Origin of the sequence: Melissococcus plutonius ATCC 35311 (assembly GCF_000270185.1) — a bacterium.
Classification (GTDB): domain Bacteria; phylum Bacillota; class Bacilli; order Lactobacillales; family Enterococcaceae; genus Melissococcus; species Melissococcus plutonius.
On record NC_015517.1, the window covers coordinates 118821 to 176491 of the forward strand.

The 57671-nt window shown below is 29.5% G+C and carries 46 protein-coding genes, 1 pseudogene and 1 other annotated feature (1 of these 48 only partly in view); of the genes and pseudogenes, 10 read left to right on the top strand and 37 right to left on the bottom strand.

The window, feature by feature from the left end:
• Positions 1 to 462 precede the first annotated feature (462 nt).
• Positions 463 to 693 (top strand) — a binding site (T-box leader).
• A gap of 62 nt (positions 694 to 755) precedes the next feature.
• From serS to sdaAA, 4 genes are all read left to right on the top strand, one after another.
• Positions 756 to 2027, top strand: a complete 1272-nt coding sequence (gene serS / locus MPTP_RS08780) for a serine--tRNA ligase (RefSeq protein WP_013774774.1) — start codon at positions 756 to 758, stop codon at positions 2025 to 2027.
• Between the two features lie 410 nt (positions 2028 to 2437).
• Positions 2438 to 3466, top strand: coding sequence for a PTS sugar transporter subunit IIC (locus MPTP_RS08785; protein WP_013774773.1), 1029 nt, complete (start codon positions 2438 to 2440; stop codon positions 3464 to 3466).
• A gap of 27 nt (positions 3467 to 3493) precedes the next feature.
• Complete coding sequence (gene sdaAB / locus MPTP_RS08790) at positions 3494 to 4195, top strand: L-serine ammonia-lyase, iron-sulfur-dependent subunit beta (RefSeq protein WP_013774772.1); 702 nt, start codon at positions 3494 to 3496, stop codon at positions 4193 to 4195.
• A 107-nt stretch (positions 4196 to 4302) separates the two neighbouring features.
• Positions 4303 to 5094, top strand: coding sequence for an L-serine ammonia-lyase, iron-sulfur-dependent, subunit alpha (sdaAA, locus tag MPTP_RS08795; RefSeq protein WP_231849685.1), 792 nt, complete (start codon positions 4303 to 4305; stop codon positions 5092 to 5094).
• A 40-nt stretch (positions 5095 to 5134) separates the two neighbouring features.
• On the opposite strand, the gene MPTP_RS08800 is transcribed toward sdaAA, so the two are convergent.
• The 12 genes from MPTP_RS08800 to MPTP_RS08855 form a co-directional block, all read right to left on the bottom strand.
• Positions 5135 to 5488 carry a hypothetical protein gene (locus MPTP_RS08800; RefSeq protein WP_013774771.1) on the bottom strand — a complete coding sequence of 118 codons (354 nt, stop codon included), beginning with the start codon at positions 5486 to 5488 and terminating at the stop codon, positions 5135 to 5137.
• Between the two features lie 600 nt (positions 5489 to 6088).
• On the bottom strand, positions 6089 to 8137 hold the full coding sequence (locus MPTP_RS08805; protein ID WP_231849684.1) for a hypothetical protein: 2049 nt from the start codon (positions 8135 to 8137) through the stop codon (positions 6089 to 6091).
• Positions 8138 to 8868: 731 nt separating this feature from the next.
• Positions 8869 to 9411: a phenolic acid decarboxylase gene (locus MPTP_RS08810; protein ID WP_013774769.1), complete on the bottom strand. Its 543-nt coding sequence runs from the start codon at positions 9409 to 9411 to the stop codon at positions 8869 to 8871.
• 632 nt (positions 9412 to 10043) lie between these two features.
• Complete coding sequence (locus MPTP_RS08815; RefSeq protein ID WP_013774768.1) at positions 10044 to 10883, bottom strand: sugar ABC transporter permease; 840 nt, start codon at positions 10881 to 10883, stop codon at positions 10044 to 10046.
• Positions 10884 to 10888: 5 nt separating this feature from the next.
• Positions 10889 to 12241 (bottom strand): carbohydrate ABC transporter permease, encoded by a 1353-nt coding sequence (locus MPTP_RS08820; RefSeq protein ID WP_013774767.1) that lies wholly within the window; start codon positions 12239 to 12241, stop codon positions 10889 to 10891.
• 147 nt (positions 12242 to 12388) lie between these two features.
• Positions 12389 to 13495: an extracellular solute-binding protein gene (locus MPTP_RS08825; RefSeq protein WP_013774775.1), complete on the bottom strand. Its 1107-nt coding sequence runs from the start codon at positions 13493 to 13495 to the stop codon at positions 12389 to 12391.
• 68 nt (positions 13496 to 13563) lie between these two features.
• Entirely contained in the window at positions 13564 to 13992 is a 429-nt protein-coding gene (locus MPTP_RS08830) for a DUF697 domain-containing protein (protein WP_013774776.1), read from the bottom strand.
• 246 nt (positions 13993 to 14238) lie between these two features.
• Positions 14239 to 15312: a DUF916 and DUF3324 domain-containing protein gene (locus MPTP_RS08835; RefSeq protein WP_013774777.1), complete on the bottom strand. Its 1074-nt coding sequence runs from the start codon at positions 15310 to 15312 to the stop codon at positions 14239 to 14241.
• Positions 15313 to 15350: 38 nt separating this feature from the next.
• Positions 15351 to 16094, bottom strand: a complete 744-nt coding sequence (locus MPTP_RS08840; RefSeq protein WP_013774778.1) for a WxL domain-containing protein — start codon at positions 16092 to 16094, stop codon at positions 15351 to 15353.
• 183 nt (positions 16095 to 16277) lie between these two features.
• On the bottom strand, positions 16278 to 16607 hold the full coding sequence (locus MPTP_RS08845) for an LPXTG cell wall anchor domain-containing protein (RefSeq protein ID WP_013774779.1): 330 nt from the start codon (positions 16605 to 16607) through the stop codon (positions 16278 to 16280).
• Positions 16608 to 16786: 179 nt separating this feature from the next.
• The gene (locus MPTP_RS08850; protein ID WP_013774780.1) at positions 16787 to 17974 is read right to left on the bottom strand and encodes a bacterial Ig-like domain-containing protein; all 1188 of its coding nucleotides are present in this window, start codon (positions 17972 to 17974) and stop codon (positions 16787 to 16789) included.
• An 820-nt stretch (positions 17975 to 18794) separates the two neighbouring features.
• Positions 18795 to 20819, bottom strand: coding sequence for an FUSC family protein (locus MPTP_RS08855; RefSeq protein WP_013774781.1), 2025 nt, complete (start codon positions 20817 to 20819; stop codon positions 18795 to 18797).
• A 791-nt stretch (positions 20820 to 21610) separates the two neighbouring features.
• Here MPTP_RS08855 and MPTP_RS08860 point away from each other — a divergent pair.
• The 3 genes from MPTP_RS08860 to MPTP_RS08870 all read left to right on the top strand — a co-directional run bounded on the left by MPTP_RS08860 (position 21611) and on the right by MPTP_RS08870 (position 27105).
• A complete protein-coding gene (locus tag MPTP_RS08860; RefSeq protein ID WP_013774782.1) occupies positions 21611 to 23203 on the top strand; it encodes an Nramp family divalent metal transporter in 1593 nt (530 codons plus the stop codon).
• Positions 23204 to 24536: 1333 nt separating this feature from the next.
• Positions 24537 to 25289 carry an ABC transporter ATP-binding protein gene (locus tag MPTP_RS08865; RefSeq protein WP_013774784.1) on the top strand — a complete coding sequence of 251 codons (753 nt, stop codon included), beginning with the start codon at positions 24537 to 24539 and terminating at the stop codon, positions 25287 to 25289.
• Positions 25290 to 25305: 16 nt separating this feature from the next.
• Positions 25306 to 27105: an ABC transporter permease gene (locus MPTP_RS08870; RefSeq protein ID WP_013774785.1), complete on the top strand. Its 1800-nt coding sequence runs from the start codon at positions 25306 to 25308 to the stop codon at positions 27103 to 27105.
• Between the two features lie 358 nt (positions 27106 to 27463).
• Here the strand turns inward: MPTP_RS08870 and citG are convergent, their stop codons facing one another.
• From citG to MPTP_RS08910, 8 genes are read right to left on the bottom strand one after another with little or no spacing between them, the layout of a single operon-like run.
• Positions 27464 to 28333, bottom strand: a complete 870-nt coding sequence (gene citG / locus MPTP_RS08875; RefSeq protein ID WP_013774786.1) for a triphosphoribosyl-dephospho-CoA synthase CitG — start codon at positions 28331 to 28333, stop codon at positions 27464 to 27466.
• On the bottom strand, positions 28320 to 28883 hold the full coding sequence (gene citX / locus MPTP_RS08880) for a citrate lyase holo-[acyl-carrier protein] synthase (RefSeq protein ID WP_013774787.1): 564 nt from the start codon (positions 28881 to 28883) through the stop codon (positions 28320 to 28322). The genes citG and citX overlap by 14 nt, the downstream gene beginning before the upstream one ends.
• 17 nt (positions 28884 to 28900) lie before the next feature.
• Positions 28901 to 30439, bottom strand: coding sequence for a citrate lyase subunit alpha (gene citF, locus MPTP_RS08885; RefSeq protein ID WP_013774788.1), 1539 nt, complete (start codon positions 30437 to 30439; stop codon positions 28901 to 28903).
• Entirely contained in the window at positions 30429 to 31334 is a 906-nt protein-coding gene (citE, locus tag MPTP_RS08890) for a citrate (pro-3S)-lyase subunit beta (protein ID WP_013774789.1), read from the bottom strand. Before citE ends, citF begins: the two co-directional genes overlap by 11 nt.
• Positions 31334 to 31636: a citrate lyase acyl carrier protein gene (citD, locus tag MPTP_RS08895; RefSeq protein WP_013774790.1), complete on the bottom strand. Its 303-nt coding sequence runs from the start codon at positions 31634 to 31636 to the stop codon at positions 31334 to 31336. The genes citE and citD overlap by 1 nt, the downstream gene beginning before the upstream one ends.
• Positions 31626 to 32654 carry a [citrate (pro-3S)-lyase] ligase gene (gene citC, locus MPTP_RS08900; RefSeq protein ID WP_013774791.1) on the bottom strand — a complete coding sequence of 343 codons (1029 nt, stop codon included), beginning with the start codon at positions 32652 to 32654 and terminating at the stop codon, positions 31626 to 31628. The genes citD and citC overlap by 11 nt, the downstream gene beginning before the upstream one ends.
• Positions 32655 to 32701: 47 nt before the next feature.
• Complete coding sequence (locus tag MPTP_RS08905; RefSeq protein WP_013774792.1) at positions 32702 to 34030, bottom strand: 2-hydroxycarboxylate transporter family protein; 1329 nt, start codon at positions 34028 to 34030, stop codon at positions 32702 to 32704.
• A 42-nt stretch (positions 34031 to 34072) separates the two neighbouring features.
• Positions 34073 to 35227: an NAD(P)-dependent malic enzyme gene (locus MPTP_RS08910; protein WP_013774793.1), complete on the bottom strand. Its 1155-nt coding sequence runs from the start codon at positions 35225 to 35227 to the stop codon at positions 34073 to 34075.
• A 237-nt stretch (positions 35228 to 35464) separates the two neighbouring features.
• Between MPTP_RS08910 and MPTP_RS08915 the strand changes: the two genes are divergently transcribed.
• On the top strand, positions 35465 to 36445 hold the full coding sequence (locus MPTP_RS08915; RefSeq protein ID WP_013774794.1) for a sugar-binding transcriptional regulator: 981 nt from the start codon (positions 35465 to 35467) through the stop codon (positions 36443 to 36445).
• Positions 36446 to 36601: 156 nt separating this feature from the next.
• On the opposite strand, the gene MPTP_RS08920 is transcribed toward MPTP_RS08915, so the two are convergent.
• Entirely contained in the window at positions 36602 to 37027 is a 426-nt protein-coding gene (locus tag MPTP_RS08920) for an Rrf2 family transcriptional regulator (protein ID WP_013774795.1), read from the bottom strand.
• 107 nt (positions 37028 to 37134) lie between these two features.
• Between MPTP_RS08920 and MPTP_RS08925 the strand changes: the two genes are divergently transcribed.
• Positions 37135 to 38265, top strand: a complete 1131-nt coding sequence (locus MPTP_RS08925; RefSeq protein WP_041363630.1) for a YhgE/Pip domain-containing protein — start codon at positions 37135 to 37137, stop codon at positions 38263 to 38265.
• Between the two features lie 229 nt (positions 38266 to 38494).
• Here MPTP_RS08925 and MPTP_RS08930 read toward each other — a convergent pair whose 3' ends face one another.
• The 5 genes from MPTP_RS08930 to MPTP_RS08950 all read right to left on the bottom strand — a co-directional run bounded on the left by MPTP_RS08930 (position 38495) and on the right by MPTP_RS08950 (position 42958).
• Entirely contained in the window at positions 38495 to 39646 is a 1152-nt protein-coding gene (locus MPTP_RS08930; protein WP_013774797.1) for an exo-alpha-sialidase, read from the bottom strand.
• A 77-nt stretch (positions 39647 to 39723) separates the two neighbouring features.
• A complete protein-coding gene (locus MPTP_RS08935) occupies positions 39724 to 40788 on the bottom strand; it encodes an MFS transporter (RefSeq protein ID WP_013774798.1) in 1065 nt (354 codons plus the stop codon).
• Between the two features lie 25 nt (positions 40789 to 40813).
• Positions 40814 to 41788 (bottom strand): glycoside hydrolase family 43 protein, encoded by a 975-nt coding sequence (locus tag MPTP_RS08940; RefSeq protein ID WP_013774799.1) that lies wholly within the window; start codon positions 41786 to 41788, stop codon positions 40814 to 40816.
• A 525-nt stretch (positions 41789 to 42313) separates the two neighbouring features.
• Positions 42314 to 42679: a hypothetical protein gene (locus tag MPTP_RS08945; RefSeq protein WP_013774800.1), complete on the bottom strand. Its 366-nt coding sequence runs from the start codon at positions 42677 to 42679 to the stop codon at positions 42314 to 42316.
• 3 nt (positions 42680 to 42682) lie between these two features.
• A complete protein-coding gene (locus tag MPTP_RS08950) occupies positions 42683 to 42958 on the bottom strand; it encodes a hypothetical protein (RefSeq protein ID WP_013774801.1) in 276 nt (91 codons plus the stop codon).
• A gap of 675 nt (positions 42959 to 43633) precedes the next feature.
• Between MPTP_RS08950 and MPTP_RS08955 the strand changes: the two genes are divergently transcribed.
• Positions 43634 to 43942, top strand: coding sequence for a KGG domain-containing protein (locus MPTP_RS08955; protein ID WP_013774802.1), 309 nt, complete (start codon positions 43634 to 43636; stop codon positions 43940 to 43942).
• 118 nt (positions 43943 to 44060) lie between these two features.
• On the opposite strand, the gene MPTP_RS08960 is transcribed toward MPTP_RS08955, so the two are convergent.
• The 11 genes and pseudogenes from MPTP_RS08960 to MPTP_RS09005 all read right to left on the bottom strand — a co-directional run.
• Positions 44061 to 45224: a pyridoxal phosphate-dependent aminotransferase gene (locus MPTP_RS08960; RefSeq protein ID WP_013774803.1), complete on the bottom strand. Its 1164-nt coding sequence runs from the start codon at positions 45222 to 45224 to the stop codon at positions 44061 to 44063.
• A gap of 11 nt (positions 45225 to 45235) precedes the next feature.
• On the bottom strand, positions 45236 to 46861 hold the full coding sequence (locus MPTP_RS08965) for a pyridoxal-dependent decarboxylase (protein WP_013774804.1): 1626 nt from the start codon (positions 46859 to 46861) through the stop codon (positions 45236 to 45238).
• A 309-nt stretch (positions 46862 to 47170) separates the two neighbouring features.
• On the bottom strand, positions 47171 to 49405 hold the full coding sequence (locus MPTP_RS08970) for a putative mucin/carbohydrate-binding domain-containing protein (protein WP_013774805.1): 2235 nt from the start codon (positions 49403 to 49405) through the stop codon (positions 47171 to 47173).
• Positions 49406 to 49810: 405 nt separating this feature from the next.
• The gene (locus MPTP_RS08975; protein ID WP_013774806.1) at positions 49811 to 50653 is read right to left on the bottom strand and encodes a DNA/RNA non-specific endonuclease; all 843 of its coding nucleotides are present in this window, start codon (positions 50651 to 50653) and stop codon (positions 49811 to 49813) included.
• A gap of 283 nt (positions 50654 to 50936) precedes the next feature.
• Positions 50937 to 51299 carry a hypothetical protein gene (locus MPTP_RS10135; RefSeq protein ID WP_013774807.1) on the bottom strand — a complete coding sequence of 121 codons (363 nt, stop codon included), beginning with the start codon at positions 51297 to 51299 and terminating at the stop codon, positions 50937 to 50939.
• Positions 51300 to 51398: 99 nt separating this feature from the next.
• A pseudogene (locus MPTP_RS10140) lies at positions 51399 to 51710 on the bottom strand (right-handed parallel beta-helix repeat-containing protein); the annotation flags it as partial.
• A complete protein-coding gene (locus MPTP_RS08990; protein ID WP_013774808.1) occupies positions 51701 to 52732 on the bottom strand; it encodes a hypothetical protein in 1032 nt (343 codons plus the stop codon). The pseudogene MPTP_RS10140 and the gene MPTP_RS08990, both read right to left, overlap by 10 nt.
• Positions 52733 to 52810: 78 nt before the next feature.
• On the bottom strand, positions 52811 to 53305 hold the full coding sequence (locus MPTP_RS10280; protein ID WP_013774809.1) for an MFS transporter: 495 nt from the start codon (positions 53303 to 53305) through the stop codon (positions 52811 to 52813).
• 2 nt (positions 53306 to 53307) lie between these two features.
• Entirely contained in the window at positions 53308 to 54378 is a 1071-nt protein-coding gene (locus MPTP_RS10285) for an MFS transporter (protein WP_013774810.1), read from the bottom strand.
• 28 nt (positions 54379 to 54406) lie between these two features.
• Positions 54407 to 56437 (bottom strand): glycosyl hydrolase 115 family protein, encoded by a 2031-nt coding sequence (locus tag MPTP_RS09000; protein WP_013774811.1) that lies wholly within the window; start codon positions 56435 to 56437, stop codon positions 54407 to 54409.
• Positions 56438 to 57381: 944 nt separating this feature from the next.
• On the bottom strand, positions 57382 to 57671 hold the 3' end of the coding sequence (locus MPTP_RS09005; RefSeq protein WP_013774812.1) for a primase C-terminal domain-containing protein. The gene runs 1210 nt beyond the window's last position; the window shows 290 of its 1500 coding nt (coding positions 1211–1500); the start codon falls outside the window, past its right edge — the gene reads right to left on this strand; its stop codon occupies positions 57382 to 57384.

Here is a 57671-nt window from a genome sequence, read left to right on the forward strand (position 1 = left end):
TTTAATAAATGTCCTATTCCCTATAGGGAATAGGACATTTATTAAATGTATGTTTTTTTTACAGTTTATTTTGCTAGTCTTATTTTTAGTCATTCCCCTCTAAATTACTTGCATTTTTTTATCTATTGATATATCCTCATTCATAAGATTTGGTTATAAAATAATAATTATCATTAATATACCTATAGTAAGTACCTTATTGATAATTGCTTAGTTTTATTTATCATCTCTCTATGTATTTTCTTGTAAATATTTATTACATTATATATTGTTAATGCATACAATAAACGAAATGAGAAAATTATTTTTAACCCAATAGGCATGGATATTTAATTTATAGTTAAAATTTAAAATGGTTTTTTGTTCAAAAAATTATATATTAATATTAAAAATTAATATAACTAACATAAAGTTATTGACAGAGTAATTTCTTTTGCATATAATGAAATTAATAAATGAGAAATATAGTAAATCATTAGAGATAAGTAATTAGGTTTATTTTTTCAGAAAGCTAGTAGTTGATGTAAACTAGTAAAATAACTTAATGAAATCCACTCTACTATAAGAAAATAGAGAAATAATCTATTTCGGTCAGTTGCCGTTATCTACATAATTGAGTGCAATATTAAATTAGTTTATCTAATTTTATTGAATTTGGGTGGTACCGCGGATTTAAGCTTATCCGCTCCAATGAATTTTAATTCATGGAGTTGGATAAGCTTTTTTTATTAGAAGTTAAGAAAGGATGATACAAAATGTTAGATATTAAAAAAATACGGAAAAATTATGATAATCTTATTGTTTTATTTGAACAACGTGGTGTTGAAAAATCTACTATTGATCATTTACTTGAATTAGATCAAACACGTAGAAATATACTACCAAAATTAGAAGAACAAAAACAACTAAGGAACAAATTATCTGACGAAGTAGCAGAATTAAAGAAAAGTAATCAATCTTCCGAAGAAAATATCGAAAATATTCGTAAAATCAATAAAAATATTAAGGAATTAGCTGGTGAATTATCTCTAACTGAAAAACAATATACAGATATTTTAGTAAATTTGCCAAATTTACCAGATGAAACTGTACCTTTTGTCCAAGATGAAGATGATAATATAGAAGTTAAACGTTGGAGTAAACCAAGACAATTTGACTTCCATCCCAAAGCACACTATGAAATTGGTGAAGCTTTAGATATTCTTGATTTCCAACGTGGAGCAAAAGTAACAGGTGCTAGATTTTTATATTATAAAAATTTAGGTGCACGTTTAGAAAGAGCCATCTATAATTTTATGTTAGATACACATATTAATGAACACGGCTTCCAAGAAATGATTACTCCTTATATGGTTAATAGTAAGTCTATGTTTGGTACTGGACAATTTCCTAAATTTAAGGAAGATGTTTTTCAAGTAGCTGATACTGATTATACACTTATTCCTACTGCTGAGGTTCCTTTAACAAATTATTATGCAAACGAAATTTTAAGCGAGGATGAATTACCTATTTATTTCACTGCTATGAGTCCTTGCTTCCGTTCTGAAGCTGGTAGTGCTGGTAAAGATACAAGAGGGTTAATTCGTTTACATCAATTCCATAAAGTTGAAATGGTTAAATTTACTACTGAAGAAACTTCTTATGATGAATTGGAGAGCCTAACACGGGCAGGTGAAGAAATACTTGAAAAATTAGAATTGCCTTATCGAACGATTGTATTATGTACCGGGGATATGGGCTTCTCTGCTGCAAAAACTTATGATATTGAAGTTTGGATGCCGGCACAAAATACTTATCGTGAAATCAGTTCTTGTTCTAATTGTGTTGACTTTCAAGCAAGACGGGCAATGATCCGCTATAGAACAAAAGACGGAGAAATTAAATATGCACATACATTAAATGGCTCTGGATTAGCTGTTGGTAGAACAGTTGCTGCTATTATTGAAAATTACCAAAATGAAGATGGCTCAGTAACTATTCCAGAAGTATTGCAACCTTATATGGGTGGTCAATCAGTGCTTAAATAAAAAATAAGTAGAAAGCATTTATTTAAGGCTTTCTACTTATCCTTTTATCTAAAATATCTACATAACTGCTCCAATTTAGATTAAAATTTAAAAAACAAAATAAAATTTATATAAAAAAATTCATAATATTATCTTTTAATTTTAATAAATGTTTATTTAATGGACCTTTAGGTTTATTTAAATAAACATTTTATTTTTTGGGAAAATATTTTAAATATCATAGGCTTTTAGCTATTTTTTAATATGTATTGACAACGATAGTAAAATTAGTACAATGTATATCGGTGATAAAATTATTAGTGATCAATATTTTTGTTATTATATTCTTTATTAAAAACTGAATATACTTTTTTGTGAAATTTATAATTAGTATATTCATTTTTATAAATGTGAAAATTTGGAGGTTAATTATGAAAATTTTACTTGGTGTCGGCATGTTATTATTAGTTATTTTAGTTATGTTTCTGTTTGCGTTTTATGCGCCAAATGGACGTAAGGCTTTATCTGCTTTATCAGGTGCTGCATGTTCAACTTTTTTACCTGAAGCTTTCCTACATTATGCGATCGGTGATGTATTTCACATACAGTATGTTGCTAAAATAGGTGAAACTATGGGAGGTTTAGGCGGTTTAGCAGCTGGAACGTTAGTCCCATTAGCATTTGGTATTAGTCCAGTATTTTCTGTAATTATGGGTGTTTCTTTAATTAATTTTAAACTTTTACCCGCTTTTGTTGCAGCATACTTGTTATCTTTCGTCCTAAAACAACTTCAAAAATATATTCCTGAAGGAATTGATTTGATTGTTATCATCTTAGTTATCCCACTCTCTACTTACTTTGTTGCTGATATCATCCAACCATTTGTAATGGGTATACTACAAATCATTGGAAACTCTATCCTATCTGCAATTGGAGCAAATCCATATTTCATGGGAGCACTTTTAGGTGTTATTATTCCGATTGTTGGTATGACACCATTAAGCTCAATGGTATTAACAGCTCTTATTGGATTAACAGGTGTTCCTATGGCGATTGGTGCTTTTGGTTGTTTTGGTAATTCTATTTTGAATTTCATGCTATTTAATAGATTACCTTTTGGTGATAAATCAACTGCTTTGGCTGTTACAATTGAGCCTCTTACTCAAATAGACATTATTAGTTCAAATCCTATTCCAATTTTTGGTACCAATGCAGTTGCTGGTGCAATTAATGGAATGATTGTTACTTACTTTGGTTTAAAAGTTCCTGTAACTGGTATGGCAACACCTTGGGCTGGATTATTGGTTGTTTTAGGAAATAACCCAATTAACAAAGCTTTAATTACTGTTGCATGTATTGTTATTTGCAGTTTGGTAATTGGTTTTATTGGTTCTATAGTCTTCAAAAACTTTAAACTTGTAACGGTTAATGATCTTAGAAAAGATACACAAATTTCTTAAAATAAATAGTAAAAGGACATGTTTAGCATGGTAGAAAATATTAAAAATTCTAGAAAAAAACAAAAAGTATTAAACTATAAAAGTTGTTTTGATATCATTGGACCTATTATGATTGGTCCATCAAGTTCACATACAGCAGGAGCTGTCTCTATTGGTCAAGTTGCTAGAAAATTATTTGGCAAAACACCTAAAAAGATTATTTGCAAATATTATGAATCTTTTGCTGAAACCCATAAGGGACATGGGACTGATTATGCTATTATTGCAGGTATTTTAGGTTTTGCTACAAACGATTCACGTGTACCGCAAGCCATTGAACTTGCTGAATCTGAAGGTATTTCTATTGAATTTATAGAAATGGAAGGAGATAGTTCTGTTCATCATGCAAATACAGCCTGTCTATATTTAGAAGATGATACACATAGTATTCATGTGACTGGCATATCTTTAGGTGGAGGTACTATTGAAATCAAATATATTGAAATTGATGGATTTATTATTGAACCACAAGGTACTTTACCTATTTTGTTAACCTTGACAAAAAATGAGAACACAAAAATTGGTATTGAGAATATTTTGAAAGAAAACAATATTAAAATAAATAAAATTGTAAAACTTGAAAATGATCAGGATTACTTATATGAATTTGATTTAGACTCACGTCCATTGCCAGCTATTGCAAATGAACTAGTTAATTTTGATAAGGAAACAAGAATTATTTTATTATAATTTTGTTATTATTAGGAGAGAAAATTATGTATTTATCAATAGAAGAATTTATAACAGCAGCAGAAAAAACTGGAAAATCTTTATCCGATTTAATGATTGAACAGTAAATGGAACAATCTCAAATGAGCTTTGATGATGTGTGGAACATCATGGAACAAAATTTACAAACAATGGAAAATGCTGTTAAACGTTCACAAGAAGGAGAAGGTGTGTTTTCTTCTACTAGTTTGACCGGTGGAGATGCTATTAAATTAAAAAATTATAGAGAAAATCACCAACCTTTATCCGGTGAATTAATGATGAAGGGGATTCAAGCAGCAATTGGTACAAATGAAGTTAATGCTGCTATGGGCGTCATTTGTGCCACTCCAACAGCTGGTGCTGCTGGTACTTTACCTGGAGTATTATTTACGATTAACGAAACGCTTGATTTATCAAAAGAACAAATGATTCGATTTTTATTTGCTGCCGGTTTATTTGGTATTGTGGTTGCTAATAATGACTGTATTGCAGGTGCTACTGGTGGATGCCAAGCTGAAGTCGGTAGTGCATCAGCAATGGCCGCTGCTGCTGCTGTTGAAGTGGCAGGAGGCACACCTCGCCAATCTGCTGAAGCTTTCTCTATTGCTATGCAAAACCTTTTAGGTTTAGTTTGTGATCCGGTAGCTGGTTTAGTAGAGATACCTTGCATTAACAGAAATGCTATTGGTGCTGGCAATGCATTGATTGCTGCTGATATGGCTCTTGCAGATATCAAAAATAAAATTCCAGCAGACCAAGTCGTTTCTGCCATGGGTGAAATTGGTGCTACCCTACCTGCAAGTTTACGAGAAACCGGTCTAGGCGGTGTTGCTGGAACTGATGCAGGAAAAGAAATGAAAAAACGAATTTTTGGCTAAATCTTAATTTTTTGTTTTTTATGTTTATTCTTAACTGATTCTATAAATAATAGGAGGTTGATGAACAATTTTTATCCGCCAGTTTTACTAATAGTTCTTTTAATTTTCGTGTTAAATCAAGTAATTGGTCATCCTCACCAATAAGCATTGTTCTTGAATAATTCTTCATAAATTCTTGATAACTATAAAGTTCTTTTATATCTATTTCTGGATGCTCGTGTTGCTCTTTTACTATATAGCTTGCTAATCGCCATTCAATTCTAATTATTTTTTGTATTGCCTTTTCTCTATTTTTTTTTGCTTGGATAATTGGATAAATGATTGCACCAGCAACAGAGATTACTTTTGAAATTCCTGCTACCCATTCGGATAAACTTCCCCATTCAATTTCCATATTTCTTCAACTCCCTCAATAAATTTTTATAATTATCTGACAATAATTTGTATATTCATTATTAATTATTTTATATTTATACAGATCTATCAACTATCGTTCATCATTATTTATGATTACTTTTTTATTCTTATACAATATACTATATTCTTTTCATTTACTCAAGGCAGTTATTTAATGAGAAATATATGCTTTAATAATTTCTTGTTTTTTTAATTTTTTCTAATTCAATAGTTCATTTCCTATTTTCATTTCTAATAATTAATATTTTTTATGTAACTAGCTAGTTTCTTTTAATGAATCTTTTTCTACCAATAGTGTTAAATTTCAATTATCTATACAATCCCAATAGCACCTTTAAGACAACGGCTTATAAAGTTGGATTCATAAAAAATAACCGTTATCCTGCTAAAGATAAGACGGTTATTTTTTATTGCTCTTTTAATCAATTTAACAATCAAATTGATTGAGGCAATCAATAATAAACATACAAAAAACAAAAAAGCTAAATTATTTCATTTGTTAGTATTTAATTCTTATTATTTTTTATTTTATTCAACAAATTTGTTTTAAAATAGAAAAAATAAAGTTTATTTAGAATTAACTTGGTCCATTCAACAGTGTCCATTCAAGTATTCCTTGATATTTCCCTGGTTTATCTGCTGGTGTGATAATGATAAAAATACTATCATTTTTATCTAATTGGGTAGAGGTCTCACCCGTCAAAATGGTTTGATCTTCCTGATTCAGAATATACTCTTTTCCTTTAATTGTAAAATGAATTCTTTCTAATAATTGTTCCTCGTTTTTTGCAGAAAAAGGTAGCATTTCTTTAATATTAATTTTCCATTTTACCTGAGCATCATCAATGACTTTAATCTCATTTTTTAGCGCATCGGGAAGTAGAATGCCGTATTTCTCGTTCTTAATTTCTGTTTCACCAAAAGAAAAAATAGGGGGTACTCTCAGCTCGGGTTCTCTTGCAATAATTTGTCGTTCTTCTTTATTGCTTTCTGTATTGTAATGATTTGAAACAACATAAAAGATTACTTTTTTGCCTATCCACTCTTTTGGAATATTAAATGTTAGTGAATCTTTTTTTCCATTACTAGTTGTATAATGATGAATTAACTGTCTCTTTCCATTATATTCTCCATATAAATCATATGCATCAGATAGTTCTAAAGAAACAGAAAAATTCATTGTTACCTCTGTTTGTGTTCCTTGATTTATAGTGAGGGAATCTTTATTAAGTATTTCAAAATGAATGTTATTTTTACGTAAATATTGATGTGTAATTTCTTTTGTCTTCTCTAATAATATTCCTTTATCGTTGTTTTCAGAATCGTTAGAAGGAGTGAAAACAGGTTGATAGTTTGGAATATCAGGATATTCCTTTGATAAATCAAAAGACAGAGTTAAAATACTTGGAATGGTTAAGGGATCTCTCAAAATTTTTTCTGGATTATCTATATCAACAAAATTAATATTAATATTTCCTTTATAAAAAATTGAAGATTGTCCCTTACTAATAAATGTGTTGTTTGGTATAGAAGTTGTTTGTACTTCAAACGGTACTTTTAAATAGCCATTGTTATCTATCCTCCCAGGATCTACTGGTTTTTCCTCTGAACCTATCCATTTTGATTTCACTAAATACATTAATGCCGTATTATATAATCGATTATCTTTAGGATTCCTCGCTATTAATATTATGTCATTTTCATCCTTAACAGATAGACTGAATAAATCCGTAAGATTATTCCCATCTGAATCTAACACCTGAAACCCATCAATTTTATATTGTGAAAACGGTAAACTATCTATCTCTTTTCTAAAATTGGTAGCCAAAGCATTGAGCTTTCCATTTGATGCATTTGATTCATCTGCTATGTTATTACTGATATCTTGAACTGCTGTAAGAGTCAGGTCATTTGAATTAAATGTATCAAACCTCTCATCTAGCCCATAAGCATTTGAAAGCATTGAAGCATTTAAATTTTCATAATTATACTTAATATAAGAGTTATAGCCTTGTTTATGATTAAAATTAAAGGATACTTCGGTTGTTGGATATAAAATACATTGCAAAGAACTATTTATCCCAGTATCAACAGCAGAAGTAACATTGTTTTGTAGTGTTAGTTCGCCATTTGATTCTTCCTTATATGTAAACTGATTTGTAGGATCTGCAATTAAATATCTAATTTTATCTTTTCCTATTTTTAAACTCACTTGCTTATTAATTTTATTCCAATTTGTAGTTAAAGGAATAGAAACAGGATTGTTAGCTTGATCAAAAAATTCGAATTTTATTGTAATCCAACCACCTATATCCAAGTCTATATTTAAAAAATCTTTTTTATTAATATATAGACCTCCGGCTCTTCCTGTTAACGTTATCTTTACATTTATATTCTTTCCTTGATAATAACCGATATGATAAATCATTGCTTGAGCTTCACTAGGAGTTTTATTTACATATAGTTTTTCACCATTTAAAACTTCTCCAGACAATTTTTTAAAATAGGTATTTTTTCCATATCTAAAGTTAAATATATCTTTGCTTTCCGGCAACATTGTTCCACTATATTGAAAATTTGGTAGTTGTGTAATAGGGTCAGCATAGCTCTCTTGTATATTAATCATAAAAAAACAAAATATAAAACAAGTCAGGGGTACAAAAATGATTAGCAATTTATTCTTCAAATTTCTTCTTCCCTTATGAATATTTATAAATAGAAATGTAACTACTCAATTTTTAAACATGTTGCTAAAAATTTTTTTTTCATATTTTCTCCTATATATTTATTATATTTAAATGATTAATAACTTTTTCTGTAGTCCAAGTCATCCATTGAAATAACAAGTAAATAATTTCTATACAGTATTTCTTTTTTATTTATTAGTTATCCATCTTTATTGATTAAAAATTTTAATTGATAAAGATGGATAAAATTTTTAATTAAAAAATTAATAATCTGAGAAATTATCATTTTTAGTATCGTCTTTTGCTATTATAAAATGTTTCCTTGAATTAACTCATATAATAAATAAATATAAACTTATTGTCAACATTTTATTTCCAAATAAAAATAATAAATATAAAAATATATCAGAAAAACTCATCCAAATAAAAAAGGGAGAGGCATTCTCCCTTTATCAAGTTAGTATATTAGGTAAATTCTATTTTGATCCTGCTGTCTCTAAAAATTTATTTCAATTCAAAAAATGCTGTATAGTTGTCTATATTCCTTCATTGTTGATATATGTTTCTAATTTCTTTGCTTAGTATAAATACTACCTTAGCTTTGATATATTTTTTTGTTAATTATAAGAATACTTAAAATTAAATTTATTATAAAAATAAATTATTTAAATCAACATCTGTTTATTCTTTTATATTCCTGATCGAAATATCTACCATTGCGGATATCATCGGGCAATTCTTTATAGGGAGCTTCACTAATGACGTCGTCATTATTTAGGCCAGCATTTCCAATGTAGGTAATTGTTGCAAATTCAGGCACCATTAACTTAGGATAAGTCTCATATTTTTCACGAGATTCTTCCATTAGGTCGATGTGTTCATTTTGGTAGGTAACCGTAATTTCAGGGTGATCCTGCACCCACTTTGGAAAGAAGATTGTGCCGTTAAGCTTATTTTCATTAGGAACAAAATCTAATACTACATCAGTTCCAGTGGGTTCCGTCCAAGCTACTTTATAAATACCTTCTGTAAGCATAACGATATCTGCTTGTTGATCTGTTACCCAACGACCAGCAACCATGCCACCATGTATTCTATAATCAACAGTATGATCATTCTTAGCATACCATTCATATTCCCAACCGTTATCATAAGTATAGATAAAGTGGGTTCCCAAAAAATCAGATAATGTTTTAAATATCTTTTTTGACATAGATTTTCCTCATTTCTACATATAAATATAAATATATGTTCATATGTAGAAGATATAATATTAATATAATTATGTCAATATAGATGAAGAAAAAATTATGTTGCAAAAAATTTGTTCATAATACATTATTTTAAGATTACTAAAAGATAGCTCTCAAACAGGTTATAAATTTGGCTAAATATTTTGATTCTAACATAGGTGAATTTTTTGAGTCATAAATAATAGCAATATAACTCGCCATAATGTAAAAATATTATTAACATCTAGTAAAACACAGACTAGTGAAAAGTGGGTTAAAAAAGAATATTTATTGACAATGAAAACAAATAAATTTTAAGACGCTGGCTAGAAGAGTTAAAGATGTTGGATAATCATTAAAATAATGTTTTATCAAAATTGTATTTTATAGAAAATAATAATCACTTAACAGATATAATAAACAAAAAATAAATTTACATTCTTTGGAATGTAAATTCTAAAATCATAGAAAACAACATAGTATAATACTTTAATTATTAGATAAGATATTTTTGTCTAACTTAACTTTACAACTAATTTCAGTTAATACAATTTATATACCATTCTCTTCATAAAATGACTTGATTTAAAGAAAAAGTTAGTTATATTCCTCTTTATTCCTTAACAGATCCACTTGTAATTCCTTCTACATAGTATTTTTGTATAAAGATAAATAACAAAGTGATTGGAACAGCAATGAGTACACAGCCAGCTGTAAAGGCCATAAAATACTTATTCATATTATCTTTTGTTTGCATCGTAAATAAACCAATAGCAACCGTATACTTATTTACATTGTCTCCTAAAATTATCTTTGCAAAGATAAAATCCATCCATGGAATCATAAAAGTAGTTAGTGCGGTATAAACAATCATTGATTTACTTAATGGCAAGGTTATACTGATAAAGATTTGATACCGATTTGCGCCGTCCATCATGGCAGATTCATCTAATGTTTTAGGAATCGTATCAAAGAAGCCTTTAGCAATATAAAATGCCAAGGCAGAAGCCGATGAATAAACCAAAATCAATGCAAACAAACTTCCTGTTAGATTCATCGCTTTTAAAATATAATACACAGCAATCATACTCATAAATCCAGGAAACATATTTAATACTAAAGCTATTTTTAAAAACGACTTTCGCATTTTAAAACGTAAACGACTCAACGAATAAGCAATTGCAATTGTACTTAACGTTGAAATGAGACAACTAAAACTGGCCACAATCAATGTATTTATAAACCATTGTACAAAAGGATAAGTTGAACTTGTCAGTAATAATTGATAGTTCTTTATTGTCCACTGTTTGGGAATAAAGTAGGTGACAAAGGTTCCTCCTTCTTCTCTAAAACTTGTCACAATAATCCAAACAATTGGAAATAACCACACAATTGCCAGGAGTGTTAAAAGTCCGTAGCAAAAAATCAATCCCGTTTTTTTCGTTGTTTTCATTTTGCTTACACTCCTTCTGTTTTGAATGAATTGCTTCGTGTATAGGCAAGTAATGAGAAAGTTGCGGAAAGAATAAAGATAATGATGCCAATTACAGATGCCAGATTATAATCTGCTACTGTTACGGTTAATTTATACAACCATGTTACTAACAAATCTGTCTCTCCTGCTGAGTAATAATTACTATTTGCAGGTTGACCACCTGTTAATAGAAAAATAACATTAAAATTATTAATATTTATAATAAATTGTTGAATGAGACTTGGGAACATTACAAATAAAATTTGTGGAAAAGTAATCTTTTTAAAAATTTGTACTTTAGTTGCACCATCTAATTCTGCCGCTTCAATCTGATCTTTTGGCAAGTTTGTTAAAATACTAGTAGTCACAAGCATAGTGACTGGAATACCTACCCACATATTAACGATAATTATTGTTATTTTCGCCATTATACCATTTGTTAAAAATGGAATTGGTTGAGTAATCCATTGCCATTTTTGTAATAAAGTATTAATCGGTCCAGAATTATTGAATAAATTAGCCATAATTAACAAACTAACAAATTGTGGAACAGCCATCGTAATAACAAAAATAGTTCGCCAAACCTTTTTACCTTTTATTCCTTTCGTATTGATTAATAAAGCTAATAAAATACCAAAGAAAAATGTAGTAATCGTCGCTAGAATTGCCCATACGATTGTCCAAATAAATATGGGAAAAAAAGTACCTGCAATATCACCATGGATCATTTCATTAAAATTTGAAAATCCAACACAATGAAATAGGTTTTTTGACGGTAAATGGTTATGATCATAACTCGTAAAAGCAATAGAAGTCATATAGACTAATGGTAAAACAGTAAATAATAGAACACCTAAAAAGGGTAAACTGATTAAAGTAATATAGAAATTTTCATTTAATAAACTACTCAAATCTTCTCTTAAATTTGGTATCTTTTTTCCTGCTTTCTTTAACTGAAAAATTTTTCGAGTGCTTCTCAAGTTTACAATATATAAAACTACAAAGGCCATACAAATCATAATGGCAACAATGCCAAATAGAAGTAGCAGCATTGAATTATCGCCTGCTTCTTGTACCTCAATTCCTAAAGAATCATCCATAACCCAACTTTGTGCCTTTGTTCCTAAAGTTTGTAGCATCTTTAAAGCCTGAAAACCATAAAAAATGAACCAAGCAATGAAACTGATCTGAAGTAATAAGAACAACAGCCCTTTGATTTTTTGTTTATTCGCAAAATTTGTGCTTCCCATAATCAAATAGGAAGCTTTTATCGGCAGATCTCCTGTTTTGAATACTCGCCAAAAAGAAAGCTGGTTTGTTTGATTGTTCTTTCTCATCCCTTCCTCACTTCCTCTTCTATGCCTATTTTTAACTAATGAATGAAAAATAGGAAAAGAATGCCCTAATATCCTTTCCTACTTAGAAGTTTTATCTTCTGATTATTTTGATTTACTCGTATCTTTTACCAGTTTATCTAATTTTGATTAAAATTGATTTTTAGAGATTTTATGATTATACGTATCATTAATTAAAGCATCGGCTGGTTCCCAAAATGAAACCATTTCTGGCAGTTTTGGCATGGTAACCGAATGTTCTTCATTACTCATTGTCATTACTGCATGGACAACTGCATCCGATTGGACATTTGATTGTTCTAATACTTCTTTATTGGATGGCACAATCCCATTCTTTTCAAATACGGTTAACTGATTTTCTTTTTTTGTAAGATAATCTGCTAAAGCCATCGAGGCCAATGGATTTTTCGTTGATGCATTTACACAAAATAATTTTACTCCTAAAAAGGCTTTTTGTTGGGCTTCGCCATTTCCAAAATTGACTGTCGGATAAGATGTTACTGCGAAATTTTTTCCTAATGCTTTTTTAGCATCATTTTTTGACCATGGACCTGATAAGAAAGCATCAATTTCTCCATTTCTTAATCTAGATAGGGCATCATCATTGGATTGAACAACGCCTTTGTTATCTTTTTGATCATAAATCCAATTTAATACTTGAACGCCTTTTTCATTATTAAAATTTGTTCCTTTTATGTTTTCTCCTGTTTTTCCATAGAGTTCATCACCATTTGACATAAATAGAGGCACAAAGACATAATTCGCATTCTCTTCACTAAAATTTGTCCCTAGTTTTCCATTTTTCGTGATTGTCTCCCATGTTTTCATCTCTTCTGCTGTTAATTTAGATTTATTGTAATAAGCAATCAGTGTTTCCATCCCATAAGGATAGCCATATAATTTGCCATTATACGTAGCTGAATCAACAAGATTTTTTGCGTTATTTTTTTTGACATTATTGGCATATTTTGTGTTTGGATAAATCGTTCCTGCTCCTACTAATTGGCCTAATTGATCATGAGGCATCATAAAAACATCGGCTGCAGCACTTGGATCCTTTTTTACATTTTCTTGGGCTTTTCCTGTCTCACTGGGTTTCACAATGATCTTCAACCCTTTATGTTCGTTTTCAAATTGTTTGACTATAGGTTTATAAATGTCAATAACAGCTGCATCTACCCATAATTTTATGGTCCCCTTCTTCTCTTTTCCGCCTGTAGGTTTTATTTCTTCCATTTTCTTGTTATTATATGCTGTTAAAATTACTATTATTTTTGTTTATAATAAGATAAATTTTAATTTACCTATTTTTTCTTTTTACCTATATTAAAGTTCAAAAATATATATCCTAATATTTCAATGATATCAAAATTATCATTAATTTTATCTTCTTCTAAAGCTTTAGCTAGCTCATTTCCAATTGCCTGCGTTAATGCAACAGCTATCCCTGTATCAATAACGCCACCAACAATTGAACCAACACCTGGAATAAATTTTAAAATATTTCCAGATAAAGTTTTTCCGATAGTTGATGTCATGGTTGAACGTAAAATACCTGTTAAAAAACCTTTAGAAATCTTTTTGTCATAAGCCTTATAAATAGCGATAATCATAGTTGTTTGAATAGGTATTAATAAAAAAGAATCAGCAAAAGGAATTGGACTTATCGTTACACCTGCTGCAGCGATTGACGCTATATGAATTGCTTTTTGTGCATCTGGTCTAATAGACATATCTCCTTCATCTCCATTCTTTTTAAAAATTTGATAAATTGATAGTTAATTTTTTAATTCTACTGTTCTTGAATAACCATTTTTATAAAAAATAAAAGCTAACTATTCATATAAATAATTCTTTAATTTATATATATTCATCTTATTTTGATTATAGATTCTTTCAAATTCCTGTCAAAAAAATAGTTTCATCCATAAATTTATCTGCAATTATAAAAAAATAGGAAGGAAAATTTTCCTTCCTATTTATTTCTTATTTTTCCGTTTTTTCCAAATAAACAACCAAAAAAGAAATAAAACAATTAATAAGATAAATAAACCAATCAACGTATATAACCATGAAAAGTTTTTCTTAATAGTTACATCTGTTTTATTTAATTTTTTTGCTTCATTATTTGCAATTGTAAATTCTTTTTTTAACTTCCAATGATAACGATAGTGTGTCTCTTCCTTTGTTTTGTTGTTTTTCAATAAATAATTGCCTTTTGGATCTTTTTTTCCATAGGCATCTACTTTGATTATATATTTGCCTGGTTGTAATTCATCGCCATTTAGTGGAATAGTTAAGTTAAAATGGGTATTAGGCGCCATCTGCATGTCCTCTTGGAGATTAGTATAAAGTGTGCGATGGGATGCTTTTTTTATAACTGTTGTTCGACAAGCCAATTGGTTTAAATAAACCGGAGCGGAATTTTGCAAATGAGCTTGAATAACATTGCGTGCATTTACTTGGTTCGACCTAGCCTGCGTTAAATGTAAATTAGGTTCTCCATTTTCTTTTGTCTGTCGCATTAATAATGCAACAACATAGGCATACTTATTTTTAATTGCTAATCCATTAGAATTTGTTGAATCCTGTGCCGATGAATTATTTTCTTTTTCGCTAAAAGTAAGTCCACCTGCTATAACTCCTGAGTAAGATTGATCTGGCATATGGACTTTCAATTGATAATTCATTTTACTATGTGGTTTCAGATGAACTTCCTTTGGAGCATTTACATAATCTTTTAATTGATATTTCAATGAATCATCTGTTTTTATTTTTGTTTTTCCATATTCTACAACGCCGTTATCGTTGGTTGTTGTATTATTCACCTGAACAGATAAGAATACCTCTCTATCTGTATCGTTAGTTAACTGAACTGTTAAAAGTTCTTCCTGATTAGGTTTTAACAATAAATCAAAATAATGTTCTTTTTCGTCTACCTGATATTTTGAAGTTTGAGGAGAGACTGAAAAATTAAGCTCAGAGGCCTGATTCTCTACTGGGAAAAAAAGCCAAGTTAATAAAATTACAAGGAGCATACTATATCTTTTCATTTTATCCTACTCCCTTAATAAATTGAATTTTTTATTTCTTAATCATTTGTTGGTGTTTCAGTTAATGTCCATGTAAATGTAGTCTTATATTCTTTAGCATATTTATCTGTTTTTCCAGGAACCGAGAGATGGATACTACTGTCGGCTGTATCTTTATCTCCCCAAGCCATTATATAGGTTCCTGCACCATGTCCAGCTGAAGCACTCATTACAGGTGTTGCTTGTCCAGGTGTCATTACAATTGTTTCTGGTTTTATCTTTAATGCTAAGTCATTAGAAGTTGAAATAACATGACCATTATTGAAAGTAATTTGTACACCTGTCAATTCTTGATTATCTGCTGTTTTAAACTGTCCATCTTGTTTTACTTGTAAGGTCCAACCAGCTTTTGTACCTCGATTATCAGTAATCTGAACATCATTTGGTCCTGTTTTTTCTTTCCCTGTTGAGTCTTTATATGTCATTGGTTTTGCTTTATAATCTTTATCTTGTGAAGAAATTTTCTGTGTACCAAAATCCAAACTTGAAGCATAATCAATAGAAAGTGGTCCACTAGTACCAGGTTTTTGATCTCCAGGTATAATAGGTTCTCCTCCGTTAGGATTAATCGGTTCTAATGGGTTCGTTGGTGTTGTGTCTGGCTCAAAAACCACTTTGCCATCTGATGTATAGTTTTTATCACCGGTACTCTCAGCAAATGTCCCTAAGGGTAAGACAGAGATACTTGCTCCTATTAAAGTGGTTGCCATCAATACATTTAATTTAAAATTGTTTTTCATCATGTTTCCCTCCAATTGATTTAATTCATTTCAAAATTCAATAATTTATCTATTAAATATGTTAACATTATTCACTTTAAGCTTTCTTGTAAAAATAATAAAAAGAGGATAATCCAGCATAGAATTTTATCACCATCAATATAAATAATTAACTATTTATAAAAAATTTAACATAAATGATTTAAGTCATACAGCGATTAACCATTTCCGAAAAAACCATAAACCAATAATCAGGATTAAATATAAAAATCCTAGTTTGGTTAATAAAAAGTAGGATTTTTCTCCTGTAGATGGGAGTGTAGTTTCCCTTGTTTTCATCTCTGTTTTCTTTGTTATTTTTTCATTATTTTTTGATTTCTGTTCATCTTCATAAAAACCAACAATATTTTTTGTTGTAGATACCGAGGGTGCATGATCTTCTGCATAGACAGTTTGTAACTTTAACGTGTTGACTATTAATGCTAATAAGAGAAGAACCATAAAAATAAGCTGTCTTTTAGCTATCATTTTCTTCATTCTATATCCATCTCCTAATTATTAGGAACATCTTCAAGTTTCCAACAAAATTCACCTTCATATTGGCCAGTCATTGCTTCTCCTGGCATTACTTTAAGAAAAATTCCTCCTTTTTCTCCCCACTTATTTTGTGATATATTTACAGGATTATCATCTTTATTTATAGCTGTTTCAATTATTTACATATTATTGGATAATTCTTTGTCTACTCCTGTTATATTTCTATAAAATATATGGTTCAACTGACTATTTGGATCTATTTTATTAACTAAAGATTTTGTCACTGATAATCCTAGTTGCCATTTTCTTTTATTAAATCTTGTATCTTGTATGGTCAAATCTCTATCTGGATTGCCATGTAGTAATTGGGCTGTTCCCTTAATTTTTTGTTGACCAAAATCAATACTTTGAGGCATGGTACCATCTAACTTCCCTATTTTAGGCTTTACAGTTACTGTGATAGTTTTAGTTAATTTTTCATTATTTGTGCCATTCGGTTTGATTATGTCAGGTACATAACAAAAAGTTACAGGATATTTTCCTGGTGAATTAGTATTCACTTTACTATCATCTATTGTTACTTCGGTTAATTGAAGTGGTTGCCCATTTTCATTCGTTCCGCCTAGAAAAGCAAGTTTTGGATCCCATTTATCTCCTTGTTGCAATTCAATATTTTTTGCTCCCATATTTATTTTTTCAATACGGCCAATAGGTATACTAATAAAATCCCACTTAGCATGGTAATTATTATTAGTTTTGTCTCCTTTTCCTCTACCGATTAGATCATGGGTAAGTCTGAATGCACCATTTTCACCTTCAATAGGGTGTTTTAAATTATCTATAGTAATTTCTTTGTTAGTAAAAGAAAGTTTTTTATGGTCTACCTTTTCTCCTTTTTTATCTTCTGTCCAGGGATTTCCTCCATTTACTAAAATCTTGTATTGATTTACAACATCTTCTTTATCAAAATAGGGCGTTAAATCTGCACTACCATTGAGTGTAAAAATTACCTTACCATTTTCATTTGTTCCATTTACTACTTTAGTGTTATTGTTTGCAGTCGCTGGCCATATTTTTAAAGCAGTCGTAAATTGTTTTAACAGGTTTCCTATCTTGTTCTGATAATCAACATTATTATCAATAGACGCAAATGGCCTTTCCTGCAAATGTTTATTCAAATAATAGTGTGATTGCAGGATATCTGGATAATTTAAATTTATTTCATAAGGCGATTTTAAAGTAACATAATTTTTGTCATTCATTTCATTTTGTTGTGTTATTTCTTCTCCATTAACTGTCTGATTCGTTAAAACAAGTAGTATACAAATAGAGAAAACAAAAATGAAAAGATTTTTTATTCGTTTCAATTATAATTCCCTCCTTTCCTCTGAAATAGTATTTACTTCAGTTCAAAATACGAAAGTTTAAGTATTAAAAAATGAAATTTTTCAAATCACTTCTGTAAATTTAACTAGGCTTTATTACCCACTAACTAGAAAATCTAAATAGTTAATTTTTAAATAAATTAACTGATTTTCCTATTATAAAATTTGTTCTTCATCTACATTATATTCATTCACATAAAATTTTTCATTAGATATAATGTAATAAAATTATAGTTATTTGTTTAAAAAATACTTAAAATATATAAATAGAAAGACTATGTATCAAATTAAATAATTATAAATAAATTAAAAATATATTAAAAAATTATTACATTTTATCAAAAAAATAAACATAATGTAATTTATTTACTAAAATCAATCAAGCTAATAAACATTATGATAATCTTTTTTTTAATATTACAATAGTTTTTTAATCTTTTAATATTTTCTTTAAACTCACCATCTAACAAATAGTTATCAATTTTTTTGGTCTTTTTTCAATCTAACATTTAATTTCTTTTACCTATTAATTTTTTTAAGCAATTAGTAATTCAATTAAATACTGCTAAGATTATATTATAGAAACATGCATCGCACTATTCAACCATCAATATAAATAAAAAAATTCTATTTAAAAAAATTATTCCTTAAATGAACATCTATTTATAAATTAGTTGTTTTAACCAAAAATCAAAATAACTATTAAAAGATTAGGTATAATTTTCATAACATTAAGGTAGCCAAATGAATCGATATCAATTCATTTGGCTACCTTAATGTTATGAAACTATTATCAAAAAAATTAGTAAAACAAGCTTTTTTTACTTCTAAGTTTATTCTCATAAGCACAAGTTATTTGGTATAACTGTGATAAAAGTTTTGTATATTGAGTGAAAAAAATAGTTAATTCTTTATTTCCTGGAAACTCTCTTTCAAAAGAAGTTGGTATCTGACAGAACTTAGTAGCCATGTTTTTATTTAAGCCGAGTTTCTCTCCTATGATATTTAATACATAAATTGAAGAAAGAATATTATTGGACAATCTATTTTTTGTTGGTAAGTCTAATCCACTATACATATTAGTAAAATGAATCATTTGCTCTATATTGGCAATCATTAACCAAGAATCTCCTAATGTTTTTTCATAAAAGAGTAACTCTTTCTTAGGCAATTTCATTTGTTGAAGCAATTCAATCGTTTGATCATGACTTAAATTATAATGAATATGTAAATGAACAATAAGAGTATAATCTACTTTTTCTTCCAAAAAAGTTTTAAAAATTTCTAAATATAATGATTGTAATCGAAAGAGTTGTTTTAAATTGTAATGTAACAAATAGTTTTTATTAATTGGGAAAAAGATAAGATTGACCATTAGCACAATCACAATAGCAATCAAAACATAAAATATACGTAATTCTGTTGCAACTATATTAGAAATAGTTAATGTAGATAATGATATCGCAAAAATGGTTGATAAAGTTACCTGTGTGATACTTGGCACAAGGACGAATACAAAGGTACCTGTTACACAAGCAATTGTAAGATGAACCCATAGATAAGGAAATATAGTTAAAAGAAGTAAACTCAAACAACCACCGATAAGTGTTCCATAAAATCTAATTTTTGCAAACCGAATACTATCCTCATTAGATGGTCTTAAAATGTAAAGTACCATCATTGGTAACCAGTAAGTTCTCTCTAGTCCTATTAAGTACATAAAAATAAAGCTTACAATTAATGTAATACTAAATTTAACAGCCATACGTCGTTCAAAAGATTCATTTATCAAAAGAAGTAATTTATTTTTTATTCTGAATTGTTTAATGCTTTTATACCATTGCTTCATAGAAGAATCTTTATGGTCTTCAGGTAGATCAAATAAAAATAAAACATGTGTTATTAAAATTTCTAAAAATTTTGAATATTCATCAGTTGTTCGTTTTAATTCATTCGACAATTCTTCTGCTTCATTTTTACATTGTATCATTTCATCCTTTGATTGCCAATCTAGTTGGCTTAACGATTTGAAATACTTTGCACATGAAAGCAGACAATTCTGTGAAAAATTAGTTGAAAAGGAAAGTGAATTAGGTTGTTTAAAAAAATAAACAGCCCGTTGAAACAATAATGCATAATTATAATCTCTTCTACCTTTGATAATCTCTCTATTATCCAATTCCAAAGGAATTTGCTTATATAGTTTTTTCATTAACATTTCTAACTGTGGCAATAAAACGGTATAAGATTCTTTTTGGTTATATTTTTCTAAAATAGTTGAGATTAATTGAAAACCTTGCTGGTAGTCCATCTGTGACATTTTCTTATTCGTTGGTAAACATTTTTGAATAGCAATTAACCATAATAAAGTAAATCCTAAACCAAAAGTAAAACCACCTAACTTAGCAGTAAACGATGGTACTACCATTAATTCACAAAGAATAAAACACATATAATAAGGAAAATATTCAAATTGATTAAATCTGGATAGTGAACTCGTTGTTACAACAATAAAAGGAACCAATAAATTCAGTATAATTAACCAAATAAATTGTGTGCTGGCTAAAAAGCCACATATTCCTAGAAAAAATAGAGTAATAGCTAACCGAATAAGTGAATAAAATGAAAGATGCTTTTGGTAATTCATTTTAAATGTAAAGGTAAAGTTAACAACAAAGAAAATATAAGAAAGTCCAAAAAAATAAGAGATAAAGAAAAATAAACTGAAAAAAAATAAGATCACTGGTAATTTTTCTCTTGAAACTACTCTTAATTTCTGAATGATTTTTTCTTTATTGATAGGTGTATTAAAAAGATGGTGAATCATGAATAGTTTTCTCTTCTTTCCATTAGTCATAATTTTCAGTTTTTTATAATAATTGATTGTTTAAAAAATAATGAAAACATAAATACTAATTGTTATTTTTTATATTTATTAAACAAATTATTTATGAAGCTTTTTATGAATAAATTTTATTTAAGGTTTTTTATTTGATGTAAATAAATATCAGTTAAACCTACAGCTAGAAAATACAATAGATAAATATAATAGAATAAACTAGCATTGTAAATTCAATTTAATTCTTTACTCTAATAATTCTAACGTAAATTCTGAAAAAATAAAGATATAAATAGTTCTCTTTTATTTTAAAAAGTAAATATTTAAATTTTATTTACTTTATATTCGATAATTATTTATAAACCTTGATCATTTAACAATTGTTTTAATTTTTCCTTTATAAATAAATTATTGGATTTATTGAAGCTTCATTTTAAATAAATAGCTTTTTGTAAAAATTTATGGTTCATTCAAGCAAAAAACAATGATATTTCAAACAAGGAATCAAAATACATTGTTTGATTATCTTAATTAGCCTATTAACGTTTGCTTGTTAATTAACAAATTTCATCTGGCAATCCAATAAGGTTGATTTGAATATATGTTTTTAAAATTTAATTATCTTTCTTAATTTCTAAATATACTTAATTAACTTAGTATTTATCTTATTTTTAGGTTTACCTTAAATTTTTGTTTGACATATCTAATTATAGGTGTATTATAATTTTGTAATAGACATAACAAATAATTTATAACAATCTATAAAGGAGTGACAGCTGTTGGCTACAAACCAAAAAGCACAGCAAACTAAACATAAATTTATTAATCACATCAATGGTCCTTCTTTGGAAGAAATAAATGGAACCATTGAAGTCCCTAAAGGGATGGGATTTTGGAAAACTCTCTTTGCTTATTCTGGTCCAGGTGCTTTGGTTGCCGTTGGTTATATGGACCCAGGCAACTGGTCTACTTCCATTACTGGTGGACAAAATTTTCAATATTTATTGATATCTATTATTTTATTATCTAGCTTGATAGCTATGCTTTTGCAAAACCTATCTGCTAAGTTGGGCATTGTTTCACGAATGGATTTAGCTCAAGCTATTCGTGCACGTACAAGTAAACCGCTAGGTGTTATTTTATGGATTTTAACTGAATTAGCCATTATGGCTACAGATATTGCTGAAGTCATCGGTGGAGCGATTGCTCTTTATCTTTTATTCCATATCCCCTTATTAATTGCAACATTCATTACAGTTTTTGATGTATTGTTATTACTTTTATTGACCAAAATCGGTTTCAGAAAAATTGAAGCATTAGTTGTCTGTTTAATCCTAGTCATTTTATTTGTTTTTGGTTATCAGGTAATTCTGTCACAACCAAATTGGATGAACGTGTTAGGCGGCTTTATTCCTAGACGGGAAGCATTTGCTTCTTCTCCTGTTATTGGTGGTCAATCACCATTAGCTGGAACACTAGGTATTATTGGAGCTACAGTTATGCCACATAATTTTTATCTGCATTCTGCGATTACACAATCTAGAAAGGTCGATTATTCAGATGAGGAAGATATCGCACGTACTGTCCGTTTTTCTATGCTTGATTCAAACATCCAATTAGGAGCTGCATTTTTTGTTAATGCATTATTACTAATTATGGGTGTTGCTGTATTCAAAACAGGTGCAGTAAAAGATCCTTCATTCTTTGGTCTTTATGACGCTCTTTCCAATCCTGCTTTACTAGGAAATCATGTACTAGGAAATGTAGCTTCATCTGGGGCTTTATCCACCTTATTTGCTGTAGCATTATTAGCTTCTGGTCAAAATGCTACCATTACTGGAACCTTAACAGGACAGGTGGTTATGGAAGGATTTATCCATATGCGTATGCCGCTATGGTTAAGACGTTTAGTTACACGACTCCTAGCTGTTATTCCAGTTTTGGTTTGTGTTTTACTAACAAGTGGTAAAACTGAAATTCAAGAACATGAGGCTATCAATAATCTAATGAATAATTCACAAGTATTCTTGGCTTTCGCTTTACCTTTTTCAATTGTTCCCTTATTAATGCTTACAGACAGTGAAGCAGAAATGGGCAAATTTAAAAATACTCTTATTGTTCGTATTTTAGGTTGGATTTCAGTGTTAGGTTTAATTTATTTAAACTTTACTGGATTGCCTGGTGCGTTAGAAGATTTCTTTGGAGATCAAGCAACAAAGGGACAAATTGCATTTGCAGATAACCTGGCTTACTTCATTATTGTTGCTGTATGTGCTTTATTAATTTGGACTGTGATTGAATTGTATAAAGGAAATAAAAAAATTTCTACAATGAATAAAAATCATGATCAAATACAACCATCTATTCATTAAAAATTAGATAAAAAGTCACAGATAACGAGTGTTATCTGTGACTTTTTATTTTGATAAACACAATAGAAATAAATTATATTCTTAAAAATTTTCTATAAATTAAAAATATAAATTTTTTTACAAAATCAGGAGTTAAATGTTAATCGCTATTTTCATTAAAAACCTATATATTATTAATTTTAATTCTTCTTAAAACCTATCTATCAACGCTTTTTAATCCACTTCTTTTAAGTAAATGAATAGATATATTCTAGAATTTGTTATCGACAAATATAACTTTCCACTGAAATATAATTTATCAAGTTTTCTAGATATTTTGAATATAATTCTTAATCGATCTTTACAAAAATTATTTTTTCTGCCTCATTGATGAAATATAGTTTTTGCCTTTTAATACTTTTCTTCAAATAAGAATAGAAACAATATTAGTTAAAATAATAGTGAATAAACGAAAAGCATAATCTATTACTGATAATAAACTCTAATTTGGTTTATTGGTAAATATTAATTTGGTAGGTAATAAAAGCTATATTTCACTTTTCTCTGATTAATAAGTAATTTGTTAATAGATAATATTTTTTATTATTTATTTCTATTAAACTATTTTTATAGATTGTGTCATTTTTGTTAAAGCCATACTTTTTACCAGCAATTATATTACCTCTTTTTATTAATAATTCGTTCCCTCCTTTATACAACAATAAAACCAATAATCATTCATCAGAATTTTTATCAATCTATATATGGTCATTTCAAAATTATAATGGATAATCATCTTCCTCTAAGAAAAACTTTATTACTATTGATCACTTATAACTCACTCCTCATACTACACAGCATTCTAATCAATCGCTACTTAGACTAAATTTACTGGTTACAGATGCATCATATCTTATAGCCATCTCAATTATTATAAAGAACCACTGGACCCTCAATGATCTGCTTTATAATCTTCTTTAGATCTCTCTTTTAATTTCGCTTATACAAAACAAGAATTATAAATTTATATTTTATAAATAATATAGAAATACATGAATCGTTGTTTGTTCACTTTTTTCTATGCTATTACTATTTAATTTTTTACGATCACAAATGAAAAATCCAATTATTATGAGATGACAAAATTGAAAGGCTTTTTTATGTTAAGAATATGGTAGATATAAAAAATATAACTTATAATTTAAAAAATATTAATCATTTTTTACTGTTAAAAATGATTTATTTTAAATAATATTAGCTATCAATACAATAGATGAATTCATTTTTGAGAAAGTAAATATCAGCTTTCTTCATACAAAAATAAAAAATTTAATAAAAGAATAGGAGAAACTTAATGACAAACATAGTTGAAGTAACTAATTTAAAAAAAACATATGGAAAAAATAATGAAACAAAAACACAGGCATTAAAAGGAATTTCCTTTTCAGTAGAAAAAGGTGAATTTATCGGTATTATGGGAGCTTCCGGTTCAGGTAAATCTACCTTACTAAATATCTTATCAACATTAGATAAACCAACTACTGGTGAAGTAAAAATTAATCAGGCTGATGTAACCAAATTAAAAGGAGATACACTTGCTGACTTTCGAGCAAAAGAAGTTGGTTTTATTTTTCAAGATTTTAATTTATTAGAAAACATGACATCAGCTGAAAATATTGCTGTTCCTTTATCTTTGCAAGGTATAAAACCCAAAATAATTAAACAACGAATTCAACAAATCGCTCAACATTTATCAATTAATGCTGTCTTAGATAAGTATCCTACCGAAATTTCTGGCGGTCAAAAACAGCGTGTTGCCTCTGCCAGAGCATTAATTACACAGCCAACAATTCTACTTGGAGATGAACCAACAGGTGCATTAGATTCTAAAAGTGCTAAAGATTTGTTAGATATGATGAATAAATTGAATACTCAGGATAAAATTTCTATTTTAATGGTTACTCATGATTCATTTTCTGCCAGTTATTGTCAACGTATCTTATTTATTAAAGATGGCATTATCCATAAAGAAATTTTCCGTGGTGAACAATCTCGCCAAAAATTCCAGCAAATGATTTTATCTATTCTAGGAACTTTAGAACAATAAGAGAGGAGGAGTAACATTGTTATTGAAATTATCAATGAAGGGAATAAAAAGTCGTTTACGCGATTACATAATTTTATTTTTTGGTTTGGTGATTGCTTCGGCAATTTTTTATATGTTTGAAGCAATTGCAACAAATAAAGACTTTCTGGAATCAAATTCACCCATATCAGCTACAGTTCAGATTTTTCAATTTGGTTCAAGTTTATTGTCTATTGTTACCTTTTTCTATATTCTCTATGCGAATTCATTCTTAATGACCATTCGACAAAAAGATTATGCTTTATTTCTCATGTTAGGTGCAAAAGTTCGTAAGATTGCACAAATGATTTTTATTGAAACATTTATGATTGGTTTAATAGCGACATTATTAGGATCGGTCATTGGTGTTAGCTTGACTCAACTTGTTAGCAAACTATTAACAAATCAATTAGGCCTTACACTATCTCATTTTTCTGCCTTCAATCTTCATGGTTTATTGATTACGTTGGTTTTCTTTATGATTTTATTTTTACTTGCTGCAATTCTTAATGCTCTTTCAATTGCTAAAAAACCTATTCTAACTTTATTACGAATAAATGCTACACCAAACCGTTTAACTTTCAATAAGAAATTTTTATTGCTAAAAGCTATTTTGGGTATTGGATTGATAGCTATTGGTTACTATATTACAACCGATATTTATCGTTTTAAACAATTAGGTATTCTCATTTCACTTATAGCAACCATGGTAGGAACCTATCTGATTTTTAATTCAGTTCTTATATTCCTTTTAACTTGGTTGAAAAAAATGGATTCAATTTCTTTAAAACAATTAACCAATTTTACTTTATCTCAATTGAGTTTTAGAATTCGTGAATACACCCAGATGCTTTCTATGGTTACAATTCTATTAGCTTTATCATTGGGTGCATTAACAGTGGGACTCAGCTTCAATCATTTAAGTCTAGAAAGTTCAGAAGGTACATCAAGGTATGATTTGATTCTAAATAATTCCCAAAAAATGAATCAAACAAATGTAAATGATTTGAAACTAACTTTAAATGTTACCTATTCACAAAAAGAAAATAAAGATTGTATATATTATATCAATGAGGAATTTGATAGACATCCATTATTAGTTAACAATAGAGAAGATAACAAAAAAGTGAAAAAAATAGCTCTAGCAAGTCAGGGAATTAAAAAGATAAAAAATCAACAATTTCTGAAAGATCTAGAATTACCAAATCAAAAAGAAAAGCAAATCAAACTGGTTTCACAATCAAGCTTTAATCAATTACCTTTCAAAATATCAAAGTTACAAGTAATTCAAGTCAAAAATTTTGAAGAAAAAACAACTAAAATTAGAAAACTCGCCACTCAAAATAAACAATTAAACTTATCTTATGATCAAATGAATAATATGCCTACAGAACAAAAAATTGAAGTATATGATACCATGAAAGGCTTATATAGTGGATTTATATTCATGGGTTTTTTCCTAGGTATTGCTTTTTTAACAATGTTGGCGAGTTGTCTAATGTTTAAAATTTTATCTGGTGCAACAAGTGATATTATTCGCTATAATATGTTGAAAAAGATCGGTGCACGTCAATATTTATTGAAACAATCCATCACCAAAGAAATTGCCGTATTATTCTTAGCTCCCGGTAGCTTAGGCGTCATTCATGTATTATTTGGTTTACAATTATTTAACTCGCTTTTAAATCCTTATCAAGGAATTTGGCTACCATTTTCAATTTTCTTTATTCTTTATTTCCTTTATTTTATCTTAACTGTCTGGCTTTACCAAAGTATTGTTTTAAAGAATGAGAAATAAAATTAACCAATTAAAAAACAATTTTTTTAATAACAAGGTAATTAAAAATTATTATATTTTAAGATGTTATCAAAATTTATTTTTATTTTTTCATATAAATTTGCTATATAGCTGAATAAATCTAATAATCTTAATGATGGTTAATTTACTTGATTATTTCTGATTTATAAAATAAGAATACAATTAAAAGTAATTTAGATATATTTTTAATAACAAAATAATAAAGATAATACTAATTTACCTAAAAAAATTAGTATTATCTTTATTAGAAACGAACAAAAATAATAGCTTATTTTGTAGAATAGGCAGCTCGTTCCTACAGCTTATTTTGAACGAACTGCCTATTTATTTAAAATTTTTACATCGTAATATAATTTCTTTCAATCAATAAATCAAGAAAAATGGTGAGTATTAGGGCATCTGCACTGCCACCAATACTCCAATTATTCTTTTTAAACAATCTATTTAACAGGTCTAGGTATATTTTACCCTCAGATGTACCAACTCCGCCTAAATCAAAATACCTTGTAATCAAGGGTTGAATTTCTGAGTAAATTGCCATATTCTTACTTCTTTTTAATAAATTTGTATCCTCAATCGTTAACAATAGAAATAACAATGTATCTAATAATTTGACTTGTTTTGTACCTGTATGTTGATGATAAAAGGGTAATCCCTTGTTTATTATACCAGGATACCCATCCATAGCTTCTCCTCGTATCCCTAGACTACCTGTTTCAAGATAAAGCTTTTCTCCCCAAGTTAGACTTTTTGTTTCTTTCCTATGTAAATTATCAAAATCTTCGCTTAATTTTTTTGTTAACTGTCGAATAACCGTTTGTAATTGGATCAATGAAACAGTATTCTGCCAAATTTCTAGTCGGCCACAAGCGATTAAAAAAATTCCTAAGGTAAAAATAGCGCCTTTATGGGTATTAACTTGATGGGTTGCTGTTAACATTTCATTCTCTGCTGCTATTCCTAAAGCTCTACTTTTCATAAAAACAATTGTTGGTTCTTCCATTTTAGTTTCCTCACCTAAAATCAGGAACCTTTCAAAAAAGGTGTTTAGAACAACACTACTATCAATAAAGGTATATAGGTCCATATCTTGATGTGAACCTGGATCAATTGGATCAACCAATCCAGGTTTTGGAAAACAACTGACTTCATATAAAAGTGCTTTCTGAGCAGATTGAATAATGATTTGTTTTTCATATGTCAGCATGATTTTTCCCTTCTTGTAGAAATTGTTGATATTGTTTTTCAATTACTTGTTGCAGTTCATCTACAGAATGTGCTTGGCTTCGTGCACATACTTTTGCTATTTGATTACAAATTAAGCAAGATCTAGGTGCGTAGTTTAGTTCTTTTCTATCTATTAATTTAGGAATTCCTTGATCTAAATATTGAATATCTAGATCAAATAATCTACCTAGAAAAAAATTTTCTTCTATATTAATTAATAGTTGTTTAATTTTTTTATACTCTTTTGTATTAATAACCCAAAATACTTCGTTTCCTACAGGTAAACTATGTTCTTCAGCATGGAGAATCTGCCAATCATGTATGGTTAAATCGTTGGTTACTTTTTCACTGCCTAAAAGCATTAACTGATGAATCTCTTGATTATTCTTTATAGGTCCTGGAATATTTAAAGTAGCAGTAATTAAGCAAGTATTTGGATAGGTGTTTAATAACTTTTCTTGTCTTTTTGCTCGTTCTTCTCTATGATCTAAAATAGCTATAATTGATTGCGGTATGCCTGACTTAAACATGCTAACTACTCTTTCTGCTATTCTTTTACTTGATAAATCGTATCAAGCAATGTACCATCACGATATTCAACTAAAGCAACTACCCGATCAGTAAATTCCAAAGGTTTTGGCTTACCCACAATTTTTTCAGCCCTTGCTTGTAATTCTTCAATAGAAAAAACTGGAATAGTTGGGATTTTTTCAAAAATTTCAAGCAGGTCTTTACGTAATGGATTGATTGCAATGCCAATCTCTGTAACTAGAACATCAATACATTCTCCAGGTGTAATTAATGTAGTAACATTTTTTACTACTGTTGGTATTCTGCCTCTAACCAGCGGTGCTGAAATAATCGTTAGTTTTGCTGTAGCAGCATCTTGATGCCCGCCGATCGCTCCTCTTAAAACACCATCAGAACCAGTCATAACATTGACATTGAACGCCGTATCGATCTCCAAAGCAGACAAAATAACAACATCTAGCTTATTCACAACTGCCCCTTTGTTCATTGGATCCGCATAAAAAGAAGCATCGATTTCTTGTTGATTGTCTAATTCTGCCATAGTTTCAGCAGCTCCCCGATCAAAATCTTGTACATCTAAAACTTTTTCTATGAGTCCCTCTTCCAATAAATCAATCGTTGGTTTAGTAATTCCTCCCAATGCAAAAGAAGCGTGTATGTCTTTTTTGATCATTTCATCTTTTAAGTAACGTGTCACTGCTAAGGCAGCACCACCTGTTCCTGTTTGAAAAGAAAAACCTTCTTTAAAATAAGGTGAATGTACAATAACATCTTTCACCGTTTGAGCGATTTTTAATTCTTTTGGATCTTTTGTAAAGCGGGTCGCTCCTGCACCAATCTTGTCTGGATCACCAATAGAATCAACTTCAACAATATAGTCTACTTGTGTTTGTGGTATGCTGACTGGTGTATTTGGATAAGGGACAAGATTATCTGTAATTAGAATAACTTTATTCGCATATTGAGCATCTACTTTTGCATAACCTAATGAACCAAAAATAGTTTTTCCAGAAGTTGCATTTGCATTTCCATATTCATCTGTTGTTGGCACGCCCAAGAAAGCAACATCAATTTTTATTTGACCTGTCTCAATTGCTCTAGGTCGATTGCCATGTGAACGTAAGATAACCGGATTTTCCATACCACCATGTGAAATAAATTCACCTAAACTACCACGCATCCCGCTGCTAGTAACAGACGTAATCGTTCCATCTTTTATTGCTTCAATTACCTGCTCGTTCATTGCATTTGTTAATGAACTTGGTGCAAGAGTTAATTCTTTAATTCCTAATTTACGAATAGTTTCCATCACCTGATTAAAAACAAAGTCGCCTTCACGTAAATGATGATGAAAAGAAATTGTCATGCCATTTCTCAAATCAGCTTTTTTAACCGCTTCTTCTATTGTTTCTACCATTTTATTCATTTTAGATGTGACTGTTTGAATTTCAGGGCCTACTCGTTTTACTTTAGTACTTTTTAGTTGGGTGTTTTTAAAAGGTACATAAGCAGTTTTATTCTCGTTTGGTAAATTAGATAGGTTATTATTTTTCATAAATATTTCCCTCCGAATCAATTAAATTCGTAGCTTGAGCAAGCATAATCACTCGTTGTGCTCTTTCAACAATTGGTTTATCAATCATTTTTCCATCTAGGGAGATCACACCGGACCCTTTTGCTTTTGCTTCATCAATAGCTGAAAGAACATTTAATGCATGGTGAATTTCTTTTATTGTTGGTTCATAGACAGAATTTACAATTGGAATTTGGCGTGGATTAATCACCGATTTACCATCAAATCCCAATTGATGAATCAATTTGACTTCATTCAGTAATCCTTCTTCATTTTCTACATCTGAATAAACTGTATCAAATGCAGAAATACCAGCAGCTCTTGCTGCATGAACAATCATACTACGAGCAAAGAAAAGTTCTTTTCCATCTGGATAACGATGCGTTTTCATACTAGTTACATAATCTTCTGCACCAATAGCAATACCAATTAAACGTTTTGATGCTTTTGCAATTGCTGGTGCATTCAATACGCCTTCTGCACTTTCAATGGCAGCCATCATCAATGTATGACCCTCTTTAATATTAAATCTCTTTTCTGCCTCTAAAATAATTGCTTCGACTTTATGTATATCTTCCGCTGTTTCTGTTTTTGGCAAACGAATCACTTGAACTCCTGCTTTTATCACTGCAAAAATATCTGCTCGACCAAACTCAGAATCAATGTCATTAATACGTACAACCAATTCTGTACCTTCATAGTCTACTGTTTGTAGTGCTTGATAAACAAGCATTCTAGCGGCATCTTTTTCAGATAAAGCAACAGAATCTTCTAAATCAAACATAATAGAATCAGCTTGGTAAATCCCCGCATCTTTGATCATTGCTGGATTATTTCCTGGTACAAACATCATTGTTCGTCTTAATTTTTCTACCATTATTTATTCACCTCCCAGGGTGTTTCACTATTCTCTATTCCTAATGAACGATGGATCGCTGTAGTTAAACGTGCTTTGATCACACAATCCAAAGCTCCCTTATCAACTACCTTAACCTTTGCATCAGTAATGGTATAATCTTTTAGTACTTCTCGGATTACTCGTTCAATCTGTTCACCAAATTGTTCAATAACTTGACTTTTTATTTCTAATTGAATGCCTCTTTGCTTATTTTCTGAGAGAATAATTTGAATATCACTAGATTCTAAGGTCCCTGCAACTGCTGTACGTTTAATTTCCATTTTTTTGGCTCATTTCCTTTCTTTTTTTGACTAAAAAATTATAGGTTTCTATGGGTGTTACTTGTTTGATAAAAGATAAATCATCCGTATAAAAAGCATGACGGACGGCAGAAGCAGAGATAGGTATCTCATTTTTTTTATGTCTTGGTAAAATAACCACTTGTACTTCCGGTTCCAATACTTTTTGCAAAGATCGATTATAATGTAGAGTCACTTCGGAAAATGGTTCTTCACCAAGATAACGTTTTGTAATACCCAAGGCTGGAACTACCCAAGTTTTAAAGAGACGGGCATCCAGCTCTGTTTGGAATTCTGTTTCTGATATATCTTTCTTAAGAAAATAAGTTGGAAAAGTGGCTAAGCTAACCATGTATTCTTTACCAGGAAATATACCTACATTGTTTAAATTTTTTGTTCCTTGTTTTACTAAATCAATTCGTTCATCAGGAGATAGAAATTCTTGAGGTTCAGACAATACAAATACATAAACAAAGTCATTCTCTTCTGCAGCTTGTTTCACTAATGCATAATGTCCTAAAGTAAAGGGATTTGCATTCATTACAATGGCAGCAATTTTTTCTCCTTTTTGCTTTGGAACTTCTGCTAAATAGTCATGAATAGAATAATCTCCACCTTCTAAAAGAATTCCTTGTTCTGCATAAGCTAGACAATGAAAGCCAATAGCTTCAAAACTCTGTTGATATTCTTGTTTCGTAGCAACAAATTGATGATAAATCTGTCTTTGTGCCATTTCCTGAATTAATTTTGTTGCAAGTAAATTAAAGGTTTTACCACCTTCGCGGTAAGCAGGATCAATAGCAAAATATTTCATAATATTTTTTGTAAAAGAAGAAGTAGCTATCAATTTGTTTTTTTGATAGATTCCAATTGCATAATCAACTTTAAGATAATCAGTAGAGGCTAGACGAGTAATTCCAGCTTGTTTTAATAAATTTTCCCAAGATTGTCTAACATTTGGCAATGAAAGGTAAAGCGTACGTGTATTTTCTATTAGCACCTTGATTTCATCTCCCTTCTTTTAATTTTTATTTTATTCTTACTTTATTACATTAATAAACTCATTAAAAAGATGGAAAAGGTGACTGTCATTGCACCACCCAGCCGAACAGCGACCTGTGCAAACGGCATCAACTCCAATCGATCTCCCGCTGAAAGAATAGCTAATGCGCCTGTTCCACCTTGTCCACTACAACAAGAAACAGCAATTGCTGTATCTACAGGATATAAACCGACGATTTTTGCAACAATAAAAGCTACTAGAACAATAGAAACAACTGTGGCAACAATAGTTATAATAGATGCTGGACTCTTAAACACTTCAACTAATTCTTTCCAATCTGTTTTAGCTACACCTACACCGAATAATAATGGTGGTGTGATTCCTTTAACTGTAAATCCATAGAGTGAAGCGCCACCAGATTCAATGCTAGAAGGAATAAATCCTAACATTTTTGCTCCCATAAGTGATACTAACAAAATCACTGGTGAAGGAATAGAAAAACCAAATATTTCTTTAATTATATACTCAAACCAAACTGCAAGGAAATAAAGAGCAATTGCTAAAACACCTGCAATTAAGGTTTTTTCGATACTGACTTCATTGTTTGCCGCTTTTAAGTTCGCTAATTTTTCATCCTCACTATCTAATAATTTTCCATTACCAGTTAATGATGGATTTTTTTCTCCAATCTTTTTCAAGATACCTGACAATAAAACAGCAACCAAACTACCTAACATGACACAAGGTAGAATTTGTCCAAAAATTTTGTCTTGATGCATTCCACTCATAACAGCAGCATAACCAATGGATAACGGCATAGCTCCTTCTCCAACGCCACCTGCCATAATTGGGGCAACAATGAAAAAATACGTTTTCCAAGCAGACATGCCAAAAAGCATCCCTACACCGGTACCAATAAGTGAACCAATAACATCACATAAAAATAAAATTAAAATAATTCGTGATGTCGCCTTGATTAATGTATGACGATTCATTGAAACAATACTACCGATAACAAGCAAGGTGATAAAAAACATTAAAAAATTATTGTTATTCATAAATTCACTAACAATTTTAACAGTTGATTTAGGTAACCAATGTTTGTAAACAAGAAATGCCGGTAAAAAGGTAACAACCAATACCTTTCCCCCAAGAGAATTTAATACTGGAATTCTTTTTCCAATTTCTTCTAATAAATAAGCAAAAACGGTCATAATTCCAAGCGAAACAAGCATATCATTCGTTGGTACAATATTAAATACTGTAATCCCAACGTAACTAACAAGTAAAATTAAATATAATGGTAAAGGAATAAATCCAATGGTAAATTTTTTTAATCTTTCTATGAAGCTTTTTTTCGGTTGTTCTCCCAATTCAAGCACCCATCTTTCTTTTATTCGTCTATTTATCAAATTTTATTCAGAATAATTCGTTTGCTGATATTCACTTACTGCCTGAGCAACAGTTTGTACTACCTCTTTATCAAATACTTGTGGAATAAATTTTTCTGCCAACGGAGTTTTCAATAAATTTGCTAATTTTCTAGCGACAAATTCTTCTAAATCTAATGTTACTTTCTTTACATTATTTTCTAACAATCCTTTAAATAAACCAGGAAAAGCTAGAACGTTGTTTACCTGATTCGGATAATTTGAAGAGCCTGTGGCAATTAGTCTTGCTCCTCCTTTTTTAGCCTCCTCTGGAAGTATCTCAGGTATTGGATTGGCCAATGCAAAAATAATTGGATCATTTGCCATTGAACGAACCATTTGTTCTGTAAGTAAGTTTCCTTCTGATAAACCAATAAATACATCTTGATCCATAATTCCTTCTGTTAAGTTCCCTTGTTTTTTCAATCCTTCTGTTTTTAACACCAATTCACGTTGAAATGAATTTAGGGAAGTATCTTCATCAGTTAAAATTCCTTGCTTATCAAGTAATGTAATCTTTTTTATCCCTGCATGTAAAAGTAATTTTGTTGTAGCTACTCCAGAAGCACCAAGTCCATTAACAACAACTTTTAAATCAGTAAGTGATTTTCCAGCAAGCTTTGCAGCATTAATTAAAGCAGCAAAGACTACAATAGCTGTGCCTTCCTGATCATCATGATAAACTGGAATTGTTAATTTTTCTTGCAATAGTTGTTCAATTTCAAAACATTTTGGAGCAGCAATGTCTTCGAGATGGATACCTCCAAAGCTATCTTGAATATTAACAATTGTTCGCACGATTTCTTCTATACTTTGTTGACGGATTGCCAAAGGAAAAGCATCCACATCAGCAAATGTCTTATATAGCAATGCTTTCCCTTCGACAATTGGTAATCCTGCTTTTTCTCCTACATTGCCTAAACCAAGAACGGCTGAACCATCGGTTATAACTGCAACAAACTTACCACTTACTGTATACTGGCGTGCTAAATTTGGTTCCTTATTAATCAAAAGACTTAGATCGGCAACGCCTGGTGTATAAGCTTTTGCTAAATCTTGACCATTTTTTACTTCTAGCTTTGGCTGAATGCTTAACACACCAGTATGCTTTTTATGGATTTCTAACATTTCTTCATTCATTGGGCATCTCCTTTTTTAATTTTATAAAAATATATTAACATTTTTTAAAAAATAAAAAAAGATAAAATATTAAAATTAAAAAAATTAAATAGATAACGTTTTCTATTTATTTTTTAAAAAATAAACTAGCTGACAAATACATAATAGTCATAAAATTTTAAATCATGATTTCTATTAAATTTGGTATAATTTTGTTATACTTTATTAAATAGCCAAAATTTGAAAGGATTGGTTTTTGTGGTCTCTCCCCTATTGGATCATGAAGAATTTTTAACAAATCTTTGTGAGCAATATTATATAAATAATCAAACGATTACAGATCTATCTGAACAATTTAACCTAAGTCGTTATAAAATCTTAAAATACTTGGATGAAGCAAAAGAACGAAATCTTGTTACTATTTCTATCCATTCACCTTTTTCAAGAAATTATGATTTGGAAAAAACGTTAAGAAATGAATTTGACTTAGAAATTTTTATTCTTAAAGATAATCAAGACCTTGCAAAAAGTGACCTGAATTTTTGGCATTTTGCTGCTTCACATGTACAACAATTAATTAAAGAAGCAAAAATTGTTTCTCTATCTTGGGGAAATACAATTTATAAAACTATTGATCAATTTTCACCTATCATTCGAGAGAATTTAACCTTTACTCAATTTATTGGTGAATTTGGTAAGTATCATTCATTGGCTGGTTCTATGCGCCTCGTTCAAAGAGCTGCAGATTGTTATGAGTCTAACTATTTAACTCTACCTGCACCTTTATATATTATTAATGACTCAACAAAATTAGCATTAACTTTAGAACCAGTGATTGCAAAAACACTTGAAACTGCTCGGCACTCAGATCTTTTATTTACAGGTATTAGTACACCAACAGCGATAGAATCTGTTGCTCCCTGGTATGATTTAAAACATTTACTTTTTAAGGATTTTGATCAGGCAGTTGGATTTTTATACGGTCGTCCTTTTGATTATTATGGAAATTTTTTAACAGCAAAAACAGATAAAACATTTGGCCTTTCATTAACAGATACTTTTAATATCCCAAATAGAGTAGGCATCTGTAATAGCAAATTCAAAGTACGATCAATTATTGGTGCATTGCGGGGAGGTTTTTTTACTCATTTAATTATAGATGAAAAAATTGCATTAAAAATACTAGATTTATTAGAAAAAGATGAAAAAAAAGCCTACCATTTGGAAAATAATAACTAATTCATACAAAAATACGCCAATTCAGAAATAAGTTTCTGAATTGGCGTATTTTTTTATTAGAAATAACTATGAAACAAGTCGATTTTAACTATGTAGCAATTCCTTTTCTTCTAAGTCTATCATTTCTGTCCAATTTGTTTTCTGATTACTTTCTTCTTATTGCGAAATAATTTCAGATATATAATGATTATTCAATATATCTTTATAATTTTTTTCAGCTTCTGAAAAAATATTTCTAATGACTATTCTTTTTTCTTCCACTGTTTCATTTGATGAGACTATTGAATCAATAGGATGAAAATCTATTCCTTCAATGAAACTATTTTTACCTTCAGTAGCATGCAAAATGTCTAAAAAGCTAATTTTGTCTACAGATTTGTTTAGTACATAACCACCTGTTTTTGAAGCGATTGAATTAATTAATTCAGCATCTTTTAATTTTTTAGCAATTTTAAGTAAATAACTATGTGAAACATTCATTCTTTGACTAATTTCTTGTGATTTCAATGCACCATCATCTGGCAATTTCGCCAATATCATAATAATACCAATCGATTGAATAAAAGAATTATTAAATTTCATAGATAAGAATTCTCCTTTGTTTTTATGTAATGTTTAATAATTGACATTTTTTTTCATGCATGATAATTTTACCATATACATTTTATATCTATAGATAAAAAAAATCAATGGAAAAAGGTGAAAAAATGAAAAATAAAATCGTTACGTTGGTAGCAGCAATTGTCTTTGTTTTACTTATACCAACTCTTTATTCTACATTTTTCCTAGGTGCAGTTATGGATCCCTATGGTAAATTAGATAAGTTACCAGTTGCTTTAATTAAAGATACGGATAAAAATAATAAACTATACACTAAACTTAAAGACAGTGATATTTTTAAGTTTAAAATTGTAAACAACAAAAAAGCTATGCATGATTTAGAAAATGGAGATGTGTATGGAATTATTTCATTTGAAAAAGATTTTTCAAAAAAACTAACAGAATTTCCAACAAAACATAAATCACCCAAAATACATTTAAAAACCGGTGAAGGACTTAATTATTCTGCAAAAAGAATCCTAACAAATGCAATCAATCAATTTGTAATAAGAACAAATGATACATTATCCAAAACAATCATACAACAACTCAACCAATTACATGTACCTGTTCCGGATAATATTGGTCATATTGTTCAATTAAAACAAAAAGAAGAATTCCCAATAAAAAATAATGGTGCAGGTATGGCTCCTTACATCTTTTCATTGACAATGTTTGTGGGTGCTATTGTTACTGGACAATTTATCATGAGAGGATTTAGTGAAAAAGAATCCAAATTCAGGTTCTATTATAGAAAACAATTTCTCTTTCCCTTAATAATTATTTTTGGACAAGTTCTTTTTTTATTACTTGCTAACCGGTGGGTTATTCATGTAGGTATAGAACAATTTGGCAAATTTGTTTTATTTTTACTGCTAACAGCAACAACTTTCTGTAGTATTGTAGTTTCCTTGAATAAAATTCTTCCTGATCTAGGTAGTTTGGTAGTATTATTACTAACTATGCTACAAACTTCAGCTTCTGGGGGGAGTTATCCAATTAACTTATCAACTCCAGGATACCAAAGACTTCACGTCTTTCTTCCCATGACTTATAGTGTGGATGGATTTAGGAAGTTAATGAGTATTAATAATGCTAGTATCAAAAACGATATCATCTGTTTACTCATTTTTCTTGCTATTAGTCAAGTAGTCCTTTATCTTGCCTTTCTTTTTCATGAAAGGCAATGGAATTTAGAAACGTCTCAGACGAACAAATAATTTTTTAATATTCTCTTATTAATAATATCTAGATAATCATTTATTAACTAATTATCCCCAAAACCAAATAATTGAAAATATATTTGCTAATATGTTATATAAAAAACAGTTTTCTATCTATATTTAATAGAAAACTGTTTTTAAGTCTTTTTTTATTTTACCTATATATCTATCCTTTATATTTCTATTTTTAATTAAGCATAAAATTCTGATTTTATAAAAGCTTCAATTATTTAATAATAAAATTGTTTGTTAATTGAAATGCATTATTTTTTGGTATTGTGAAAACCATCGAGGTTGCGATATTATCTACGTGTTCTGTTGGATGTGCATAACTGCCGCCGCTAACAATTAAAAGTTGATTATTAGGTAATGCGGTTAATGAACGTGAATAAGCACCAGGCATTGGAATTTGAAGCGTTTCCCATTTTCCTTCACCATTATTTTTATTTAGATATAAAGGTGAATTTGCTGTATTGGCAACAATTGTTCCATCTGCTAAAACAGTCACATAAGGAGAACCACCATCAGCAAATTTTATTCCTTCATCTTCAGGATTCCAATGAATAGCATCCTCTGATAATTTATAATTTGAATAGTGGGCACCATTGCCAACAACTTCATAAGTCATAATGTATTTTCCATTTTTCATTTTAGCAACTGTCGCCATTCCGGGACGTGCCTTTTTAGCAGAGAATACTACATCTTCCACTTGATTTCCCCAATCGATACCATTTTTGGATACTTTATGAATTAGTTTTTGACTATGAGCTGGATCACGTTCGTCTGAATAATAACAAACAAGTTGATGATCAATCATAGCTAAAAATGGTTCCCAAACAGGAGTTGCGTCTATTTGATCGGGTACTGCTTTTCCACCCTCATCTATTGTACTTAAATAATCCCATGTACGACCATGATCTAAACTTTTATAAAGATCAATTTTTGTTTTTGATAGATCTTTTGGAATAGAATTTCCTTCACAGATTAAAGTACCCTTCGGTAAATCTCCAAGTGTTTCTGGTAACTCATATAAAAATGGTTGATAGCGTAGTCCCCAGCCATTTACCTGATCTTTTACATTGCTGATATGATTCCAAGAATTTCCATGATCGGTACTTTCATAAATCTTAAAATAAGGAACACCTGAAACATAGTTCTCAAAAGTTGCATACATTCTTCCATTAAACTCATTTGTTGTGTGATTAGTTACCATTCCTCGTCCATATAAAATATTTGGCTGAACAGAATCATCTGCCTTTTCAGCAATTGTAACGATCTTATTTGTTGCATCATAATTTTTAGCAAAAACGGAGGTATTTCGTAATCCAAATAGACAAGCTACAAAAGCAATAAAGCTAACAATGGTTATCTTTTTCATTACTTGTTCTCTCCTTTTTCTTAATTATAATTAAAATAGTTATCTAGCTAAATATTTCAGACAAACAAGTTTGATTTTTATACTGATGTTTCTACTTCATCGTACTGAATAGGATCTTCTTTTTTCAATGTAATTGCACTAAATAATGTCACAATACCAATAATAATTCCCATAATTAAATAAGTTTGGTGAAATCCAATAGAATCATACAGACTTCCTACCATAGATGAAAAGACAAAGACAGAGATCTGTTTAGCAAAACTTGATGCTAATGTATAAATTGTTGCATATAGCCGAATATCAAAAGCTCTAGTAATATATTTCATAACAGAAACCAAGAATAATGGCATTTCAAAACCAGCTAACAATCGTAAAGAAATAATCCATCCTAAATTTGGTGCCAAAGCGCTACCAATAATACGAACCGCTAAAATAACTCCATAGGCAATTAACCCATTACGTGATCCTATCTTGTTAATTAACCAAGGCATTGTAAACATTAACAGAAATTCTAATCCAATTTGGATAGTTGTCATATAACTATAAGCATTTGTTCCCTGGGTTGCTGTATCAAAAAATGATTTAAAGAAGATAATAAATTGTTGATCGAAAACATCATAAATTGCAGAGGTGCCAATGAAAAAGATGGCTAAAAACCAGAAATTTTTCATTGTAAAAATCTTTGATACTTGTTTCAAATTTAGGGATTCAGAAGTATCACCTGCTAAGCTTGCACGCTGAATATATTGCTCAATAACAGATACTCCACCATTTAGGATAAAACTTAGAAAAATACCTGTAATAATTGCTGTAAAGGTAGCGTTTATATTCAATAGATATAAAAATATCCATTGGAAATAAGGACCAATCAATATAGCTGCTATACCAATCATTAAAATTAAATTTTTTCTAAACAAAAATTTATCAGAAATAATGCCAAAAGCTGGTTGAAAAAGTAAAGATATTCCTGCCATCATAGAAAAAACAATACCGGCTTGCGCACCACTTAGATGTCCAACTTGCTCCATCCAAAGCGTTAAATAACCAAATATAATTTGCCAAATAAAGAAATAAGTAAAATGTGTTAGGGGAAAGCCCCAAAAATTTTTTTTCTTTGTCGTTATATTTTCTTCATTATCCATTCTTCCTCTTCCCTTCTACACTTGCCTATCGATAATTATAAGTAACAGGTTGTCCAAAGTTTGGTGTCCCATCTTCATTCCAAGTAAATACTTGTACTTTAGTGTGACGATTAGGATCATATAAAGGGTCTCCTTTAATATCCGTATAATCTCTACAATGATAGACAAGAATATCTGTTTCTCCATCTTCGGCTATAGTAAATGAATTGTGCCCCGGTCCATATTGATGTTCTGCTAGATCGCTTTGGAAGATAGGAGATTCTGCCTTTGTCCAATCCTTTGCATCTAAAAGATCCACATTATCAGGTGCACTTAACATTCCCATGCAATAATTTTCATCTGTTGCACTTGCAGAATAAGTTAAGAAGTAGCGACCATTTCGATGAATGATTGCTGGGCCTTCATTTACCCAAAAACCTTTTGTTTCCCAGTCATATTCGGGTTTTGAGAGCAGTACAGGCTCAGTTTTAATTGTCCATGGGTTTTCCATTTCTGCAATATACAAATTAGAATTGCCCTCAATCGCTGGATCTTTTTGCGCCCATACATAATACAATTTCTCATTTGCTTCGAAACAAGTAGCATCTAAAGCAAAAGAATCGATTGGTGTTTTTACCTGCCCATGTTCAAACCAATTTTCTTCACTTTCCATTGGATTTTCGGCATCACATTCCAGACAAAACATGCGATGTTGGAACATTCCATTTTCATCTAAATCTGTCGTTTCAGCAGCAGCAAAATAAACAAACCATTTTCCATTGATGTAATGGAGTTCAGGTGCCCAAATAAGTTTGCTCATTGGACCATTTTCATGTTTACGCCAAATTGTACGTGGTGCAGCATGTGCTAATCCAGAAATGGTTTTTGCTCGCCTAATTTCAATTAAATTATATGCAGGTACTGAAGCTGTAAAATAATAATACCCATCATGATGTTTATAAATTTGTGGATCTGCTCGTTGAACAATTAATGGATTAATATAATCTGTAGACTTTATCATAAAAAGCACTCCTAACATAATATTTCATCATTTTATTATTTAGGTTTATTTTTATTAAAAAATTACATGATAATCTTATACGAATTGATGCTTAAATTAAACATTGATTAATTTATCCGTACATTTTTTGATTATATACTAGGTAAAGAATAGAAATACTTGTTATCTTAATTAATATTTTTTAATAAAAAAACATAACAAGTAAAAATCAACCTACAATTTTATGATCCCTCCCTAAAATTTTTTGGCTATAAATCAATAAGATAAAGGAATTCAGTTGAAATGATTAAATATCATTTCTTTATCACTTGATAAGAAGCGCTTATATTAATAATGTAAGACTTTTGTCCGTACATGTCAATTGTTTCTATAAAATATTTCAATTAAATAATAAAAATTATAGTTAGCTATTCAATTTATGAAAACAGTTTATTATAAATAAAATAGGAAGTTCTTAGCCAAGAACTTCCTAGGTATAAATTAATAAAATAATTACATATATAATTTGATCATTTAATTATGAATTTAGTTTATAGGTTCGAATTCAATATAAAATGGGTAATTAGTTCCTCTATTTGCTGTAATAAGTGAACCTGTGTTATGAATATCTGCTTTTAATAGACCATCATTTAATGCATACGCATAGCCACGATGATCTGCACGTGTGATATTAAAGTAGTTTGCATCTTCTCCCCTACCTTGTGTAACTAAACCACCATGAGAAACCCATGATATTTGTCCTTGATCTTTTAAAATGTGCATATATCCACCTTGGGAATCATGAAGACGTAATCTATTTCCTAAACGTATGTCTTCTTGGCTATAATCAATATTATACTTATCACCAGCTGAAGAACGAGAAGTTAAATTAATCCATTGTTTGCCAATCATGTCTCAATGATCATACCAATAATAAACTTCTTCAATAGTATCACTAACAAGTACATCTGTTTTAACTTTGTAATATCTATCTGGTGATAGGGGGTTTCCATTCGTATCACGGATATAATCACCAGTGGAAAATGGTGAGGTAGATTTAGATACCTCGGCAGCATTTACTTTCATGCCACCATATAAAGTGAACAGAAAAGCCAAAAATGCAATACCTGTAATTAATGTTAAAAATTTCTTCTTTGTGTTAAATTTGCTATTATTGATTGTTACTTCCATTTTGCACACTCCCTCTATTAATCAAAAGTCTTTTAATTAATTTATATTTTATAAACAATATTATTAAATTAATATATATAAAAATAAATTGTTATCTATTTATAATTTATATAAGGATTATGGCGACTCACTCTTTGGTATTATCATCGTATAATGACTCCTTTCTTGACAATATAATTATTTAAAAGTTCTAAATAATTATATAATTAATATATAAAATATTAATTTAATTTTAAATATATTTTTTCATTTAATATATTTTTATTTTTTTATGAATTAAGAAATTATTTATACTATAATTTTTATTGATTTAAATAAGTTTTTTAATACAATCAATAAATAAAAAATAGTTTATAAGTATAAAAAAGTTACATTTATAACAATTTTTCTTTTACTATTTTCAGTATAAATTTATAGAATCTCCTGAAAATTTAAAGGTATGTTGGATGTATAGCTACTTAACCTATTTCAAAAACTTCAATAAAAATAACATTTAAATCGATTTATTCTTCAAAAAATATTAAAAATAATTAAAAGTTCTGTTAATATGCTCAAAAAAGCGCAAATTTTTGAATTTATGCATTCCCTCCTTTACAATAAGCTATAGTAATCTAAATTTAGGTTACTAGAGGTAGAGAAACATCCATAAATTGATAGGAATTGGGGGAAGATAGAATGGATAAAAAAATGACACGTGCACAAGCTGGCCAACGAGGCGGAGAGAAAACTGCTCAAACTCATGGAAAGAACTTCTATGAAGAAATTGGACACAAAGGCGGAGAAAAAACTGCCCAAACACATGATAAGAATTTCTACAAAGAAAATGGACAAAAGGGCGGTCAAAAAACTGCTCAAACCCATGGTAGAGATTTCTATGAAGAAAATGGCCAAAAAGGCGGAGAAAAAACTGCCCAAACACATGACAAAGAATTTTACTCACAAATTGGCCGTAAAGGTGGAAAAAACTCACACAAAAATGGCTAATTATTCTTACTAACTAACACTATCTAAATTAAATGGTTTTCTACCTCTAAAAAGAGCTCATTTGAGCTCTTTTTGTTTAATTGCTATTATTTGTAATAGTTTTTATCAAATAGATACTTTAAAAATTTTTATCTTCAAATAACTTTTTAAAGCGTACCACTACTTCTCTCATTATTCTCATCTCTTGAACCATAGCAATTCGAATATAGCCTTCTCCATTTTTGCCAAAACCACTTCCTGGTGAAAATAAAATCCCTGTTTCCTGTAAAACATAAGAAACAAATTCTTTGTCGGTCATTGCTTCAAATTCAGATGGAACTTTTGTCCAGATAAAAAATGAAGCAACTGGTTTTTGTATTTCCCAACCTACTTTTTTCATTTCCTGAATAAAATAATCCATTCGTTCTTCATATTTATGTATTGTTTTTGAAGCAAGTTCGGGTAAACGATTAAAAGCTGTTATCGCTGCGTGTTGAAAAGGCAAAAATAAACCAAAATCAATTTCAAATTGTAAATGTTTCAATTGATTCACCAATTGTTGATTTCCACAAACAAAGCCAATGCGCCAACCAGCAATATTGCATGTTTTACTTAAACTATACAATTCAACAGCTACATCCTTTGCACCATCAATGGCAAGAATACTTGAAATTCTTTCATTAGTAAAATTTATTTCAGCATAAGCCAAATCATTAATAACTAAAAAATGATATTTTTTTGCTAATTGTATAACTTCCTCTAAAAACTCATGTGATAAAACTGTAGTGGTAGGATTTCCCGGTGAACATAGGATAAGGATACTTGCTGCTTGCCATTCTTCTTCAGAAACTTTGATTAAATCAGGAGAAAAATTATCTAAACAACAAGGAAAATAAATAATCTCACCATTGAGTAATTCCACACATTTTGTATAAACACTATAGGAAGGTGAGGGAATTAAGACTTTCTCCTCATTTTTTATTAATAAAGAAAGCAAACGATAAATCGCCACTTTGGTTCCTGGTACCTCTACAATATTCTCATCTGCATCTAAACTTGTTTGAAAGGTATTATTGTAATAATCTGCAACACTTTTTCTAAGCAGTTTTACCATTGTTGTATCAAAACTACCATAGCCATGCGTTGTTTCCTTTTGCATGTATTGATTTAATGTATCAATTAAGCACGAATCTGGTTTTCCATCTGGATTACCAATTGCCAGATTAATCACTTGATCATTCATTTCTAATTTTTCATTAATAAAGTCAAAAGCATCTGCTTTTGTTTGTTGTATTGTATTCAAGTTGATTCCTCCTAACGAATTGGTTTTTCTAAAACAGTTTTATGAAATGAATAGCTTTTTGTTATCACTGCTGCTTCAAATTCATCAATTACTTGATCTAAACGATCAAGAATATCTACTACGTTTAATTTTGAAGTTAGATTCATAGGATACAATAAAGATGCCGTTTGTTTTTTAGCTCCTGAATGAATTTTATAAGCAGGTGTAAAGCTTATAAATGGTAAGGTTTCCCCCTGATTACATTTCTGCCAAAGATAATTAATAAATTCTTGTGTAATTTCTGATTGTTCATGGGTAGTTTGAGCAACAATTGAAGCAAAATCAATTAGAAAAACGATCTTCCATCCTAATGAATATTTATTAATAACAGTAAATTTACTATATTTTGACATTTCAGCTACAAACAAATCATGCATCTTTTGAAGCTCTATTAAATAATTTTGAAATCCAGAAATTCCTAATCGTGTAACAGCAGCATAAGCTGCAGCAATTCCTGTCGCTGGCCGTGAGTTTTCAACGGTATAGCGATAGGCTCGAAACTGCCCATATTGATAATCATCACTTGTATATTGATAATTGCCATCATTCAGTAATGTAAATGAATCAGAAGATTTGGAAATAAAAAAGCTAGTGGAATAAGGACATAATCCATTTTTATGAAAATCTACACTACAGGAGTCAAAATGAACCAGGCCATCTTGACGATGAACAATTTCTTTAATCTTCTTTTCAATTGTTGGTTCAATCATTTCCCAATTGACTATTTGTTGTTTATGAAAGCAAAACCACAACCAACCAATTACACTGTCTAAATGAAAATATGGTCGATATGTTTCATGTAATTCTTTTAGTGTATCCGTCACTATTTGGTAAACTTTTTCTGTATCATCATGAGCAAAATTGATCGTTGTTCCACCACAACAAATAACAGCAGCAATTTTCTTACCTTTTTTTGTTTGATTTTTAACTTCTATTTTTAACTTTGTATAATCCATTTCCCAATTTTTCTGTGAATCAATCCGAATACACTGCTCAGAACCCAATCCAAGTAATGAACAAACATGCTCCACACAATAATGAGAAGACTCATTGGTTAAAATAACCAAATCAGAGGAAAGTCTTTTTTTATTAGAATCCGGTTTCATTTTTGCTAATGCAAGCTTTATGGCATAGAATAATGTTAATTTACCTCCATTACAAGAAATACCAACAGAATGATGCCAACCGATCAAACTACCAATACCTCTAGCGACTTTTTGTTCAATAAGTAAAGATTGCCCGCCAAAATCATCCATCAAACTATTCACATTATAAACTTGTGTCATCATAGAAGCTGCTACAGCGTCTAACAAAGGTGTAGGCACCATATTAAACAATGAATAAGGAGAATGTGGACGAATAGCTCCCTGAAATAGTTCACCAACAATTTTTAATGTTTCTTCACTATCTTTTCCCGTATAACTATACTTAAATTCAGCTAGCTCTTCTAAATAATTAAAATTCTTAATAGGTAATTTAGGTGCCATACTTTTTTTATTTTCTGCTTGAAGTATTTTCAGCTTATCAAGCAGACAATTAAAATTATCCTCTGTTGCTGTTAAAAATTCAGTATTTTCTAAAAATTCAGTTTCTGCCATTTAGTACCTCCAAATTTTTTATTTTATCATAACATATTTTAAATTATTTATTGTAGATAATTTAATTTATTTATTAAAAATAAGTAATTCATTAAAATATCAAAATAAGGTATAACTTATACTTAAATTTTAATAGTATAACTTATACTTTTTATTTATATTCTTCCTATGAATCGTCAAAGATAAATTCAAAATATATTTACCTATCTATATTTTTTGGTATATATAAAAAAAGAGAAGAAATACCAAAAAGTTATTTCCTTCTCTTTTTAAAATCTACTTAGGTTTTAATAGTAGTGCTATGAGTAATTATTGAAATAAAGATTGATATTTATGCATATAATTTGTTTTTTCTGGTTCATCTAACAATTGAATAGAAAAATATAACTCTCTCTTTTGCACGCATTGATTGTAAGGTATATTATTTATATTTGGATTTTTTAATAATGCCATACCAAATAAATCAATTTTCTTAATTAGATCAGCTTCAACATTATCCGTAATATCAATATTTCTTAACCCTTTATTTGTGACTATAAAACTATTTGTTTTTCTATTTGGATCAATAATCTGAACTGGATCTTTACTTGTTAACCGATGTTTTGGTTCTGCATGATAGATGGAAACCATGTCACCCTCAACAATTGGAATAGTATAGGTTCCTGTAACTGCATCTGTTCCTTGAACAAACTTCACGTATTTTGATTTCCCATTTTTATCAAAAACATTTACTGTAGCATAGGTTTCTCCCTTAAATGAGCTGTGTGGATCTTTTTTAGTTATTGAAAAAGTAGCTTCATTTTTATTCAAGTTTGTATGAAATTCACCAAACTTATCATCATTTACTCCTAGGAAGTTAATTGTTTGATTTACTATACGACTAACTTTTAAGGGATCAACTGTTATTTCGATATTATTTTTAGCTTCTTTTACATAAACATAAGGGGTAGTTACAGCAAGTTTTTGCATTTGTTTTCCATCAAATCCGATTGTATAAATGCCATTAGGTACCTGATTAAAGGTCACTGTATCTCCAGTAATTTTTTTTGTTTGAACGACCTGATTGCCATTTTTTAGTAAAATATCTGCATCTATTAATTGATTAATATCTTCAGTTTTCAATTTAACTGTCACATCTCCCGTTAATCCTAGCGATGCAATTTCGTCATTTGTCACCATTTCGAAGTTAGAGGTGATCAATATTTTTGAATGATCATCCACGTAATTACGTGCTTCTGGTAATTTTTCTTTAGGAATAACATCTGCTAAAGAGGCAACAGGCAAATAGCCACTAAGCTGGTTCAATTCAATTTGTTTATTATCCAATTCTAATCCCCATCTGCTTAAAACAGGTGTAAAGTCTAATTTACTGTGTTCACTATAATAGTGATTTAACAAATCTGGTAGTAAATAGTCTCTTGGATTAAAACCTGGTTGATTCGCTAATTTCCTATATCCTTGATACATCTCTGTATGTGCTTCATCACCTGCTTTTTGTTTCAACATTGTTAATAGAATCAATTTTTGACGTAAATCTGCTGAATCATAACTTCCTTTATTGGTGATTAACTCTTGATATAAACCTTTCTCAATTCTTTCTTTACCTCCAAAATCAAATAACCAACCAATCTTATCCGCTTCTTTGCCATATTTACTATATTGATATTGAACACCAAATAAGTTGTTTGATACTTCTCCTGTATACATGCCTCTACCATCAAAACCTGCTTGATAGCCGTGAGCTATTTCGTGAAGTGCTCCCCAACTTACTTTATTCAACCACATATCTGCCGTTAATGCACTATTTGCTGCCCATCTCTCACTATAATAAGCTCCTCCTGGTCCATGAAGGTCTGCCTTTAAGAAATAACGATTCTTTCCATTTTCATTCTCAGGTGTTGAACCATCAAATCCAGAAATTTGATTGTATAGTTTGAAAATATCTGTATAATGATCAATAATTTCATTAAGTGACTTGAAATCTTTTGAATTTTTAAGTAAATCTTTGTCTCGATTTGGTACAAATAATTGAAAATCTTTTCCCTTAATCAATACATAGTTACAATCATATTTATCCCATAGATTAAAGAAATCTTTGTCATTATCATTATAAGAATAAATTGGCAATGGCTTTTGTGCTCTATCGCTTTCTATTTCATATTCTAAAACCGCTCCATCTTCCCCATAAGGTGTATCTACAAAAGGAGTTAGTGCGCTTTTTCCACTAATAGACAACCAATCAGAACCAACATCTACTCTTTGTTCTTCTTTAGAATCATTTCCTAACAATCTCACCGTCAATTTTTCCTTGTAATTTGGATTTGCTTGACGAACTTTTAATACTGTATTCTCTCGTAAAATAAAGCCAAGATCCTGTCGATCATGAAATTTCCCCTTGCTCATTCCAGCATTAAAAATCCAGTTAGGTTTCTCGATACTTGGAATTTTTTGTGATTTTACCTCTTGAGCATTTACCTGATAAGCACCTCCAAACAATACAATCAAGCTAAAAACAGTTACAATAAATAGCTTTTCTTTTTTCATTCTTTACACCTACCTTTTTAATATTTGAACAGTTGTTCATATAATTACCATAACATATAATTGATACAATTAAAAAAAATAAATTATTAAATATAAAAATAATGCTATAATTCATCCTATTTATTTTAAAAGTTTTCAATGAAATAAACTATAAAAAATGATTAGTATCTACTTTTTATGTTAATATTCACTTTTATTTAACAAAAGAATCTTTTTAAGAAGTGGATAGAAAAATAATATATTTTAATTAATTATTCATTGCTTTTTATTCAATGTTAAAGACCTATTTATATATAAAGTTATTATTTTTTATATAAAAAGAGAGCAAGTTTTTCATCTTTCTCGCTCTCTTTATCTATTTTTATTATCTTAAAGAACAATAACATCTTAGAAGGTAGATGGTATTTAATTTCTATATTTTTGGTTCTGTCTTTCAAAAAATACATGCATGCTACGATCAATTCTACTTTTGCCAGTTGTATAATCAAATACCACATTGGGTTCAACATTAAATTCATAAACATTAAAATTCAAGGTTCCCATCTGATCTTTTGCTTGTAACCAGTAGCCTCTTGGCATTAACTCATTTCCACGAAACACCGTAACAATTTGAAAAATTACTTTATTTCCCATCCGTTGTTGTGCTTTTCTAACCATGGTTTCATAATAAGTTTGAACTTTTTGGTTGGAAAAAGCACTTTGGGTAGCTAAATTTTTTGGATTATCTAAACTTCCATCCTCTCCCTTTTTATAATTACCATTAATATCAAAATTAAAGCTAGAAGTATAGGCAAGTAAGTGTCCTCGATTATAGATTGCTTTTCCATCGACACGCTTTTGATGCCAACCAGTTGGTTGCCAAACCTGTCGATCACGTCCTTCAGATCTGCCTAGATTCTTTTTATCAATAAAAGCTGTGACATAGGTAGTTCGATTTAATGAATCTAGTGAACCATAAATAACTTTTTTTTTTTTCCATTGATTCATGGCTAGAGTGCTATTTCCTTGATTCACTTCTAAAACTGCTGATTGTCCGTTTTTATATTCTAATGATGCTAAATAATTATACGTTTTTTTATCAAAGTAATTTGAATCAATGGTCTTTTGTTGATCATTTTTTAAAACGGAATCAATATTTTTTTGTGCCTGACTAGGTAACTGATTTTTAGTTGCCTTACAACCAGTAATTGTCAATAGACATATTGGTAATAAAATGAGTTGTAACCATCTTTTTATTTTGCTATTCATAAAATAATTTATTGTTCCCTTCGTAGTTATTTAACTTGTTTATTTTATCTTTTAAATCTTGATAAAACAAGCAAATTTTTTTGATATTTGATGTACAATTACTTATTTTTTCTGTTCTTTATAAAAAAATCTAGATTAATATGATTTAAAATACATTCGACCTTTCTTTAATAAATTACGCTTTTAATAAGAAAACAATTTAAATTTCATTAAATAACCGTTCATCTTTTTTAAAAAAGATGAACGGTTATTTTTAATATTCTTTCCATTCTTAACATTTTCACTATTCTGATATACCCATTGTCGGATGTGTTGAAATAGAATTTCCAAAGAAATCTCTTGTTGTACTTGGAATATGGACATTTGTTAAAGTTACAGGATTTCCTTTTTTAATCATTGGTGAATTTTTTGTTGGTTTTAAAGCATTCAATTCGGCAAATGCAGAAAAGCCGCCTAATTGTTGAGTAAATAATGGATTCATATTCAATGCTTGACTATCAGTTGTTGGTATTTTTACATTTTTATTAAAATAAAGATTTTTTTCATAATGAGTAGCTTCTCCTTCAGCTAACTGTAAAGAAGCATTATTTGTATTACTATAAAAAATATTATTTAGATAGTAATGCTTATCCTTTGAATTATTCATCATACCGCCTGAAGAATTAACAAAAGATGCATTGGTTGTCTTTGTATGATAGAAAACATTGTTATAAATATAATGAACTCCCGTTGAACCATGCTGATTGATGTAATTCTTACCCTTTCCACAGTCTTTAATAACATTATAGCGAACGGCTGAAGTCCCAAACTTAATGCCACAAAGTAAAATTCCATCTCCATTATCGTGAACGTAATTATATTGAATAGCAATATTGCTGGTCTCTTTGTCTGGATCAATACCATTCGAATCCCCACAACCTGCTTTTGGTTTGCTACCAGAAACATCATTGTATTGAACAGTTGCACGATCAACATAATATAATTCAATCCCACAGGTACCTGAATTTTTAACTACATTTTTTTGAATGGTTGCTTCTTGTGCACTTGTTAAATAAATACCATTACAAGCATAATCAGATTTTTTTGATTAATATAATTATTTTCAATAATAATTTTTCTATGAGGTACCCATTTGGCACTTATATAATCATTTGTAGCATTGGCATCTTCTCTTGATGCCCATTTTTCATTGCTACCATCTGTTCCATCCCATTGTTTAAAAATAATGCCACCATAGGAATTATTACTTATTACATTATTTTTAATTGAAACATCTTTAAAGAAAGTTGCTTGCTTTGTTCGTGGTTTTTGAATATCAAAAACAATACCACCCGTATTTTTGGATCGATCCCAGCCATTTTTGTAAGCAATACCTGATTTATCTTTACCAGAACCACCAATCCATTTAACATCACCGGTTACGTCATGCACATAAAGATTATGTAATTTGTAATTAGCTAGTTCACCACTATCTTGTCCAATGATATGAATACCATGTAGATTTTTTAACCTATCTCCTTCTTTTCCGGTAAAACCTGTTACTTGATTACTAATATCTAAGTTAGAAATATCAATAGATGTTTGATTTTTTAATTGAATGACATCTTCGATTGTTCCCCTACCTTCTAATTTAGGAAGTACGCCTGTATCATAGCTACTGATAATTAGATTATTTCCTTTTGGTGAAAGTGTTTGTCCTGACCAGACACTGCCCGATCGAAAAAGAATACTATCGCCTGGGCCGAAAGATGCTTGATTTATTTTATTAATTGTTTTCCATGGCTGTGACACAGATTTACCAGAATTATGATCATTACAGCTTCTAGAATCAACATAATATATTTGGCCAGTTCCCGCAGGTCTTTCAGAAATAGAGGAAGTGAGGTTGGTACCATTATCCACCTTTTCACCTTTTTTGTCTGTTGCTGTAATTTCTTGAATAATAGTATCAATGTTTGTTGTCAGTTTTGTTTCTGCTTGAACTGTCTTACTATTTATACTAATAAATAAAAAACAAATAAAGCTGAAAAAACTTAAAGAAATTAAAAATTTTCTCCTAAAAAATAGTTTTTTTATCATTTTTATTTCCTCTTTTCATTAAAAATTTATTTCAGTATAACAAACATTATATTAAAAAAATATATCTTTTATTCTTATTTAATCTTTTTTCCAAACATCAATCGAATCGTAGGCAATTCTAGTTAAATCCTCACAAATTTGCTTTGTAGCTGGATCAACATCTTTCATACTTCCACCATTTTGTAAACGGTCCAATTCAATCGAAAAGCTATTAAATGTCTTTTTACTTAATTTAAACTTGCTTGCAAAAAACATTGCTAATAAAATCATAAATCCAACGCCACCTGAAACAATAAACGTAATCATATGTTCCGCATTTTTAGGTTGTATAGCACTTCCACTAGTTGATTGATGAAATCCAGAGAGATCCAGTAGATATCCTGCAACAACTGCTGCCAATCCTTGACTGATTTGATTAATAAATACCATGACAGAAGCAAACAACCCTGAACGATTTTTGCCTGTTATCAATGTATCAATATCTGGAATAAAAGGAAAAACATTCCAAGGAACAAAATAAAGAATATATAATCCAATTTCATAGCAGAAAGTACCAATCACAAACCAAATCATAACTATTCTCTGGTTTCAATCCTGCTATCAATGCCCAAGTAAGACAACTTATTAAAATTAAAGAAATAACCAAATAGATAGATAAAACGAGGAGTTACCTTAGTAATAGCCAATCCAGCAATAATAGTTACAGGAACAGATAGAATACTAATACTCTGCAACATACCTGAAGTACTCGTTGTTTTTCCAACTACAAATACAATAAAATAAACAAAAACGGTCGACCATAAAATAGAAGCAAAATATGAACTTAAATAAATTCCCATATGGATTCGAAAACTCTTAATTTTAAAGGTTGAAAAATAATTTTTAATTTCACCCATTATACTTAATTTCGTATGAGCAGAGTTTTTCTCAATACTTTTCGCTTCTGCTTTCGTTATAAAGTGTTCCCAGGTTGAATAATAAGTAATAATAATTAAAAAGAAAGTTACAATTGAAAATAATGCTTGAGTAATCAAATAAGGAGTTGGTGAAGTATTTGGCCATAATTTAAATAATTGGGCAGGAACAAACTGAACAAGCATATTTCCCAAACCAGCAATCACCATTCTGGTTGTAGATAATGTCGTTCTTTCATTATAATCTTTTGTCATCTCATTTGGTAAAGTCTCCCAAGGAATTTGCAAAATTGACATAAGAACAGTTGTAATCAAATAAGTAATTAAATAATACCAATAATTCATGCCAGAAATCCACATTGTCATTGCAAATAGCACAGAAGGTGCAGCAGCCAAAATAAATAGGTGTCTACGGCCAAACTTACGTCCAATTTCCAATTTATATACCTGATCAGAAATATGTCCCATAAATAACGAAGCAATTGCGTCTGCCACCCGTCCAATTAGAAAAATTGAAGCACCTTGTGCTGCACTTAATCCACAGAACGTAGTATAGAAAAATAATAACCAAGCACTAACCATTCCTTGCATTGAAATACTAAAAAATGAAAATGTGCCAAATCCAATTGCTCGTAAAATCCCAATTTTGCCTCTTGGTTGATAAATTTTCTTTGAGGCATACTCATCCCATTTACTATCATCTATTTTTTTATCTTCAATATTTAAGTCCATCTTGTTTACTCACTCTCATTTCTTATGATTATTTATTTCTACTTTCTTTACTTTTTAATTTCATTGCTATTTCTTCATCACTATATGCCTTATGAAAATTAGACAATAGCACTACTCGGGCATCTCCTTTGGCCATAAGATATTTTCTTTCCCATTGATCGCCATTTTCTCCATCATCAAATAAACGAATAAAACTTCTTAAAGTAGCTAATAAGTGTATACTATAAGAAATGTTTGTATAACAATCATTTCTATAAAAAGATTGCCATTTCTCAATTGGATTATTTCCCCAACTTGTTAGAATCATTCTCATATTTTGCATTGCTTCATCAATCCGTAAAAAAGCTGGAACGTACTGTTGATTACTAAATAAATCAAATGCATCAATAGTTGCCCTTAATGACTGAATTGAACGCGAATGAGTTAAAATATTTAAATACATATCATTATAGAAACGACCTCTATCACTAAATGATAACTGATTTAGTAACATTTCTGCATCTTTTTCTAGTAAGGAAAACGGCCGAGTTGCTGGTTCAATCATTTGTTTGATAAATAAAAGTTGTTCCTTAAAATTACGATCTCCTGTTAACCATTCCATTTCAGATAACTGTTTACTTTTTACTAACCAGGCAGTGATAATCTTCCTTAACGTATAAGCGTAAAATTCATCGCTGACTTTCTGATCTTCAAAGGGACCATAGTTAAAAGTTGTTGTAAAATATTGTGTATAAATTGAATGGATTGCTTGGTGTTTGCTAGTATAATAGTTTGTGACATATTCCTGAATCAATTGTTCATTTGATTGCTCTTCGAATTGACTTTTCCAAAATTGTGCAACCAATCGTAAAAATAAAATATGCGGTTTAATATTTCCTGTATTGCAAATGACTAAATTATCCATCTTAGCTTGACGCACCTGTAATAATTCGGTAGCTATAAATTCTGGATGAAGTGGTAATAAAGTCAAAAAATTTGAAGCTTGCAAGTCATGAAAAGCCACATGATAATAAATCCCTTGTTTTAATGAAGATGTTTGGGCTGTTAACACCTCTTCACGTGGATCATCATTTCCTTGTCGCCTTGAAACCATTTTTCCATAACCATTATCTGCCCAAATACCAATGACATCTTTAGGAAATTTCAATAATCCTTTATTAAACAATTCTGTCAACTCTCCATAGATATTCATAGAACAAATTGCTTCTGAATCATTCTCTTTAATCATTTCATATTGAGTTGTAATAACTTTATTAATAACATTAGCTTTTTCCTCTAATGAATATTCATGATCGTCATCTTCCCAAAAGGGGCGATCACCTTGTCCTCTAAATCCAATATTCCAAAGCACTTGATAATTACTTTGTTGTTTTATGCTCTTTTGCCATAATTTTTTAAATAGATCTAGGTATTTTAAGTAGGAAGCTTCAAGTTCAGGATATACCCTAGAAAACATCTCTGCGCCTAATGGTTCAGCATGATGATGTGCAATCATCAATCCCATTTCATTTGCCAAGGCACGGTTCAAATGACTATTCTGATCTGTTCCTGGAATAACAATATTGCCACCACAACGTAACAAAGTTTCAAAAATAATTTTCCATAAACCATCCGTTGATTCATAATATCCCCAATTAGACAATAAAACCTCATCATTAACAAACCAACCACGATAATTGACATGATACTTTGGTAATTTTAATTTTGTAGTATCTGTCACCTGAATTGTTGATACTTTTTCTACCTCTTTATCTAACCAAAACCAAAAATCGTCTATCTTTAAAATATACTTTGAAACATTTAAAACACCATACATAATTCCTAGGTCAGTACTTGCTTCAATTTTAATATGTTGAGAATCAACAAGCTGAATATTAAACTCATCTCCAGTAAATTTTTCTTTCGTAGCTAAGCACAATGTAATAAAATTATTTTCACTTTCCCCTGTTACCGCTATCAAAATATCTCTTTGTAAAATTTCAGCAGCATTTTTTAAAACATCATTTTTATAATCGGTAATAACCACTGTATTTTTAGAAATTAAAAACGTGTTTCCCATTAAAAATTGACTCCTTTTATGTATAAATATATTTTTCGTTATAACTATTAAATAAATTATGGTTACAAATTTCTAATATACCAGTATATCTTGTGCAAAGATATCACTTTCTCTAATGCTTGTCAATACAATTAGAATGTTTTATATTCATCATATTGCTATATATGGATTTGCCCATTTTTATTCAAACAATACGAAAAATAGCCAATTACATTATAGTTACTTTTTATAGATTAAGTTCCTTATTTTAGAACAAATTTTATTTAAAATATCTGAATAGTTCATTTTAGAAATTTCAAAAGATTAGGAAATAATTTAATTTTCACTATTTTAAATATAAATTAATTACTATTAATATCTCAGATAAATAGGAAGGAAACAATTAATTCTTATTTTTCTTCTTATTTAATAGAGTAGAAAATAATAGACTTATTTATTATTAATTTTAATCATATAATTTAAATTAATAATATAATTATTATATAAGTATAATCTGAATAAAAAATTCTTTTTTAAATATTTTTTTCCGATTAATACTTCCTATTAAATCAAATTTCAAAATTGGTTTAAATAAAATAATTCAATGATTGAAATTTAAAAATAATTATACTAAAAAATAATTATACTAATTAAATATTACTTAACTCTGTTAGTAGAATTTTTTACTAATATAATTTTGAAATTTCTATCTTTCTTAAAAAATATAGATAAATTGAATTGAAATAGTTCTAGAGAACAACTTTTATAGTTAAAATAATCATTTTACCAATTGTCTAACCTAAATAAATCCAAGAAAAACAGCATAAATAACTATAACTATGTGTAATACAAAGGACACATTCTTTAATATACTCTAGAAAATAACCTTGAACAAACTTGAATACACAATAGACACTAAGGCGCATTTTCCTATACTGAATTAATGTATTGGCAATTGACGGGTTTTACGTAGGAGGTCCTAGAATAGGGTATCTTCCTTGTTTTGTCAGTAAATAGTTTCGTTCTTTCTTTCTGTTTATGTGGATTGTTTGTTGTGTTATTTGTTTTTTGCATATTTGTATTTTTGTTTTAGTTTGTTTTTTTGTTCTTATAATGGTTTGTAGTAATTTTTTAACAGTGGTAATTATTAAACCACCATTTCTTCCTGCTTTGGTAGTAAAAATAATTTTATTTTCTTGTTTTAATCTTTTTAAAAGTCTGTCTAAAGTTCTTTCAGGTATGCCTAATTTTTCAG

Coding starts and splice junctions, on each gene's coding strand:
- MPTP_RS08865 (WP_013774784.1), top strand. CDS start 24,537: ATGACAAACATAGTTGAAGTAACTAATTTAAAAAAAACATATGGAAAA.
- MPTP_RS08820 (WP_013774767.1), bottom strand. CDS start 12,241: ATGAGAAAGAACAATCAAACAAACCAGCTTTCTTTTTGGCGAGTATTC.
- citD (WP_013774790.1), bottom strand. CDS start 31,636: ATGGAAATTAAACGTACAGCAGTTGCAGGGACCTTAGAATCTAGTGAT.
- citE (WP_013774789.1), bottom strand. CDS start 31,334: ATGGTAGAAAAATTAAGACGAACAATGATGTTTGTACCAGGAAATAAT.
- MPTP_RS08935 (WP_013774798.1), bottom strand. CDS start 40,788: ATGGATAATGAAGAAAATATAACGACAAAGAAAAAAAATTTTTGGGGC.
- sdaAA (WP_231849685.1), top strand. CDS start 4,303: ATGGAACAATCTCAAATGAGCTTTGATGATGTGTGGAACATCATGGAA.
- MPTP_RS08815 (WP_013774768.1), bottom strand. CDS start 10,883: ATGAAAACAACGAAAAAAACGGGATTGATTTTTTGCTACGGACTTTTA.
- MPTP_RS08950 (WP_013774801.1), bottom strand. CDS start 42,958: ATGGAAGTAACAATCAATAATAGCAAATTTAACACAAAGAAGAAATTT.
- MPTP_RS08955 (WP_013774802.1), top strand. CDS start 43,634: ATGGATAAAAAAATGACACGTGCACAAGCTGGCCAACGAGGCGGAGAG.
- MPTP_RS09000 (WP_013774811.1), bottom strand. CDS start 56,437: ATGGGAAACACGTTTTTAATTTCTAAAAATACAGTGGTTATTACCGAT.
- MPTP_RS08825 (WP_013774775.1), bottom strand. CDS start 13,495: ATGGAAGAAATAAAACCTACAGGCGGAAAAGAGAAGAAGGGGACCATA.
- MPTP_RS08810 (WP_013774769.1), bottom strand. CDS start 9,411: ATGTCAAAAAAGATATTTAAAACATTATCTGATTTTTTGGGAACCCAC.
- citX (WP_013774787.1), bottom strand. CDS start 28,883: ATGTTTAAGTCAGGCATACCGCAATCAATTATAGCTATTTTAGATCAT.
- MPTP_RS08830 (WP_013774776.1), bottom strand. CDS start 13,992: ATGTCTATTAGACCAGATGCACAAAAAGCAATTCATATAGCGTCAATC.
- MPTP_RS08845 (WP_013774779.1), bottom strand. CDS start 16,607: ATGAAGAAAATGATAGCTAAAAGACAGCTTATTTTTATGGTTCTTCTC.
- MPTP_RS08805 (WP_231849684.1), bottom strand. CDS start 8,137: ATGATTAATATACAAGAGAGCTATGCTGACCCTATTACACAACTACCA.
- MPTP_RS08920 (WP_013774795.1), bottom strand. CDS start 37,027: ATGAAATTTAATAATTCTTTTATTCAATCGATTGGTATTATTATGATA.
- MPTP_RS08925 (WP_041363630.1), top strand. CDS start 37,135: ATGGAAAAAGGTGAAAAAATGAAAAATAAAATCGTTACGTTGGTAGCA.
- MPTP_RS08990 (WP_013774808.1), bottom strand. CDS start 52,732: ATGATAAAAAAACTATTTTTTAGGAGAAAATTTTTAATTTCTTTAAGT.
- MPTP_RS08930 (WP_013774797.1), bottom strand. CDS start 39,646: ATGAAAAAGATAACCATTGTTAGCTTTATTGCTTTTGTAGCTTGTCTA.
- sdaAB (WP_013774772.1), top strand. CDS start 3,494: ATGGTAGAAAATATTAAAAATTCTAGAAAAAAACAAAAAGTATTAAAC.
- MPTP_RS10135 (WP_013774807.1), bottom strand. CDS start 51,299: ATGAATAATTCAAAGGATAAGCATTACTATCTAAATAATATTTTTTAT.
- MPTP_RS08940 (WP_013774799.1), bottom strand. CDS start 41,788: ATGATAAAGTCTACAGATTATATTAATCCATTAATTGTTCAACGAGCA.
- serS (WP_013774774.1), top strand. CDS start 756: ATGTTAGATATTAAAAAAATACGGAAAAATTATGATAATCTTATTGTT.
- MPTP_RS08840 (WP_013774778.1), bottom strand. CDS start 16,094: ATGATGAAAAACAATTTTAAATTAAATGTATTGATGGCAACCACTTTA.
- MPTP_RS08800 (WP_013774771.1), bottom strand. CDS start 5,488: ATGGAAATTGAATGGGGAAGTTTATCCGAATGGGTAGCAGGAATTTCA.
- MPTP_RS08970 (WP_013774805.1), bottom strand. CDS start 49,405: ATGAAAAAAGAAAAGCTATTTATTGTAACTGTTTTTAGCTTGATTGTA.
- citG (WP_013774786.1), bottom strand. CDS start 28,333: ATGCTGACATATGAAAAACAAATCATTATTCAATCTGCTCAGAAAGCA.
- MPTP_RS08855 (WP_013774781.1), bottom strand. CDS start 20,819: ATGATTCACCATCTTTTTAATACACCTATCAATAAAGAAAAAATCATT.
- MPTP_RS08965 (WP_013774804.1), bottom strand. CDS start 46,861: ATGGCAGAAACTGAATTTTTAGAAAATACTGAATTTTTAACAGCAACA.
- MPTP_RS08785 (WP_013774773.1), top strand. CDS start 2,438: ATGAAAATTTTACTTGGTGTCGGCATGTTATTATTAGTTATTTTAGTT.
- MPTP_RS08975 (WP_013774806.1), bottom strand. CDS start 50,653: ATGAATAGCAAAATAAAAAGATGGTTACAACTCATTTTATTACCAATA.
- MPTP_RS08910 (WP_013774793.1), bottom strand. CDS start 35,227: ATGAATGAAGAAATGTTAGAAATCCATAAAAAGCATACTGGTGTGTTA.
- MPTP_RS08835 (WP_013774777.1), bottom strand. CDS start 15,312: ATGAAAAGATATAGTATGCTCCTTGTAATTTTATTAACTTGGCTTTTT.
- citF (WP_013774788.1), bottom strand. CDS start 30,439: ATGAAAAATAATAACCTATCTAATTTACCAAACGAGAATAAAACTGCT.
- MPTP_RS10280 (WP_013774809.1), bottom strand. CDS start 53,305: ATGATTTGGTTTGTGATTGGTACTTTCTGCTATGAAATTGGATTATAT.
- MPTP_RS08945 (WP_013774800.1), bottom strand. CDS start 42,679: ATGATTGGCAAACAATGGATTAATTTAACTTCTCGTTCTTCAGCTGGT.
- MPTP_RS10285 (WP_013774810.1), bottom strand. CDS start 54,378: ATGGACTTAAATATTGAAGATAAAAAAATAGATGATAGTAAATGGGAT.